General features: G+C 65.3%; 23 protein-coding genes and 1 pseudogene (1 of these 24 running past the window's edge). 22 read left to right on the top strand and 2 right to left on the bottom strand.

The window, feature by feature from the left end; all coding sequences use genetic code 11:
- Positions 1-209: 209 nt before the first annotated feature.
- The 6 genes from gyrA to rpsA all read left to right on the top strand — a co-directional run bounded on the left by gyrA (position 210) and on the right by rpsA (position 10365).
- On the top strand, positions 210-2873 hold the full coding sequence (gene gyrA / locus BLT16_RS00005; protein WP_089656389.1) for a DNA gyrase subunit A: 2664 nt from the start codon (positions 210-212) through the stop codon (positions 2871-2873).
- 468 nt (positions 2874-3341) lie between these two features.
- On the top strand, positions 3342-4424 hold the full coding sequence (gene serC, locus BLT16_RS00010) for a 3-phosphoserine/phosphohydroxythreonine transaminase (RefSeq protein WP_089656390.1): 1083 nt from the start codon (positions 3342-3344) through the stop codon (positions 4422-4424).
- Positions 4425-4426: 2 nt separating this feature from the next.
- A complete protein-coding gene (gene pheA, locus BLT16_RS00015) occupies positions 4427-5518 on the top strand; it encodes a prephenate dehydratase (protein ID WP_089656391.1) in 1092 nt (363 codons plus the stop codon).
- Between the two features lie 2 nt (positions 5519-5520).
- Positions 5521-7815 (top strand): bifunctional prephenate dehydrogenase/3-phosphoshikimate 1-carboxyvinyltransferase, encoded by a 2295-nt coding sequence (locus BLT16_RS00020; RefSeq protein ID WP_089656392.1) that lies wholly within the window; start codon positions 5521-5523, stop codon positions 7813-7815.
- Entirely contained in the window at positions 7812-8519 is a 708-nt protein-coding gene (gene cmk, locus BLT16_RS00025) for a (d)CMP kinase (protein ID WP_089656393.1), read from the top strand. Before BLT16_RS00020 ends, cmk begins: the two co-directional genes overlap by 4 nt.
- A 169-nt stretch (positions 8520-8688) precedes the next feature.
- Positions 8689-10365 (top strand): 30S ribosomal protein S1, encoded by a 1677-nt coding sequence (rpsA, locus tag BLT16_RS00030; protein WP_089656394.1) that lies wholly within the window; start codon positions 8689-8691, stop codon positions 10363-10365.
- 94 nt (positions 10366-10459) lie between these two features.
- Here the strand turns inward: rpsA and BLT16_RS00035 are convergent, their stop codons facing one another.
- Positions 10460-11497 (bottom strand): helix-turn-helix domain-containing protein, encoded by a 1038-nt coding sequence (locus BLT16_RS00035; RefSeq protein WP_089656395.1) that lies wholly within the window; start codon positions 11495-11497, stop codon positions 10460-10462.
- A 204-nt stretch (positions 11498-11701) separates the two neighbouring features.
- Between BLT16_RS00035 and BLT16_RS00040 the strand changes: the two genes are divergently transcribed.
- The 8 genes from BLT16_RS00040 to BLT16_RS00075 all read left to right on the top strand — a co-directional run bounded on the left by BLT16_RS00040 (position 11702) and on the right by BLT16_RS00075 (position 48758).
- A complete protein-coding gene (locus BLT16_RS00040) occupies positions 11702-13075 on the top strand; it encodes a TolC family outer membrane protein (RefSeq protein WP_089656396.1) in 1374 nt (457 codons plus the stop codon).
- A gap of 88 nt (positions 13076-13163) precedes the next feature.
- Positions 13164-13931, top strand: coding sequence for a hypothetical protein (locus BLT16_RS00045; RefSeq protein WP_089656397.1), 768 nt, complete (start codon positions 13164-13166; stop codon positions 13929-13931).
- 71 nt (positions 13932-14002) lie between these two features.
- On the top strand, positions 14003-14806 hold the full coding sequence (locus tag BLT16_RS00050) for a SapC family protein (RefSeq protein WP_089656398.1): 804 nt from the start codon (positions 14003-14005) through the stop codon (positions 14804-14806).
- Positions 14807-14903: 97 nt separating this feature from the next.
- The gene (locus BLT16_RS00055) at positions 14904-41990 is read left to right on the top strand and encodes a calcium-binding protein (protein WP_176817114.1); all 27087 of its coding nucleotides are present in this window, start codon (positions 14904-14906) and stop codon (positions 41988-41990) included.
- Between the two features lie 28 nt (positions 41991-42018).
- The gene (locus tag BLT16_RS00060; protein ID WP_176817115.1) at positions 42019-43878 is read left to right on the top strand and encodes a GAF domain-containing protein; all 1860 of its coding nucleotides are present in this window, start codon (positions 42019-42021) and stop codon (positions 43876-43878) included.
- A 3-nt stretch (positions 43879-43881) separates the two neighbouring features.
- The gene (locus tag BLT16_RS00065; RefSeq protein WP_089656401.1) at positions 43882-46032 is read left to right on the top strand and encodes an HlyD family efflux transporter periplasmic adaptor subunit; all 2151 of its coding nucleotides are present in this window, start codon (positions 43882-43884) and stop codon (positions 46030-46032) included.
- Positions 46033-46044: 12 nt separating this feature from the next.
- Positions 46045-48003, top strand: coding sequence for a preprotein translocase subunit SecA (locus BLT16_RS00070; RefSeq protein WP_089656402.1), 1959 nt, complete (start codon positions 46045-46047; stop codon positions 48001-48003).
- Positions 48004-48020: 17 nt separating this feature from the next.
- Complete coding sequence (locus BLT16_RS00075) at positions 48021-48758, top strand: efflux RND transporter periplasmic adaptor subunit (RefSeq protein ID WP_089656403.1); 738 nt, start codon at positions 48021-48023, stop codon at positions 48756-48758.
- An 18-nt stretch (positions 48759-48776) separates the two neighbouring features.
- Here the strand turns inward: BLT16_RS00075 and BLT16_RS00080 are convergent, their stop codons facing one another.
- Positions 48777-49802, bottom strand: coding sequence for a LacI family DNA-binding transcriptional regulator (locus tag BLT16_RS00080; RefSeq protein ID WP_089656404.1), 1026 nt, complete (start codon positions 49800-49802; stop codon positions 48777-48779).
- A gap of 366 nt (positions 49803-50168) precedes the next feature.
- On the opposite strand from BLT16_RS00080, the gene ltnD reads away from it, so the two are divergent.
- The 8 genes and pseudogenes from ltnD to BLT16_RS00115 form a co-directional block, all read left to right on the top strand.
- The gene (gene ltnD / locus BLT16_RS00085; protein ID WP_089656405.1) at positions 50169-51113 is read left to right on the top strand and encodes an L-threonate dehydrogenase; all 945 of its coding nucleotides are present in this window, start codon (positions 50169-50171) and stop codon (positions 51111-51113) included.
- Positions 51110-52384, top strand: a pseudogene (otnK, locus tag BLT16_RS20885) (3-oxo-tetronate kinase); the annotation flags it as partial. The gene ltnD and the pseudogene otnK, both read left to right, overlap by 4 nt.
- A 24-nt stretch (positions 52385-52408) precedes the next feature.
- Positions 52409-53080: a 3-oxo-tetronate 4-phosphate decarboxylase gene (otnC, locus tag BLT16_RS20890; protein ID WP_218124387.1), complete on the top strand. Its 672-nt coding sequence runs from the start codon at positions 52409-52411 to the stop codon at positions 53078-53080.
- Positions 53081-53104: 24 nt separating this feature from the next.
- The gene (gene otnI / locus BLT16_RS00095; protein WP_089656407.1) at positions 53105-53905 is read left to right on the top strand and encodes a 2-oxo-tetronate isomerase; all 801 of its coding nucleotides are present in this window, start codon (positions 53105-53107) and stop codon (positions 53903-53905) included.
- Positions 53906-53940: 35 nt separating this feature from the next.
- Entirely contained in the window at positions 53941-54903 is a 963-nt protein-coding gene (gene denD, locus BLT16_RS00100) for a D-erythronate dehydrogenase (protein WP_089656408.1), read from the top strand.
- Positions 54904-55277: 374 nt separating this feature from the next.
- Complete coding sequence (locus BLT16_RS00105) at positions 55278-56285, top strand: TRAP transporter substrate-binding protein (protein ID WP_089656409.1); 1008 nt, start codon at positions 55278-55280, stop codon at positions 56283-56285.
- A 55-nt stretch (positions 56286-56340) separates the two neighbouring features.
- The gene (locus BLT16_RS00110; protein WP_089656410.1) at positions 56341-56937 is read left to right on the top strand and encodes a TRAP transporter small permease; all 597 of its coding nucleotides are present in this window, start codon (positions 56341-56343) and stop codon (positions 56935-56937) included.
- On the top strand, positions 56934-57671 hold the 5' portion of the coding sequence (locus tag BLT16_RS00115) for a TRAP transporter large permease (RefSeq protein ID WP_089656411.1). It continues 540 nt past the right edge of the window; only the first 738 of its 1278 coding nucleotides appear in the window; the start codon lies at positions 56934-56936; its stop codon lies off the right edge, out of view. Before BLT16_RS00110 ends, BLT16_RS00115 begins: the two co-directional genes overlap by 4 nt.

Below are 57671 nucleotides of genomic sequence, written 5' to 3' on the forward strand. Positions count from 1 at the left end.
GCGGCTTCAGCCGCGATGGGGCTGGCTGGGTCCGGCAGCGCTGCGCGCTGCATCGCGAATGAATTCGCTCCTACAGGGGCAGTCGCGCCAGTGGCCGGCGGCTGCCTTTGGCCGGCGCTCGGTGATATACTCCGGCTCTGCTGTTACGCGGCTATACCAAAAGCATCCCGTAGCGCCAACCTGTCGCAGTGCAAAGGATTTGACGACCCATGGGTGACATTGCCAGAGAGATTCTGCCAGTCAACATCGAGGACGAGCTGAAGCAGTCGTACCTCGATTACGCAATGAGCGTGATCATCGGCCGAGCACTGCCTGACGTGCGTGATGGCCTCAAGCCGGTTCACCGTCGCGTGCTGTTCGCCATGAACGAGCTCAGCAACGACTGGAACAAACCCTACAAGAAATCGGCGCGTGTCGTTGGCGACGTGATCGGTAAGTATCACCCCCATGGTGACAGTGCCGTCTACGACACCATCGTGCGTATGGCGCAGCATTTTTCGATGCGTCATGTGCTGGTCGACGGCCAGGGCAACTTCGGCTCCATCGACGGCGACAACGCCGCCGCCATGCGTTACACCGAGGTGCGCATGGCGCGCCTGGCCCACGAGCTGCTGGCCGACCTCGACAAGGAGACCGTCGACTGGGTCGACAACTACGACGGCACCGAGCGTATCCCCGACGTGCTGCCGACCAAGGTGCCCAACCTGCTGATCAACGGCTCCTCGGGCATCGCCGTGGGCATGGCGACCAACATCCCGCCCCACAACATGAACGAGATCATCAGCGCCTGCCTGGCGCTGATCGACGACTACACCCTGACGGTCGACGACCTGATGGAGCACGTCCCAGGCCCTGACTTCCCCACCGGGGGGATCATCAATGGCCGTGCCGGCATTCTCGAGGCCTATCGCACCGGCCGCGGGCGCATCTATGTGCGCGCCCTGCACACCATCGAGCACGATGAGAAGACCGGCCGCGACCACATCATCGTCACCGAGCTGCCGTACCAGGTGAACAAGGCGCGGCTGATCGAGAAGATCGCCGAGCTGGTCAAGGACAAGAAGATCGACGGCATCGCCGAGCTGCGCGACGAGTCCGACAAGGACGGCCTGCGGGTGGTGATAGAGGTCAAGCGCGGCGAGTCCGGCGAGGTGGTGGTCAATAACCTGTTCGCTCAGACCCAGCTGCAGAACGTCTTCGGCATCAACATGGTCGCCATCGAGGACGGCCAGCCGAAGATCCTCAACCTCAAGGAAGTGCTCGAGGCGTTCATTCGTCACCGCCGCGAAGTGGTCACCCGGCGCACCATCTTCGAGCTGCGCAAGGCCCGCGAGCGTGGCCATATTCTCGAGGGCTTGGCGGTTGCCATCTCCAACATCGACGAGGTGATCGAACTGATCAAGGCCTCGCCGAGCGCCGCTGAGGCCAAGGAGAAGCTGCTGGCTGCAGTGTGGCAGCCGGGGCAGGTCACCGGCATGCTCGAGCGCGCCGGCGCCACCTCGTGCAAGCCGGAAGACCTCGAGGAGGGCTTCGGGCTCGACCAGGCCGGCAAAGAGTATCGGCTGTCGCCGGCCCAGGCCCAGGCGATTCTCGAGTTGCGGCTGCACCGCCTGACCGGCCTCGAGACCGAGAAGCTGCTCGACGAGTACCTGAAGATCCTCGAGCAGATCGCCGAGCTCAGCGAGATCCTGGCCTCCGCCGACCGCCTGCTCGAGGTGATCCGTGAAGAGCTCACCGCGGTGCGCGACCAGTTCGGCGACGCACGCCGCACCGAGATTCAGGCCAGCCACCTCGACCTGCGCATCGAAGATCTGATCGCCGAGGAGGACATGGTGGTCACCCTGTCGCGCTCGGGCTATGCCAAGACCCAGCCGCTGTCGGACTACCAGGCCCAGCGCCGCGGCGGGCGCGGCAAGTCGGCCACCGCCATGAAGGACGAGGACGTCATCGAGCACCTGCTGGTGGCCTCGACCCACGACACCGTGCTGCTGTTCTCCAACAAGGGCAAGGTCTACTGGCTCAAGGTCTACGAGATGCCCAACGCCAGCCGTGGCTCGCGGGGCAAACCGCTGGTCAACCTGCTGCCGCTGGACGAAGACGAGGCGATCAACGCCATCCTGCCGGTGCGCGACTACCGCGCCGACAGCTACATCTTCTTTGCCACCGCCAAGGGCACCGTCAAGCGTACCAGCCTCGACCAGTTCTCACGGCCGCGCAGCGTGGGCCTGATCGCCATCGACCTCGAAGAGGACGACCGCCTGGTCGGCGCCGCCATCACCTCCGGCAGCGACCACGCCATGCTGCTGTCGTCCAACGGCAAGGCGATCCGCTTCGAGGAAAGTAACGTACGTGCCATGGGCCGCACCGCCCGCGGCGTCCGCGGCATGCGTCTGCAGGGCGGTGCTCAGGTGATCAGCCTGATCATTCCCCAGAGCCAGCAGATCGACGCCGAGGCCGACCTCGAGGCCGAGGACGAGAATGGCGTGGTCAGCGAGAACGGCAACGGCGGCCAGATCTATATCCTCACCGCTTCCGAGAACGGCTATGGCAAGCGTACCCGTCTCGAGGAGTTCCCGCTGCGCGGGCGCGGCGGGCAGGGCGTGATCGCGATGCAGACCAGCGAGCGTAACGGCGCCCTGGTAGCGGCGATGCAGGTCTACTCCGCCGACGAGATGATGCTGATCACCGACCGAGGCACCCTGGTGCGCACCCGCGTCGACGAGGTCTCGATCACCTCGCGCAACACCCAGGGCGTGATGCTGATCCGCCTCGGCAACGACGAGAAACTGGTCAAGACCGTGCGAATCGACGAGCCGTCGGATGACATGGCTGACGAGGAGGCCGTCGACGCTGAAGGTGCTGGTGAAGAGTAGCGCCAAGGCCAATGTAGGAGCGACGTCAGTCGCGATGGGAGTGGTCTGCCTGGTAGCGCTGCGCGCTACATCGCGGTTAAAAACCGCTCCCATAGATCGCGAATGAATTCGCTCCCACAGGGGAGAGTCGCCCTGGCCAATGTAGGAGCGACGTCAGTCGCGATGGGAGTGGTCTGCTTGGTAGCGCTGCGCGCTACATCGCGGTTAAAAACCGCTCCCACAGATCGCGAATGAATTCGCTCCCACAGGGAGCGGCGCCATTGGCCAATGTAGGAGCGACGTCAGTCGCGATGGGAGTGGTCTGCCTGGTAGCGCTGCGCGCTACATCGCGGTTAAAACCGCTCCCATAGATCGCGAATGGATTCGCTTCCACAGAGGAGAGTCGCCCCTGGCAAATGTAGGAGCGACTTCAGTCGCGAAGGGGTTGCCCCCACAAGGACCCATTACAGAGGATCTGGACTCACGCTGATGACACGTCACTTCAACTTCTGCGCCGGTCCCGCGGCGCTACCCCAGGCGGTACTCGAACGCGCCCGCGATGAGCTGCTCGATTACCAGGGCCGCGGCCTGTCGGTGATGGAGATGAGCCACCGCAGCCCAGAGTTCACGGCGATCGCCGAGCAGGCCGAGGCCGACCTTCGTGAACTGCTGGCGATCCCCGACGACTACCGGGTGCTGTTCCTGCAGGGCGGCGCCTCGATGCAGTTCGCCATGCTGCCCTACAACCTGCTGGGCCGCGGCGGCACGCCCAACTATCTGTACACCGGTATCTGGGGCAAGAAGGCGATCAGCGAGGCCCAGCACCTGGCCGGGGCGCATGTCGCGGCGTCAAGCGAAGGCAACGGCCTCACCGCCGTGCCGCGCCCCGAGGAGATCCAGCTCTCCTCCGATGCCGCCTACCTGCACTACACCGCCAACGAGACCATCGGCGGGCTCGAGTTCGACTATATCCCCGAGGTCAACGCGCCACTGGTGTGCGACATGTCGTCGTCGATCCTCTCCGGTCCGCTGGACGTGTCGAAATTCGGCGTGCTGTATGCCGGCGCGCAGAAGAACATCGGCCCGGCCGGGCTAACGCTGGTCATCGTGCGCGACGACCTGCTCGAGCGGGCGCGCCCCGAGACGCCGACCATGTTCAACTACAAGGTGATGGCCGAGAACGGCTCGATGTTCAACACCCCGGCGACCTACGCCTGGTACCTGGCCGGCCTGGTGTTCCAGTGGCTCAAGCAGGACATCGGCGGCCTGGCGGCGATGAACGCCATCAACGACCGCAAGGCAGCCAAGCTCTACGCCGCCATCGATGCCAGCGATTTCTATTCCAACCCGATAGCGCCGCACAACCGCTCGCGCATGAACGTGCCCTTCGTGCTCGCTGATGACGCGCTCAACGCGCCGTTCCTGGCCGAAGCCGATGCAGCCGGGCTGCTCAACCTCAAGGGCCATCGCAGCGTTGGCGGCATGCGCGCCAGCCTGTACAACGCGGTGCCGGAAGCGGGCGTCGATGCGCTGATCGACTTCATGACCGATTTCGAACACAGAAGGGGATGACAATGAGCGACACCCCAAGCCAGCTCGAGGCGCTGCGTGAGCGCATCGACGCGCTGGACAGCGATATTCTGCGTCTGATCAGCGAGCGCGCCAGCTGTGCCAAGCAGGTGGCGGATATCAAGACCCAGCAGGACCCCGCCACGGTCTTCTACCGGCCCGAGCGCGAAGCCCAGGTGCTGCGACGCATCATGGCGCTCAACGACGGCCCGCTGGACAGCGAGGAAATGGCGCGGCTGTTCCGCGAGATCATGTCGGCCTGCCTGGCGCTGGAGCAGCCGGTCAAGGTCGCCTACCTCGGTCCCGAGGGCACCTTTACCCAGCAGGCCGCGCTCAAGCACTTCGGCCACAGCGCGGTGAGCCTGCCGATGGCGGCCATCGACGAGGTGTTCCGCGAGGTCGAGGCGGGTGCCGTACACTACGGCGTGGTGCCGGTGGAGAACTCCACCGAGGGGGTGGTCAATCATACCCTCGACTCCTTCATGGATTCCTCGATGCGCATCTGCGGTGAAGCAGTGCTGCGCATTCACCACCACCTGCTGGTGTCGAGCAACACCCGCAAGGACAAGGTGTCGCGGATCTACTCCCACCCGCAGTCCTTCGCCCAGTGCCGTAAGTGGCTGGATGCCCACTACCCTCATGCCGAGCGGGTGGCGGTGGCCTCCAACGCCGAGGCCGCCAAGCTGGTCAAAACCGAGTGGCACAGCGCGGCGATCGCCGGCGACATGGCAGCCAAGCTGTATGACCTGGAGCGCATCGCCGAGAAGATCGAGGACAGCCCCGACAACTCCACGCGCTTCCTGATCATCGGCAACCACGACGTACCCATGTCCGGCGAGGACAAGACCTCGGTGGTGGTGGCCATGCGCAACCAGCCGGGTGCGCTGCACGAGCTGCTCGAGCCGTTCCATCGCCACGCCATCGACCTGACCCGCCTCGAGACCCGGCCGTCGCGCAGTGGCGTGTGGAACTACGTGTTCTTCATCGACTTCAAGGGCCACCGCGACGAGCCGCGGGTCGCCGCGGTGCTCGAAGAAGTACGGCTGCGCGCCGCCGACCTCAAGGTGCTAGGCTCTTACCCGATGGGCGTGCTCTAGGCATGCAGGAAACAGGCGTGCAGGAAACGCGGATCGTGATCGTCGGTCTCGGTCTGATCGGCGGCTCGCTGGCCGCGGCGCTCAAGGCCGCAGGTGCAGGCGGCGAGATCGTCGCCTGCGACCGCGACCCGGACGAGATCGCCCGCGGCATCGAGATGGGGTTGATCGACAGCGGCGGCGTGCGACTCGATGAGCAGCTCGAGGGGGCAAGCCTGGTGGTGCTGGCGGTGCCGGTGCTGGCCATGGATGCGGTGATGGCCACGCTTGCTGAGGCACTGGCCAAGCGCCCTGAGCACCGCTGGCCGGTGCTCACCGACGTCGGCAGCACCAAGGCGGCGATTCGCGACTGCGCCATCCGCGCCTTCGGGCGGGTGCCGCCGCAGCTGGTGCTGGGGCATCCCATCGCCGGCTCCGAGAAGAGCGGCGTGGCGGCCGCCAATCCGACCCTCTACCGTCATCACAAGGTCATCCTCACCCCGCAGCATGACACCGCGCCGCAGGCCCTGGCCCGGGTGCGTGCGCTGTGGCAGGCGTGCGGGGCAGAGGTGCTGGAGATGGAGGTCGCGCGTCACGACGAGGTGCTGGCACGCACCAGCCATCTGCCGCATCTGCTGGCCTTCTCGCTGGTCGATACCCTGGCGCGCCAGGACGATCGGCTGGAGATCTTTCGCTACGCCGCCGGCGGCTTTCGCGATTTCACCCGCATCGCCGGCAGCGACCCGGTAATGTGGCGCGACATCTTTACCGCCAACCGAGGTGCGGTGCTGGAGGCGCTGGACGACTTCGAAGCCGGCCTGGCGAGGCTGCGCCGCGAGGTAGAGGCCAGTGACGGTGACGCCATGCTGGCCACCATCGACCGTGCCAGCCATGCCCGGCACTATTTCGATACGCTACTCAACAAGACCCGTTACCAGGTGAGTGATCACACCATGCAACAGCAAGCGCTTCGCTATCGGGCGGCTCCCGGTGGCTCCGTGTCCGGCCGCATTCGCGTGCCCGGCGACAAGTCGGTCTCGCACCGTTCGATCATGCTCGGCGCCCTGGCCGAGGGTGTCACCGAGATCAAGGGCTTCCTCGAGGGTGAGGACAGCCTGGCCACCCTGCAGGCCTTCCGCGAGATGGGGGTGGCCATCGAAGGGCCGCATCAGGGCCGGGTGACCATTCACGGGGTCGGCATGCACGGCCTCAAGGCGCCCGCCGGGCCGCTCTACGTTGGCAACGCCGGCACCGCCATGCGGCTTTTTGCGGGGCTGCTGGCCGGGCAGGCCTTCGACAGCGAACTGATTGGCGATGCCTCGCTGACCAAGCGGCCGATGGGTCGCGTGGCCGACCCGCTGCGCCTGATGGGCGCCGAGATCGACACCCAGGAGGGCGGGCGGCCGCCGCTCAAGATCAAGGGCGGGCGCACCCTGCGCGGCATCAGCTACGACATGCCGATGGCCAGCGCCCAGGTCAAGTCGTGCCTGCTGCTGGCGGGGATGTACGCCGAGGGCGTGACCCGGGTGCGCGAGCCGGCGCCGACCCGCGACCACACCGAGCGCATGCTCAACGGCTTCGGCTACCCGGTCCACCGCGACGGCGATACCTGCTGGCTGGAGGGCGGCGCTCGCCTGACCGCCGGCCCCATCGACGTGCCTTCGGACATCTCCTCGGCGACCTTCTTCCTGGTGGCGGCGGCGATCACCCCAGGCGCCGACCTGACCCTCGAGCACGTCGGCATCAACCCGACCCGCATCGGCGTGATCAATATCCTCCAGGCCATGGGCGCCGACCTCGAGCTTACCAATCAGGCCGAGGTGGGCGGCGAGCCGGTGGCCGACATTCGCGTGCGCTATACGCCGCTCAAGGGCATCGAGATTCCCCAGGACCAGGTGCCGCTGGCCATCGATGAGTTTCCGGCGCTGTTTATCGCCGCGGCCAATGCCGAAGGCACCACGCGCCTGCGCGGCGCCGAGGAGCTGCGGGTCAAGGAGTCGGACCGCCTGCAGGCGATGGCCGACGGCCTGACGGCGCTGGGCGTCGACAACACCCTGTATGACGACGGCATCGATATCGTTGGGCGTGCCGCCGGCGAGGGCAGCAACGGCCCCAGCTACGGCGGTGGGCGCATCGACAGCCTCGGCGACCACCGCATCGCCATGGCCTTCAGCATCGCCGCGCTGCGCGCCGCAGACGATATCGTCATCGACGACTGTGCCAACGTGGCGACTTCTTTCCCCGGCTTTATCGATCTGGCCGCCAAGGTCGGCCTGAGCCTGACCGAGGAGCCAGCGGGAGAGCACGGGGAGGGCGCATGAGCGATACCGCCACCCAGGCACCGGTGCTGACCATCGACGGCCCCGGTGGCGCCGGCAAGGGCACCATCAGTCGCCTGGTCGCCGAGCGTCTCGGCTGGCACCTGCTCGACTCGGGCGCGCTGTATCGCCTTACCGCCCAGGCCGCCGCCAAGCATGCGGTGGCGCTGGACGATGAAGCCGGCCTGGCGCGCCTGGCCGCTAGCCTCGACGTCGAATTCCTGGTTGCCGACGGCGAGCCCCAGGTGATGCTTGAGGGCGAGGACGTGACCCGCGCGATTCGCACCGAGCAGGCCGGCGATCGCGCCTCCCAGGTGGCGGCGCTCAACCCGGTGCGCGAGGCGCTGCTCACGCGCCAGAGCGACTTCGCCGTGGCGCCGGGACTGGTCGCCGACGGACGCGACATGGGCACCGTGGTATTCCCTGGCGCGCCGCTGAAGATTTTCCTCACGGCGTCCGCTGAGGAGCGCGCGCGACGCCGCCACTTGCAGTTGCAGGAAAGCGGTGTGAATGCTAGTCTATCGAGTCTTTTAAAAGAGATTCAGGCACGCGACGCACGCGACATGCAGCGCAGCGTGGCGCCGCTCAAGCCGGCAGATGATGCCATCACGCTTGACACCACGCGCCTGACCATACCGGAAGTGGTGGATCGGTTGACGCAGCTGCTCGCCCAGCGTGGCATCGGCGCGTCGCCTGACGATCCATGACGGAGCCCCCGGCAAGACGTCATGACGTGGCACGGCAGTCTCATTTCAGAAAGCCAGGCCAGGTCGAACCAGCGCCAACGTCCCCGGGGATCATTGCAGTAGGCCCGTACTCGCTGGTGGTACGGAGAAGGCGGTACGCCGCCATTAAAACGTTGATCACAGGAACATCATGAGCGAAAGCTTTGCTGAGTTATTTGAACAGTCTCTCCAGGACATCAACATGGAGGCGGGTGCCATCGTCATGGCCACCGTCGTCGACATCGAAGGTGACTGGGTCACCGTCAATGCCGGCCTGAAGTCCGAAGGTCAGATCCCCGTTTCCCAATTCCGTGACGACAATGGCGAACTGACCATTGCCGTCGGCGACGAAGTCAAGGTCGCCCTGGAAGCCGTCGAAGATGGCTTCGGCGAGACCCGCCTGTCCCGCGAGAAGGCCAAGCGTGCCGAAGCGTGGAAAGAGCTGGAAGCCGCCTTCGAGAAAGAAGAGATTGTCAAAGGCGTGATCAACGGCAAGGTCAAGGGTGGCTTCACCGTCGACGTCGCCTCCATCCGCGCCTTCCTGCCGGGTTCGCTGGTCGACGTGCGTCCGGTGCGCGACACCACGCACCTCGAGCACAAAGAGCTGGACTTCAAGGTCATCAAGCTCGACGCCAAGCGCAACAACGTGGTCGTGTCTCGCCGTGCCGTTCTCGAAGCCGAGAACAGCGCCGAGCGTGAAGCGCTGCTCGCCACCCTCCAGGAAGGCCAGCAGATCAAGGGTATCGTCAAGAACCTCACCGACTACGGCGCCTTCGTCGACCTCGGCGGCGTTGACGGCCTGCTGCACATCACCGACATGGCTTGGAAGCGCATCAAGCATCCGTCCGAGATCGTCGCCGTGGGTGACGAGATCAACGTCAAGGTGCTGAAGTTCGACCGTGAGCGCAACCGCGTCTCGCTGGGCCTCAAGCAGCTCGGCGAAGATCCCTGGGTCAACATCACCGGTCGCTACCCGGAAGGCACCAAGGTCAACGCCCGCGTTACCAACCTCACCGACTACGGCTGCTTCGCCGAGCTGGAAGAGGGCGTCGAGGGTCTGGTTCACGTCTCCGAAATGGACTGGACCAACAAGAACATCCACCCCTCCAAGGTCGTGCAGGTGGGTGACGATGTCGACGTCATGGTGCTGGATATCGACGAGGAGCGTCGTCGTATCTCCCTGGGTATCAAGCAGTGCACCACCAACCCGTGGGAAGACTTCAGCGCGCGCTACAACAAGGGTGACCGCGTTGCCGGCAGCATCAAGTCGATCACCGACTTCGGCATCTTCATCGGCCTGGAAGGCGGCATCGATGGTCTGGTGCACCTGTCCGACATCTCCTGGACCGAGACCGGCGAAGAAGCCGTACGTCAGTTCAAGAAGGGCGACGAAGCCGAAGCGGTCATCCTCTCCATCGATCCGGAGCGTGAGCGCATCTCGCTGGGCATCAAGCAGCTCGAAACCGATCCGGTCTCCGAGTTCCTGGCTGTCAATGACAAGGGCGCCGTGGTCACCGGCCGCGTGGTCGAAGTCGATGCCAAGGAAGCCCACGTCGAGCTGGCGACCGATGTCGTTGCCGTCCTCAAGGCCTCCGAGATCAGCGCCGACCGCGTCGAAGACGCGCGCAACGTGCTGAGCGAAGGCGACAGCGTCGAAGCCCGCATCGTCGGTGTCGATCGTAAGAACCGTGCGATCAACCTGTCGATCAAGGCCAAGGATCAGGACGACACCCGTCAGAACCTCAAGAAGCTGCGCGAAGAGAGTCCCGAGAGCGGTGGCGCGACCACCATCGGCGACCTGATCAAGCAGCAGATGGGTCAGGACTGATCGCCTAGCGCGATAGTCCTTCGATCAGCCAGATCGAAAGACGCCGCCTCCTTCGGGAGGCGGCGTTTTTTTATGCCTGGACGATGCCCACGTATCACGTCTGGCGGTACCTGGACCAGTAGAGCAGGGTCTCCTGAATCGCGATGGCCGGTGAGGTGCGTTGCAGCAGCAGGTCACCCTGTTCGCGGGCCTCTATCGGCGACATGCCGAAGTGCGCCTGAAAGGCGCGCTGGAACTGCCGCTCGTTGGCGAACCCCCAGCGGAAGGCGACCTGGCTGACCGGCTCCTGGGGCTGGTTGCGCATGTCGCGCAGCGCCGATTCGAGCCGCCGATAGCGGATATAGTCGCTGACGCCCGGCTTGCCGAAGGCGCGATACAGGGTAGTGCGCGAGATGCTGAAGGCATCGAGCAGCATGGCCGGTCCCAGCCCTGGGTCGGTCAGGTGGCGGTCGATGAAGGCGTGCAGGCGCTGCTTGAGGCTCTGGGCCGAGGGCGACAGGTGCCCTGAGGTGCATTCTGCCGGATCGATGCCCGAGGCGAGCAGATTGCGAGTGCAGGGCTGCAGGCGCGGGACGTCGCGCTGTGTCAGTTGCGGCAGCTGCGCGCAGAGCGCTTCGAGGTGGGCCGTGATCAACTTGGTCAGCGGCTGCTCCCGGGGCAGTAGCGTACCGTGCAGATCCGTCTCATTGACGTCGAGCCCCAGATCGTAGCGCGGCAGGATCAAGGTCAGGCTCTCCATTGACGTGGCTTCGAGATCGATCAGCTGTCGGGTATCGAGAAAGCTGACGTCGCCCGGGCGTGCGTTCAGGTTGGTGTCGCCGCATTGCCCCTCGAGCCGGCCGTAGCGGTAGACCTGAATGAAGTAGTAATTGAGTCCCTCGCTGGGCGCCAGCGACGCCTGACGAAAGAAGCGATGACTGTTGCAGCGAATCGTGCCCAGCATCCAGTCGCCGAACAGGTAGGAGTCGATCTCCCCCTCGATGATATCGCTGCTGTCTGGATCGACGTGAAAGAAGGGGTCGGCGATATCACGCCAGGCTTGTGATCTGTGCTCGCGGTCCAGATCGCGGGTGCTGAAGTGAACATGCGGTAACGATTGGTCGAGATAGTTCGTGTTATTGGATCCTGGCACGCCGCTTCTCCTGCGTATCGGTCACATGCTCGCTGCCATGCTTGGCTCCCGCGCTGCGGACAATCTGGCGTGATGTTTGGAACAGAGTGTCGCGCCGACGGGTATCTCAGTCGTTAGAATGACGGAAATAGCTAATTTGTAAAACCGTGTTACTTACACGCGCGCTCCAACGCAGGGAGCCTCGTCTCGAGGAGTGGTACAACAATGAGCAGGGCACACCCCCGCCGTTATCTGCTGACGCTAGCGGTGGCCTCACTACTGGCTGCGCCGACGGCATCGGCAACCAGTCTGATGCAGGCCCATGAGCTGGCAAGGCAGAACGACCCGCAGTTCCAGGCGGACTTCTTCGGCAAGCTCGCCACCGACGAACGCTACGACCAGGCCCGCGCTGCACTGTTGCCGCAGGTCTCGGCCAATGCCAGCTATACCGACACCTCCCAGAATATCGTCAGCACCGATAATGAGGTGTTTGACAGCGGGAGCACTAGCTTTCCTACCACCGTCTACGGTATCTCCCTCGAACAATCTGTTTACGACTACTCGCGCTGGGCAGCGTTCCGCCAGGCCGACACCGAAACCCAGCAGGCGGCATCCGAGCTGGAAGTGGCGCGCCAGGATCTGGTGCTGCGCGTTGCCGAGCGCTACTTCGATGCCCTGGCACTCTACGAGAACCTGACCTTCCTGCAGGCCGAAAAGGAGCAGGTCGAAACCAACCTGTCCGAGGCCCGCGCGCGCTACGAGGATGGCCTGTCCCGCGAGGTCGATCTGCTCGACGCCGAGTCGCGGCTGCTGCAGGTGGAGTCGCGCGAGCTCGAGGTCGAAAACTCGCTGCGCGATGCCTTGAACGGCCTGGAAGAGGTGACCGGCTCCTTGCCGGACCGTCTCAAGCCAGTGCGTGACGATCTCGAGCTGGAGCGCCCCGACCCTGACGACCAGGATGAGTGGACGCGCCTGGGGCTGGAGCGCAACCCCCGCCTGCAGGCCGCGGAACTAGCGATGGAGGTCGCCAACCAGGAGGTGCGGGTACGGCGCGGCGGTCACCTGCCGACGCTGGGGCTGACCGTCAGCTACGAAAACGACGATACCGAGGGCTCGCTGTTCGGCGGCGGCAGCCAGGTGGAAACCCAAATTGCGCGTCTCGACCTGAATATTCCCATCTACAGCGGTGGCATGGTGTCTTCTCAGGTGCGCGAGGGTGAACAGCTGATCGAGGTGAGCCGCTCCCGGTACGATCAGGTACGTCGTGAACTCAGCCGCGAAGTGCGCGCCGGCTATCAGGGGATCCTCACCGCCATGTCCCGTGAGCGCGCGCTGAGCGAATCGCTGCGCACCAACCAGCGCATCGTCGAGTCACGTCAGGTGGGGTATGAATCCGGCGTGACGCCGCTGCTCGACCTGCTCGATGCCGAGCGCGAGCTGTTCTTTGCCCGCAGCGAACTGGCGGGTGCCCGCTACGACTACCTGCTGGGTGTGCTGCGCTTGCGGCATGCCGCGGGGGTCATCAATGCAGACGATCTGCAGCAGGTTGATGCCTTGCTGGATGACCCGGTAGATATGCATGTCCACAACCGTTTCTAAGCCAAGCGGCCCTTCTTCGCCAGAGCTCCAGGCTTGCATCCTGGACTTTCTCGTCGGGCTGCGGGTGCCATATTTTCATGAGCATTCGGTGAAGTGCGCTCCGGTGAGGTGGCAGAGCGAGCGAGCGCTCTTTGGCGTACCGGGCAGCGTGCTCGGTACCCCAGGTACGTTGGAGGCATTGGGGCGTCTGCTTTGCCGCCTGGACATGCCGGCGGCGGATCTTGAGACCTTCATGGCCGACTATGACCCCGTACATGTGCAATACCTGCATCTTGGCTTGGAGGGGCAGCGCTGCAAGGTGTACTGGGAGTTTCCTATGCCGGAACGGCTCGATGGCAGCACCTCGCACCACGTGCAGTATCGTGCCTGGAAGTGGCATGCCGGTGAGCCTGCTGCGGCCTGCTCTGACTACGTCATCCTACCCTCGGCCGGGGCAGCACGCGCCGCCATACGTCAGACGACCCAGGCCATGCCAGCGCTGGTGGGTGAGTTAATAGAGCAGCTCGAGATCAGCGCAGCCCTCAAGCATTACCCGTGGCCGCCCATGACGGTAGCGATCGACGAGTGGCTAGCCAGGCAGTCGACGCCGCGGAGATCCCTCAACGTGCACCTGCACGAGGCAGATCTTCCTCTGGGCACCATCGCCGGGCTGATGATGGCCTTGGCGCGTGAGTGGCAAGCGGCACCGCAGCAGACACTGGTGGACTGGGTCGCTCGTCATGGCGCTGAGCGTCTGAGCAACGTCTCCCTCGGCCTGGGGCACGATAGCCAACCCTTCTTCACCTGTTACTACGGCGGGCGTGTACTGTCGCCCGACTCAAAGGCTGACGAGAGTGGTCAGGCGCAGCAGCCCTGAACGCGATCGAGAGCTAGTATCAGCCGGAAGCATGATTCCGGCCACTGACCATTAAAAAGGAAGCGGACCACATGGCAACGCAACTTCTTATCTACCGCAACGTGCAACCCATCACCCGCGACAAGCACGGTGACCTGTCACTCAAGGTCAGCCAGGACTTCGGCTTCGCCGCCGAGGTCAATTCGGTGCCGTTGATGGCTGGCGAATTTCCCGCCGCCGGCACCGATCTGCCGATCGTCTTCACCGACACCGACGACGGCGTGCTTCCGGTGGCGGTGCTGGGCCTGGCCCAGGACAGCAATCTGATGGTGGACGCCGATGGCCAATGGCGTGGTGAGTACGTGCCGGCCTTCCTGCGCCGCTATCCGTTCGTGTTTGCCTCGAGCGAAGAGGGCAAGACCTTCACCCTGTGCATCGATGCCTCCTACGAAGGCATCAACGCCGAGGGCAAGGGGGAGCGTTTCTTCGACAGTGACGGTCAGCGCACCCAGTACCTGGAGCGGGTGCTCAGCTTCCTTCAGGACTACCAGGCGCACTTTCAACGCACCCGTGCCTTTGGCAAGCGTCTGCTGGAGCTCGACCTGCTCGAGGATGTCCAGGCCCAGGTGCGCCAGGGCGAGGGTGGTTCGCGCACCCTGACCGGCTTCAAGGCGGTCAATCGCGCCAAGCTCAAGGGCATAGACGACAATGCCTTGAAGGCGATGCTGGCCAACGACGAGCTGGAGCTGCTGTATATCCACCTGCAGTCGATGCGCAATTTCAATCGCCTCAGCCGACTGGCCCGCGGTGGCGAGCGCGTCGGCGCCCAGCCCAAGGGCGACCCGGCCGAGCAGCGCGTCGAGAGCACTAGCGAGGATGATGCGCCGGTGCACTGAGGCACCGGACAACCCCTCGCGTCACCGAGTCACGCTTCCGTCGGCCGATGTGCTCTCCCCCGGAGACATCGGGCCGCGGTCAGCCAGGAGAACCGCCATGAACCGTCCCTTCCAGCCCACCCGCACGCCGTTGGCCACCCTGGTCGCCAAGCTGACGCGCAAGCGCAGCCGCGCCCAGGCGCAGAAGTCGCGCTTCGTCTTCGAAGGCCTCGAGCCGCGCATGCTGCTCTCCGCCGATCCCTTGTCGGTAGCGCTGGAGGCAGCCACCGATCTCGAAGTAAGGGTGGTGGAAGAGGGTAACCAGAAGCAGCTGCAGTTCCTCGACCTCAACGGTGAAAACGGCCCGGAGCTGATCGATGGTATGGCGCTGGATGACGTGATCAGCGTCGAGGTTGAGGCCAGCAATGAGGATGACCGGTTCAGCTTCAATGACGACAACGGACTGCTCGGCAACGCCGAGCATCTGACGTTCACCTTCCTGGGGGAGGAAGGGGGTAACAACATTCTCGATCTGACCGGTGCGGAAGCTCTCGACATCGTGTTCGAAGGTGGCGAAGGCGATGATCGGATCGTGTATGGCGGTGAGCAGGGCGGTGACTGGGTGCTCGACGGAGACGAGAGCGGCACCGGTAGCTTTCATCAGCTGTCATTCAGCGGCGTGGTCGAGGTCGAGCTCGACGACAGCGACGCCGAGCATCGCGTGGCCTCGGTCAACGCCGGCAGTTTCTTCGCGGTATTGAATGAAGGCAGCGTGCTGGTGGGCGAGGAGCCCGAGGACGACGAGTACCAGGGCATCACCCTGAGCGGTATTCACGGCCTCGACGGCCGTGCCGACGACACCCTGAGCTACATCGAGTACGACGAGGGCGTCGAGGTGGACCTCGGCAGCGGCACGGCCACCGGATTTTCCGGCGACGTCAGCGGCTTCGGTATCCTCGAGGGGTCGAATGCCGATGACATCCTGGTGGCAGGCGATGAGGGCGTCACCCTGCGCGGCCTGGGAGGCAACGACATCCTCGAGAGCGGCAGCGGCGACGACACCCTCGAGGGCGGTAGCGGCGAGAACCTGCTGATCTCCCGCGGCGGCCAGGACACCTTCGTCAGCGACGACGACGCCCTGGACAGCTATCTGGTCGAGCGTGATAGCGGCGATATCGTCCTCAGCAGCAGCGGTGACGAGGCCACTGTCAACGTCGGTGACACCACGGTACTGAGCTTCTCCCACCACCCCGAGGAGATGATCCTCGGCGCCTCCGCCGAGAGCGAGGACATGACCCTGGACGCCAGCGACTACGGCCTGGGTGGAGTGACCTTCCAGCTCCAGGGTGCCAACGTCACCGCCATCGGCAGCAACCAGGACGACTTCTTCCTGCTCTCCGCCAGCGGCAGCGGTGAGATCCACGGCGGCGAAAACAGCGCCGAGGATCAACTGCGCGTCGAGGCCGACGTCGACATGACGTTGACCGACACCACGCTCAGTGTTGATGGCGATGTGCTGTATGTGCTCGAGAACGTCGAGCTGGCGATCCTGATCGGCGGCGAGGGCGACAATGAACTCGACGCCAGCGCCTTCTCCGGCGACGTGCGCCTGGAGGGCGTGGCAGGGGCCAATGTGCTGCGTGGCGGCGACGGCGACGACCTGTTGATCGGCGGTACCGGCGACGATTACCTCCACGGCGGCGGTGGCAACGACGTGCTGTTCGGCAACACCGGCAGCAACACCCTCGACGGTGGCGGCGGTGAGAACCGCGTGATGGGCGCCTCGAGCAGTTTTCTCGAACTCGACGACGACCAACTGCTGCACGCTGATGCGGTGGCCGAGTACGAGCTGGTGTGGGGCGGCGATCCCGGTGAGGGAATCCAGTTCTTCTACGATGACGGGGTCAGCGAAACGATTGCTGCCGACGCTGAGGCGCTGCAGATCCAGCGTGTCCTCGAGGCAACCCCGGGAATTGGCGAGGGCAATGTCCAGGTCGCTAGCGGGTTGAATGAAGACGGCAATCGGTTCTGGACGGTGCGCTTCCTCAACGACTTTATGGCCGTTGACGATCAGGGCGATTTCGCCCTGGCGCTGGCAACCCTGGGCGTGGCCCAGGCCGGCGCCGGCAGCGCCAGTCACGACGCGGTCAAGAAGCAGTCGCGGCAGGTCGGACGCGACTCGCTGGAGAACATTTACGGCGGCATCCTGCAGGCCATCGAGGGCGGCAACACCCGCCTCGATGCCAGTGCCTTCACGGGCGAGGTGTATCTGGAGGGTGGCAGCGGCAACGACACCCTGATCGGCGGGCAGGGCGTCAGCGAGTTCAACGCCCAGGCCGGCGACAATCACCTGATCGCCGGGGCCGGCGAGAACATCGTGATCGGCGGCAGCGGCGAGGACCACCTCGAGCTGCGCCTCGAAGACGCCATCGACTCGGTCACCCTCGACGGCGACACCTTCACCCTCGAAGAGGATGATGCGTCTACCGAGTCCCGCTATGAAGCAGTGGAGCGGGTCTCGATCATTCGCCAGGGCGATGCCGACCTGGAGGTCGACGCCGGCGGCTACCACGGCGTCTCGGCGGCCACTGCGCTAGCCGACCTGCTCAGCGAGGAGGACTTTGCGGCGATCTTCTCCGCCGAGGACGAGCCCGGCGAGATCGAGGAGGAGAGCGGCGATATCCAGGGGGCACTGCGGCTCGGTGTGAATGTCGGGGAGGATGGCCCGCAGCAGATACTCTCACTGGATGGCGTGCGCACCCTGGGCAACCTGGCCGAGGTGCTGGGCAGTGCCGACGGCGTCGAGGCGAAGATCGACCTGGCCAACGGCACGCTGGTACTCGATGCCGCTGACGACATGACCCTCGAGGCCCTCGGCGAGGGTGACCAGCACGACGCCGTCGAGACGCTGATGAACGCGCTCGACCTGTCGCTTGGCGACGTGGGTCGCGAGGTGGTCAGTGCTCAGCTGCAGGCCGGCGGGGTGCTGGTCGCCATGCAGGGGGCGGGCAACCTCACGGCTACCGGCAGTGGCGGCAACGACCGTTTCGAGCTGGCCGCGGCGGGCGAGCACGACCTCAACGGTGGCGGGGGCGACAACACCCTGGTGGCCCATCATGTCGGCGATATGACCCTGGATGCCGATAGCCTGAGCTATGTCGTCGAGGGCAGCGATGACGACGAGCTGGTTACTTCGCTCGACAGCATCGCCAGCGTGGTGCTGGAAGTGGCCGACGGCGCGGAGGCGGCGAATATCGACGCCAGCGCCTTTGATGGCGACTCCCTGACCCTGCGCAGCAGCGTGGCCGGCGAGCTGATCGGATCGAGCCATGTCGCCACCGACTTCATGATCGAGTTCACCGATGGTGATCTCGACGACGGCGATATCGAAGTCGACAGCCGCCAGTCGGACAGTCGCGTCGAGGCGATGGTGGATGCTGGCGATAGCGTCGACGATCTGTCGGCCTTCAATCCCCTGACCCTGCGCGGCAACGCCGAGCTCAACTATATCTGGTTCGGCGACGTGACCCTGAGCGATGACGCCGATATCACCCTCAGCGAGAGCGTCACCCTGGCCGCCAGCGGCATCCTGACCCTGGACGGCGCCAGCATCGCAACCAGTGGTGGTCACGACCTGCGAATGGTCGCCGATGGCGTAGTGCTCGACGGCGCCGATCTCGATATCGACGGCGACCTGAGCATCGAGGCCGCGGGGATCGAGATCCATGGCGGCAGCCACCTCCAGGTCGACGGCGCCCTGGGCCTTTACGCCCAGCCGATGGGTTTCTTCAACGGCTCGCCGGCCAACGGCTTCGTCGACGTGGGCCTGTTCGACCTGTCGGTGGTGATCGGCGATGCCCGCCTCGAAGCCGCGCAGATCGAGATCGAGTCACGCATCGACAATCCCGACCGCTCGCTGATCTCGTTCGAGAGTGGCAACAGCTGGGTCGACATGGGCTTGGAGGCGGCCACCGACTTCGTCGAGGGCCTGTCGCTGTTCGGCAGTATCTCGACGCTGATCGCCGAGAGCCTGATCGATATTGGCGTTGACGCGGAGCTGATCGCCGAAGGCGATATCAGCATCGATAGCGTGATCGTGCTCGAGGCCTCGGTGGAACCCACCAAGTCCTGGGGCGTAGGCGTCTCGGTCAGTACCCTGATCGCTCACTCCAACGTGCATGTTCATGGGGCGCTTCACGCCAAGCAGGGCGATATCAACATCAACAGCCGTGTCGATACCACCCAGTCGGTGACCTCGGCGCCCTCGGCGGTCAAGGGGTTTGCCGGCTCGGCGGCAGTGGCGGTGCTCGACACCCAGTCCCGTGCCATGGTGTGGGACGATGCGCGGTTCACCGCCGAGACCGATGACGACGGCAACGGCGGCACTATCAGCGTCGATGCGCGCACCCTCGAGCGCAGTGCGGTGTCGTCGACCTCGGCGGCCAAGAAGGGCAAGGTCGGCGTGGCCATTGCGGTGGGCGTGGAAAATGGCATTACCGAGGCGCAGCTGGCCGGCGACGTGAATGCCGACAACGCCGTGCGCGTCAACGCCGACACCCGTCGCGAGGCGATCTCCGGCACCTTCTTTGCCTACATTCCCAAGAGCGCCAACGGCGTCAGCGCATCTGCCGGTACCGCCGCTGCCAGCCCCTCCGGGGTGGTGGACGGGCTGGAGAAGAGCGCCAAGGATCTCGGCAAGTCGCCACTGGTGCTGCTCGAACCGATCTCCTCCAAGCTCAAGGGCGTGGTCTCCGGGCTGTTTGGCGATGACGACGACAAGGATAGCGCCGCCAAGACCGCCGATAGCGGTGAGAAGCTCGACCTGGCCGCGGCGGTTGCGGTGATGGTCGACAACAACGTCGCCGAAGCGCGTCTGGGGCTGGATGAAGGCCGCAACCGTGATGGCGAGATCGTCGGCTCGCGCACCACCATCGAGGCTGGCGGGGACGTCGAGGTGGAGGCGGTCAGCGCCCACCGTCCCAGCGTCAACGCCAGTGGCTCGGCGGCCAAGGACAGCAGTGCCGGCACCGACAGTGACAATCCGCTCAAGCGCTGGTTGAAGTCGAAGGTCACCGATTCCAAGGAGTCCAGCGGCAGCAGTGAGGGCAGCGCCAAGGACAAGAAGAGCGACAACAACAGCAAGGATAAGGAGGACAAGACCGCGACCGTGGCGATCTCTGGTGCGGTCAGCGTAGGCATCCAGGACAACGTGGCCAACGCCAGCATCGAGGGTAACGTCGATCTGGACGCCAGCGGACGCATCGACGTTTCTGCCGACAGCCTCAACGAAATCGATCCCACCAGCCTGTTCCATGCCGGCCTCTACGGCGAGATTCGTGCCCTGGCCGATGGCGATAGCGACGCCGACCACGACAGCAGCGATGTCGTCAACTCGCTCGACAATGGCAACACGGTCATGGTCGAGGAGGGGCATGCCGCCGGGGGCGAGGTGGGCATCCTCTATGAGTTCCTGGGTGAAAGCCGCAGTGACGTCGACCTCAGCGAGGAGGATTTCGGCGACGAGGAGCGCTGGGAGCGGCTGGGCGCGCCGCTTGAGCAGCAGATCCCCGAGCTGATCGCCTCGATCGGCAACTTCTTTACCAGCAATTTCGGCCTCAAGGGCAGCTTCGATAGCTGGACCCAGGCCACCGCCGAAGGCGAGAAGCTGGCGCTGGCCGGTGCCGGCAACGTCTTCCTGCTGGGGCAGGACAGCGATGCGCGGATCCGCGACGGCGCGCGCCTCAACGTCGACGGTCAGGACGACCTGACTGCGCTGGAGGATCTCGCCCCCAACGGCGAGCAGCACGTCTCGGTCAATGCCCGCAGCGCCAACGACCTGTTCAATCTGGTCGGCAACATCAAGCTTGGTGGCATCGGTGGGTCGGGCTCGTTCAACGCCGAGAAGTGGCAGAAGGCGATCTTCAGCTCGCCGAGCCTTGGCAGCAAAGCCGAGGGTGTGGCGATCGGTGCGGCGGTTACCACCAATCTGCTCTCCAGCAGCACGTCAGCAGAGATCGAGTCCGGGGTGGTGCTGCTCGCCGATAGTCTGGATGTCAGCGCCGACACCTCCAGCCTGGTGCTCGGCATCGGTGCCTCCGGCGGGAAGGCGGAGAAGCTTGCCTTCAATGCCTCGGCGGTAGCCAACGTCATCGACAATCTGACCCATGCCAGTATTGGCGACGGCGCCCTGATCAAGGTCGGCGACGGTCAGGTCGATGAAGACGGGCCGGCGCTGCGGGTCAGCGCCAACGACGAGACCTACGCCATCAATATCACCGGTAGCTTCTCGACCTCCGGCCAGGCCGCGGTGGGTGCCTCGGCGGCGGTCAGCGTGGTGGATCGCGATACACGTGCGTGGATCGGTGCCGACAGCGGCGATCCGATCGTCTCGGGCCCGACTGGCACGCTGCTGGTCGGTGGCGACCTGGAGGTCAGCGCCGCCAACAGCGGCGTGGTGGTGGACCTTGCCGTGGCCGGTACCAAGGCCGGTGGCAAGGACAGCAACTCAGGCGGTGGCAGCAGTGGCAGTAGCGGCGATGATCCCGGCAAGTGGCCCAATAACCAGGCCAACTATGACAACGTCATCGCCGAGTTCAGCGGCAAGGCCGGTCAGGGCGGCGGCAGCGGCGGCGGTGGCGGCGAGAAGGGGGTGGCGATCTCCGGCTCGGCCATCGTTCACGTGGGCGAGGACAACGCCGTCGCGGCGATCCGCGGCTTGGATAAAGTCGCCGTGGACGGCGACGTGGCGGTGACCGCCTATGATTCGACGCATATCGGTATGCTCGCCGGGGGCGCTGCGATATCCACTTCGAGCAAGTCGGTCGCGGTGGCCGGCGCCGCGGCAGTGGCCATCCAGGGCGGCGAGACCACCGCCGAGGTCGCCGATATCGGCGACTGGCGTAGCGGCAACCTTTCCATAGACGCCGAGCTGGATGGTTGGAGCGTGGTGGCCGCTGCCGGCCTGGCGGTGGCCACCGGCAAGAAGGGCGCCGGTGTGGCAGGTTCAGCCGCGGCGCTGGTCTCCCAGCGCAGCGTCGATGCGCGCCTGCTGCGCCTCGAGTCTGGTCAGCTCGGCGAACTGGGTATCAGCGCCATGGACGCGTCGAATACCATCCTGATCGCTGGCGCCGTGGCCGCCGGCGGCAATGCCGGCATCGGTGCTGGCGCGGCGGTGAGCTTCATCAATCATCAGGTCGAGGCCCTCAGCGAGGGCGTCGGCAGTGAGAGCGACGATGGGCGCGTCGAGGTCGATTCCCTCTCGGTAGTCGCCGAGAGCGAAGCGCTGGTGATCTCGATGGCCGCCTCCGTTGGGGTAGCCACCGGTGGCAAGGGCTTTGGCCTGTCGGGCTCGGTGGGGGTCAATCTGATCAGCAGTCTGACCCAGGCTGCGGTGGTCGAGAGTCACTACCAGCTGCAGGGCGACGACCCCGACGTCGAGGTGCTGGCCACCGATCGTGCCAGCCTGTTTACCCTCTCCGGTGCCGTCGGGGTAGGCACCACCGCCGGCGTCGGTGCCGGCATCAGCATCAACTACGTGGGTGGCAATAGCGCGGTGCTCGGCGGCGACGAGGACGCCGAGGCCGGGGTGATCGCGCGGATCGAGGACAGCTCGCTGCGCGGCGCCCAGGAGGTCAGTGTAGCGGGCCGTACCACCGGGCTAAATCGCAGCCTGTCGATCGGTGCCGGGGCCAGCAAGCAGGTCGCCGGTGCCGGCAGCGTGGCGGTCAACTGGCTCGAGAACAGCGTTGCCGCTTATGTGGCCAACAGCGATATCGTCGCCGATGGCGACGTCAGCGTGGCGTCGCATCAGCAGGGCCAGCTGATTTCGATCACCGGCGCGGCGTCCGGCGCCGGCAAGGTGGCGATCGCCGGCAGCGTCAGTGTCAACCTGATCGACACGTCCGGCCTGTCGATGATCAGCGGCGGTTCGATCGTCAGCGGTGGTGACATCGACGTGGTGGCGGTCTCCGACACCCTGGTGGTCTCGGTGGCCTTTGGCGGCTCTGCCGCCGGCAAGGTGGGCCTGGCCGGGGCGGTCACCGTCAATTTGATCTCCGGTCAGGCGGCGGCCATGGTCAATGACGGCGCCAAGCTCGAGGCCGACGGTGATATCCGCGTTGCCGCCGAGGACCGCGCCCGGGTGGTGGTGATCTCCATTGGTGCCGCCGGCGCCGGCAAGGTGGCCGGTGGCATCAGCGCCAGCACGGTGCAGACCGATAGTCTGATCATGGCCAGCGTCAGCGGCGCCACCCTCGATGCCGGTGGCGACGTGAAGGTGCTGGCGGAGCTGGCCGACGACGATGAGGAGTTCGACCTCGCCAGTGTCGGGCTCGGCGATGTCGACCTCGAGAGTGAAGGCGTCGACGGCGAGGACGATCTCGAGGAGGACGAAGAGTCGGATATCGCCCCGCGGGACACGTCGAATCTCGACTTCTCCTCGGGGGTGATCAATATCAGCATCGCCGGTGCCGCTGGAGGTAGCGCGGCCGGCTCGGCCGCCGTGGGTCTCAACTGGATGCGCTCCTCGGTGCGCGCGGAAATCGTCAACGGCGCCGACGTCACCGCGGGGGGTGACGTGAAGGTCGTGGCCGACGATAGCAAGGGCCTGGTCAATTTCGCCTTCGGCGTTGCCGGTGCCGGCAAAGTGGCCGGCGGTGGGGCGATCGCCTTCAACTACCTCGGCGGCGACCCCACGGATCCGTCGCGCACCATTGAAAATACCAGCGACGACGACGTCGATGCATCGGAAGACATGTTGATGCTCGACATGGGCGGTGATCCAGTCGCCTATGAGTTGGGCCAGATTGCCGCGGTCATTGACGATGCTACGGTCACTGCCAACGCGGGTAACGTGGTCGTCGAGGCACATTCCGAAGCGCAGCTGCTGAATATTACCGCCGGGGGCGCCGCAGCGGGCAAGGTCGCGCTGGCCGGTTCGATCGGCATCAACTTCATGCAGAACGATGTGCTGGCGTCGATCCGTAACGATGCCGTCGTGACCGCCAAGGCGGGAGCAGCGGCCGACACGGGACACGTGATCGTCAGTGCGTCGGTTGCCCCGATCATGATCAACGTGTCGGGTGCCGCCGCCGGGGCCGGTGCCGCCGGTCTGGCTGGCGCCTCGGCGACCAACGATATGGCCTCGATTCTCAGCGCCAGGATTGACGGTGCCGATACCCGGGTAAGCGCGGATGGCGATATTCACGTCGAGGCGGCGCTGCTGCGAGTCACCGACGTACCCACCATCGACGTCGACGAGGATCTGATTCCAGACGAGAAAGACGATGAAGATCGCCCCGCCACGCCAGAGCCGGGCGACCAGATCTGGAGCTTTGCCATGTCAGGGGCGGGCGGTGGCAAGCTGGCTGTCGCCGGCGGCCTGTCGCTGAACTGGATGCGCACCAACCTCGAGGCGGTAGTAGCAGACGGTGCCGAGCTTGATGCAGGTGGCGATATTCGTCTGCAGGCCACCGATGATCTGGCCATGAACGCCTTCACGGTGGGCGGCGCCGGTGCCGGGGCCGTGGCGCTGGCGGGCTACTTCGCCTACAACTATATCGGCGGCGATCCGGATGACCCGACCAGCGCAGCGCCCAACCGGCTGCGCGCGGTTATCGAAGGCTCGGCCACCCAGGTGACGGCGGGGGGCAACGTGGGGCTGCTGGCCGAATCGACCTCGCAGATCAATGCCTACACCTTGGGCGCCTCAGTGGCCGGCGTGGCCGCCCTGAGTGGTACGGTGTCGCTGAACTTTACCCGCAAGGAGATTCTGGCCGACGTCCAGGGGGCAACGGTTACGGCGGATGGCAGCATCGCCATCGTGGCGCAAGACGAAAGCCGCATCGACTCGGCCAGTGCACAGCTCACGGTCGCCGTCAAAGGCGGTGCGGCTGGCCTGTCGGTAGCCTATCACGATATCCAGAACAGCATCGTCGCCGGCAGCCACAATGCCACCCTGGAAACCACCCAGGCGGGCGCCGGTGGCGGCGATATCGTTATCCTGGCGGACTCCCGCTCCTCCAACTGGGCGGTGCTGGCGGGGGTCACCTACGGCACGTTTGGCGCGGGTGCCGGCATTACCGGCAGTTCCTTGATCAATAACACCACCCAGGCACGCATCGATGGCGGCACGGTGACCGCCGATGGCAACCTGGTGGTGCATGCGGATACCCACGACACCAGCAGCGTCAAGCTGGGAGCCGTTGCAGCCGGCGCCGTGGCCATCGGTGGCAGCGTCGGCGTCGATCTGATGGGCAGCAATTCGGAGGCCTGGATTGGCGGTGGCGCCGTGGTGCTGGCGAGGGCCAACGGCAGTGCACGCGATGTGGCCTTTGCCTGGGATGGTGCTCCGTCGGAAGTGGGTAGCAGTGACGACGATGGCCGTGAGCGTAACCTCAACTGGGGAGAGGGCGACTGGGACACCGAAGCGCGCAGCGGTGTGGTGGTGCTGGCCACCAGCCATATGGAGTTTCTGACCCTGGCCGTGGCGGTCGCCGGCGGTGTTGTCGGCGCCGTGGCGGCCAACGTCACAGTGGATGGCATCAACGGGCATACCCAGGCCTGGGTCGACGATGCCGAGGTGACCAGCGAGGCGGATGTAGTGGTGCGTGCCCTGCACCATGCCGATGCCGATAGCGGCGGCGGCTCAGCAGCGCTGGACCTTACCGCTGCGGCGACTGCCGGGGTGGACGTCAATCTGTTTGGTCATCGTACTCACGCCTGGATCGATGGATCCGATTTTGCGGCCGATACGGTCATGATCAAGGCTGATGGGGATATCGATGTCGATGCGCGGGCGAGCGTCGATTTCCTGTCGGTGGTGATTGGCGCCAGTGTCGGCGGGGCAGGTGTTGCGGCATCTGGCTCGGCCAGTGCGGTGAGCATGGCGCTGGATACGCGCGCTTACGTGAAGAACGTGACGCTGGAAGCACGCGACATCAACGTCAACGCCGACAATGACATCAGTGGGCGCTTTATCGCCGGGGCGGCCGCTGGCAGCGGCGGCGTGGGGATTGGTGCCAGCCTGGCCGTGGGCCTGTTCAACTCCAACGCCAGCGCCGAGGTGCTGGGGGCGACGCTGGACGCCGCACGAGATATCCAGGTCACTGCCAACCAGCAGATGGACATGGGCATTACCGTGGCGACTGGCGCGGCGGGGCTTGGTGCAGTGGCCGGCGCGGTATCGGTGATGATGGCCGATGCCGAAACCGTCGCCAGGGTCGTCAGCATGGACGGGCGCCATAGTGTGCTCGAGGCCGGTCGCGATGTCGCGGTGACGGCCACCACGACCACGCAGATCAACGAACGCGGATCGCCGGGGGACTATCTGCAGGCCGTGGGGGCTGCGGCGGTGGGGGGCGCCGGTGCGGGTGCCGCCGTGGACGTCATGGTGCTGCGTGAGCGGACCAGTGCCACCGTTGGCAGCCACTCTCAGATCACCGCCGGGCGTCATCTGGATGTGCAGGCCGAGCTTAACCGGGTGCTGAATTCCACGGCGGTGGCCTTCTCGGCCACGGCAGCGCTGAGTATCAGCGGTGCCATCTCGGTGGTCAGCCTGGGCAGCGGGCTCAGTCAGGAAAACCAGGAGGAAGTCGAAGAACTCGGTACGCTGGTCCACGACACCTTCGCCGACCTGCAGAACGGTGACTACGCGATGCAGGAGGAGAGCTCGGAGGGCGACTCCGGCGTTGATGATGAAGACGCCTTCGACGAGGAGGAACAGGCCCAGTTCGACGACGAGTTCGACACCCCGAGCAATGCCGGCAATCAAAATCAGGCCAATCGGGAGAGCACCAATGCGGCGCTCGATGACCTGACCTTCGATATCGACTTCGACGCGGCATCGGGGCAGACCGTGGGTGATACCGCGGCGACGGTAGGGCGCAACGTCACCCTGACGGCAGGTGGTGACATCCGCGTGGAGGCCGAAGAGCAACTAACCATCCAGGCGATTACCGGCAGTGGTGCGGTCAGCGGTGTTGCCAGTGTGGGGGCCGCTATCACCGTTCTGGAGCTCAATGGTGCGGTGACAGCAACGGTTGGTTTCGGCAGCGAGCTCAGTGCTGGAGGGACGGTCCGGGTCAGCAGCGGTTTCGATGCCAATGCCGATCTGAAAGGCTATGGCGGTTCTGCGGCGCTGTCCGTCGCGGTTGGCGGCCAGGCGGTGACACTGATTGATCGCACCGAGCAGTTGAGCTATCTCGAGAGCGGTAATGCGCCGCACCAGGGGGTATCGATCCTCGCGGCGTCTCACCTCGAGGTGTTGGCGCACGCCGAACGGGATTACACCTTGACGGCAGCGGGCGGCGCCATTGGCCAGGTGGCGGCGGGTGTCTCTATCGGGATCGCCAAGCTCGAGGGCAATACCCAGGCCTATCTTGGCAGTCATACTCAGGTGGGCGACCGCTCTTATGAGCACGGCACGGTGCTGGCGTCTGTCAGTGTCTCTGCCACCAGTGAAGATTCTGTCAGCCTAAGTGTGACGGCAGTGGCGGCAGGCATTGGTGCCGGTGCCGGCAATCGCTCCCAGATCGACCTGATGACGGGCGTGAATGCCTGGGTCGATCAACATAGCTCACTCTATGCCGGTGCCGTGACGGTATCTGCCACCTCAAGACCCGAACTTGACTCCAGGACCCTGGGTATTTCGGCCGGCGGGCTAGCCGTAGGCGTTTCGGAAACCCTCATCACCATGGGGATGGAGATCCAGGCGCGCATCGGCGACATGCAGGGTGATGCGTCGGGGATCGATATCCTGGCGGAAACACTCGATGTTCGCGCCGCGCTGGAGCGGCCGGGGAGTGGCCACAACATCAATGCCAAATCGACCGGTGCCAGTGGTGCCCTGGTGGGGGTCGATGCCACCGTGGTCAGGCTGCGTGATACTACCGAGGTCCTGGCCGAATTGGGCAGTGCCGCGGTAGTGACGCTGGCGGCCAACAGCACCCTCCAGGCGCGTCGTGAACAGGCGCTTCGCGACAGCCTCGACGGCACCATCGATCCCGACCAGTGGGAGGGCTGGATCGGCTCACCGTTGGAGGGGCTTTTCGAGCTGCCCGATCCTGACGTCTGGCTGAAGGTGACCGCTGTTCAGGAAAGTAGCATGAATGCGGCATCCGACAGCTATGCCGGCGGTCTACTGGCCGCCGGGGCGTCGATCAACCGCTTGAACCAGGCGACTGAGACGACGGCGCGCATCGGTGAAGGAGCCGATGTGGTCAGCTTCGGCAGAGTGGACGTCATCGCTCGTACCGACCAGGTCAGTCGCATGGACACCTTGGCGGGTTCGGGCGGTCTGGTCAGTGGTGTCGGAGTCGGCGTTCGCGCCATCGCTGATTCCAGCGTCTTGGCGGAAGTGGCCGATGAGGCGTCGCTGACGCTGGTGGATACGCCGGATAGCATTTCCATCTCGGCGCTGCAGCGGGTCGATGTCGATGGTCAGATGCGTGCCGTGACCGGTGGCTTGATTGCCGGCGCCGGGGCTGAAGGCATCTATCATCTGACGCTCCAGACTCATGCTCGGGTTGCCCAGGGAGCGGGCCTGCTGGCGTCGGAAATCAATGCCACCGCCACTACGCAAGCCATCAAGAGTGATAGGGTGAGTAACGATCAGGACAACAGCCGTGGCGAGGTTTACGGCGTTGTCGCAGGCGGTGGTGCCTCAGTCGAGATTAGCGTCGATCTGGACACTCAGGTGCAGATCGATGATGACGCCAGCTTACGCACCAGTGTTTCGGTGAGCCCGGATGGCAGCGGCGGCAGCCTGGGCAGTGGCGATATCGTGCTGCGGGCGCTTAATGTGCTCGATCTGCAGGATCGCGCTAGCCTTACCTCCGGTGGCTTGGGGGCTGGTGGCGGCATCACGACGCATATCGACGCCGACCAGGTGCTGGCACAGGTCCAACTGGGCAATGCCGAGATCGATGCCTTCGGTCAGTTCATCGCCTCAGCCAATAGCCAGGCGGACCTGAATGCCGTTATCAACATGGATGTGTATGGAGGCGCCAGTGTCAGCGTGGGGCTGGCGGAGATAGAGTTCCGTCCCGATAACCGGGTGATGATCAATAGCGCCAATATTCGCGCCGATGGCAACATCTGGCTGCTCGCCGGACGTGACTCTCAGTTCGGCTATGATGAACACCGCATCGCCGCTGCCGTGGATACCTTTGCCGGCAGTGCATTGCCCTTCGATGACGTCGACGCGACGATTTCCGTACTGCAAAACAATCAGATTTTGGTCGGTGGAGCGGCTGCAGTGCGTGGCGGGGGCGACATCAACCTGTTTGCCAATGACTATGATGCGGTACCCATGCTGGCCAGGGCCAAGGCGGTGAACTGGGTCAACTCATCCCTGGGGGCCATCGACAGCCTGCTGGGTGGTGGGGGCTTCGAGAATACCGGCGGCTCGACCAGCGCGGAATCGATTGGCGGGGTAACCGTCAATGGCCTGGTAGAGACAGGCATAAGCCGCGACCAGCGGCTGGTGATCACCCTGGCGGATGGCGTTGACCTGGATGCCTTGGCGGCACTGGATCCAACGGACCCGGATGACTTCCAGGCGTTTCGAGATGCCATCGTAGCCGAGGGAGACTTCGACGATATCGGTTTCTCGGTTGGCTTCGGCCGCACCGATTCCGAACTGTTCCAGGCGCTGTATGAAGCGGAAGAGCGGTTGCAAGCCTACGTCGGGATCGGCTCGTCTCGTGCTGTAGAGCAGTTCCAGAGCGAAGTGGAGCGACTCAAGCAGAAGCTTGTCGATCTAGGCCTGGGCAGTACAACCGATCAGGGCCAGATCGTTCCGGAAAATCGCGAGGTGGTGGAGATCCAACTCGATGATATCGACGCGACGGCAGGCCGTATCCGGGTCTTGGCAGACTACCTGGTGGGCGACGGTGAGCTTATCTCTCCCACGGATTCCAATATCACCGTTCTCAACAAGTTGCCGGCTCGCCTGGTGGTCAACGACATCACCATCAACGAGCAGCTGGGTGGGGTCTATCTCAACGGCAGCATCATGGCCGACGATGACGATATCAACGAACGCAACCAGCTGCCCGTTGGCATGATCGGCACCCACTTGGCTGATTTTGAGTATAACGGTGACCCCAATGCCCAGCCGTCTCCACAGATTACCATCGTCAACAGCTATGCCAATGCGGGCCAGATCGGTGATCTGGATGCCGCAGATATGGTCTATGCTGGCCTCGACGTGGATTCAGGCTATGACCTCTACCTGACGGAATTCGATCGTGACTTCGTCGACCCCAGTGTGCTGGTGCAGGGCAGCGTCTACGCCCCCCTGGCAGACGCGCTTATCGCGGCGGGGCAGGACTTCGAGCTGGATGCTGAGGAAGGTAATCCCGACGCCTCCATCGTAGTGCGCGGGCTGGCGTTGCAAGCCACCGACAACATCACCATCAACAGCAGCCGTTACACCGTAGGACCACTGCCGGAAGCGGTGATCCGAGACTTCACCTATGGCTGGGTGGAATCGGCGGATGGCAGTTTCTACAATTCGCCCAACTTCTCACTCCCCAGCTGGTTGAGCAACATTTTTGATGGGTTCGGATTTCTCGAAGAGTTGGAAGATGACGAGGATGATCTCCAAGAACTGTTCGATGCCCTGGAGAATTGGACCTATACCTCGGCGGCTCGCTCGCCGAGTCTGCAGGCGGCAAATATCTCTATCAATGCGGACTGGGTCAACGTCAACGGCCATATCAAGAGCGGGATCGACGAGTTTGATATCGTCATCACCCAGGCCGATGCCGACCAGATCCGCAATGCCAATCGCGGCAGTACCTTCCTTCTAACGGAGGCGTCCCAGAACAGCGGCGTCAACGTGGCCTACAATCCCGAGACGGGTCGCATCGAAGTTGACGACGTCATCGTGCGGGGGGGCAATGTCCATATCGAGGGACAGGTCCTCAACACAGGCGATGGCCTGATTGACGTGATGGCCGGTCATGGTCATATCAACATCGATAACCAGACCGACTATGCGCTGGACCTCGCCGAACTCAATGTGGTGAATACCGGTGCCGGCAACCTGACGATTATCGACCGTAGCCTGGAGACCGGTGAAGAGAGCCGGTTCGAGACCGGGTTCGATGAAGAGAGCGGTCTTTTCGTGGTCAAACGCACCGGTGAAGACGACGTTACCTTCACTCGTGATGAGTTGATCGCGCATGATGACTTCGCTTTCTCTCCCGAGGAAGGGCTACGCTACGCCTTCGAAGTCATGCAGGTAAAAGAAACTCGTTCCGAGTACACCATCAAGAGTTCCAGTTGGGCAGGGCTCGATGCTCTGGCGTCCGATCCGCCGGATGATTCCAGTAGCGATACGACGGAATTGGATCGCTATATCAAACCGGCGGGCTCCAACGAGAAAGGCTATGTCTACCGTGACAGCGATGAGGAGAGCCGTTACACGTATAGCCGAGATAGCCAAAACGAAGTGTCTACGCCTACCGCTGAAGAAGAAGGAAATGGCGTGGTGTATGTGGTGGGGCATAGCGGAGATCCTGATGATGCGCCGGATGGCGCTATCATGCTCGATGACGATAGCTATATTCCCGAAGGCTACTATGCCACTTCTGGCATGAACCATGTGAGTACCAACTGGATCGGGACCAAAACCTACGAGCAGACCTTCTCGCGTAGCACGGTGAGTCACGTTACCCATCAGCATGATATCGCCGCCGACCGCGTAGTAGATATCAACTTCTTCGGTAAGTCAGAGGGGCTTATTCAGGTCGAGTCGAAGGGTGACGTGGTGCTCTCTGACTCGCTGCAGAATACTACCGGTGAAACGCGCATCGATACTCAGGGCAGCATACGCTTCGCCAGCGACAACCCTGGCAACTGGCAGGTCAGCGGTGTCGACGTCATCCTCGAGGCCGACCAGGGGATCGGCAGGATGCAGCCTGGGCTGGATGACGAACCCGACATCGAGACTCTCGACGTGCTGACCCACGGTGGTCTGGTCAATGCCAGCAGTGAGCGTGGTGATATCCTGCTGGCCAACGCGATATCCGAACCGGCTGATCTGCGAATCGGCAATATTAGCGCCGAGCGTGGCGATGTCTATCTCGAGAGCTCACGCAGCATTCTCGGTGATGCCGGCGCCAGCACTCATATCAATGCCCAGTCCATCACCCTGCAGACGGATGGCGATATCGGCTCCGAAGGTGGTGATCTGAGTCCCTTGCGTATCAACAGCAGCGACCGTGGCAGCAACGTAGCTGCCACGGAGCGCATGGCGGACGTGCTGACGGTTCAAGCAGGCGGTGACGTGCATCTGGAAGAGGTGGAGGGTGACCTTCGCGTCTTCAGTCTGGTCGCTTCTGGCGACGTCCATCTAACGATCGATAGCAGCTTGATCGATGTCAACGAGATCGTCGAAATCGACGAGCGTACCTACGATGAGCTAAAGGATGGCGTATGGCAGGCGCTGTCGCTGACCAGCGATGACCGGGCCAATGATGCCATCGAGAATTTGGTGGCGCGGCGCACGTCCGAATACCAGGCCTATTGGGAGTATCGGCTTGCTACGTCCGATGATCGAATTGGTGACCTGGTGTATGGCGCCGAGTATGAACTGATTCAGTTGAACGATGACGTTTCGGTATTGGTTCAGCGTAATGATGATGGCGATATCGTCAGTGCGGCCGACCTGGCGCCCAGTGGTAGCGAGGATAGCGCCACCATGCATCAGTTCCTGGGAGCAGGCAGCACTGCTATCACTACGCTTGAGCGCGGCGATGTATTACAAAATCCGAGCATCGACCTCGATAGCCTGGACGGGGACCTGCGTTTCGCGGTGGAAGCCCTGCTGGCCCAGGGCGGCGGGTTGATGGCGGCCAATGCCTTGGCTGGCGTGGCCTCGGGAGAGACACTTACCTACCGTAAGGTCGTGGGCTATGATCCCGACAGCTCGATTACCCTGAATGCTCAGGAGCGTGAGGCAACGGCGGCGTCGCTGCGCCAGAATCTGCGCGATGATGGCGTGCCGGAAGAGCAGATTGAGGCCGGTGTGGCGGCGGGTATCGAGACCATCGAGCAGTCCCGAACGGTCCGCTATCACGAGCTTCACGCCACTTTCTACGGTGCTGAGGTGCCAGATGACGAGCGTCCTCCTGAATATTACGACCAGAGCTGGCAGGCCAGCATCGATGAGGATGCCGTCCGCAGCAGCGTCAAGGTCTGGACCGAGCAGGAACTGCTCAGTCTGGTAGGCGAGGGGCTGCTTAAAGAAACCACTAGCACCCAGTTCGAGGTCCAGGAGCCTAATATCGAGGCGGGCGGTGACGTCCATATTCAGGCGGGTGTCAATATCGGGTCCATTGATGATTATGTGGTCATCGATCTTTCGCGTGGAGACGATCAAGACGCCTCATTCGGCGCGCTCACCGAGCAAGAGCGGGTGCTGCTCTCCGCCGCCGAACGCAATGACATTAGCTACCTGGAAGGGCCGCTGATCGATGCCCAAGCCAGCTTCCGCAACCTCCAGGAAACCAGCAGTGGCGATACCGAGCTCGAGCTGGTGCGCAGCGATGGTGGCGATTGGGGAGAGCTGACCCTCGACGCTGGAGACTGGCTCTATCTCAATGGGGATACCCTCAATTATACCGCCAACGGCATCTACTTCGAAGTGGTGGCGGTGGACGGTAGTACCCTGTCATTGAGGACGGCCGCGGCAGAGGTTATCGCCGAAGAGCAGCGTGATATTCAGGTCGGTCAGGTCATGCTTGACCCCACCGACCAGGTGAATGATGGCAAAACGCTTAGCCATGTGGTGATTGACCAGCGCTCGGACATTCAGATGGCGCTGTCCGCTACCTCGGCGGTCTATCTTGCCGCCGGTGGTTCGATCTATGTCGGCTCCGAGGGCGATATGACGATTGCTGAGCTGGAAGCGGGTCAGTCCGACGCGCTGGACGGCAATATTCGTATCAAGGTTCGCGGTGAGATTCTCTCACGAGATGCCTCGCTAATCGGTAACGGCGCCATCCTCGAGGCGGCTACCGGCGCGATAGGCACCGAGCAGCAGCGAGTCGAACTCGACCTGGGCAGCGGCTTGATAACGGCGCGAGCTCAGGAAGCGATCTGGTTGCATGCCGTAGAATCCGCCAATATTGCGTCGATCTTCTCCGAGCGCGGTGACATTTCCGTGAGTGCGGTAAACCATATTGTCGATGGCCTGAGTCACGATCTGCTCAAAGTGCTCGCCCAGCAGGGCGATATCCATTTGGATGCCCAAGAAGGCAGTGTGGGGTCCATCGATGCGAATAACCCACTGGAATTGGAGGCGCGCCTAGGGGCTATTTACGTTAACTCTGCACAGGATGTCGCGCTGTGGACGCCTGACGCCGATATGCGTGTTGGGAAGATCGACGCGGCGAGCGGACGCGTAGAGCTGGGTGCCGATCTTTCTATCGTCAGCGCCAATCCGCATCATGATGCGTCCGAGCATGGCTACGACCCGCTGGCCGAGAACATCCATGCCGACGAGATTTTGATGCAAACCGTGCTGGGCGGCATTGGCACGGTGTCGCAGGATCTGATCACTCGCAGCCAGGGCCGGCTAGACGTGGAAGCCGATAGCGGCGGCAGCGGGGCAGGATCGGTTTACATCACCGAGCTAAGTGACCAGCTGCTCCTGGGTACCGTTAGCGCCAGTGGTGGCGTGGCCGGCGGCGCTCTGGCCTTTATCACCTCACTGGGCAGCATCCAGAATGGCCTGAGGGAGGACGAGAGCTATAATCTACTGTCTGCCAATGTCCATCTGATTGCCGCGGACGATATTGGCCGTCCGGACAAGGTGATCACCAGTCGAATAGGCAATCTTCAGGGGAGCTCCACTACGGGGGTTGTCTACTTGGATAATGCCGGTCATCTGACGGTAAATGAAGGTGGTGTCCAGGCCGGTGGCGACATCGTCTTGACCAGTAACAGCCCAATGACCATTTCCTCTGAGGGTGATGTGGTCTCGGAAAATGGCACCATTCGCCTGTATGCCATGGAAAGCGCTGACCCCGACGATGGTACCGACACCATTACCTTCACCAATGATGTTCAACTCGTTGCCGAGAAGGCCATCCTAGTATATGCAGCCGACGGTATTATCGTCGAGCACGGCGTCACGCTGGAAGCGAAGGAGCGCATCGAGTTCGGCGTGGAGACCCATGAGTCCACACATGGTGCCCCCGACGATACGTTGGCGGTGAGCCATATCAACGGCACACTACTCGCCCCCGAGCTCAAGCTGGTTGGTGGAAATGAAAAGGGCCAAGTGTGGGAGCTTGGAGAGGACCTCCTGATACAAGTGCCGGTGGTTAGTATCGATACCGGCGACGGTGACAACGTCCTGACGCTGGGTGGTCGCATCGAGGCCGATGAGCTGACGCTGAGCGGCGGCCAGGACGATGATCATGTCACCTTCGACGGCGATCATCGCATTCGCGAACAGCTGGATGTCCAGCTCGGCGAGGGCGATGACGTGCTGCGCGTGCACGGCAGCATCGATGCCACGGGCGGCAAGATGATCTTCGACGGCAATGCCGGCGACGACGACCTGATGCTGCACGCCGATGCGCTGCTCGGCGAGATCGCGCTGCTCGGCGGTGGCGGCGACAACCTGCTCACGGTGGTCGAGCTCAACGACCGCGATGAGCTGGTGACCCTGGACGGCGGCGACGGCAGCGATGTCTACCGTATCGTCACCCGCCAGGATGCCAACGCCAACTACGAGATCACCGTCAAAGATAGCGGTGCGATCAATGACGGCGTCGACTACCTCTACATCGAGGGCCGTGGCTATGACGGCTACGACGGCAACCTCGACCGGGATCTGAACCACGTTGGCAACGATGCCGAGGACCTGTTCCTGATCCGGCGCAACTTCATCGCCCGGATGGAGGGCGATGGCGACAGCGGCGTCGAGGAAGGTGCCGCGGTGGAGCGCATCAACTACGACGACACCATGAACGGTCGGGTCACCGTCAACGGCCACGAGGGCAACGATGTGTTCGTGGTCGACGACACCTCGGCGCTGATGACCCTCGACGGCGGCAACGGCAACGACCGTTTCCAGATCGGCCAGATCTTCACCGATGACCCCAATGCCACCGACGAAGAGGGCAACTACCTCTCCGGCATCCGCGGGCCCGAAGACGAGATCAACGTCACGCAAACCACCCAGGGTTACCTCAGCTACGGCAACAGCGAGTCGCTGGTGATCTACGGTGGCGACGGCGACGACGAGTTCATCGTCTACAGCAACAAGGCGCTGCTGCGCATGGAGGGCGAAGACGGCAACGACGACTTCATCATCCGCGCCTTCGTCGCCGAGGATGATATCGAGGTCTACGGCGGCGGCGGTGATGACAACATCGAGTACAACATCAATGCCCCGGTGAACATCGACGGCGGGGCCGGCTACAACACCATCACCGTGCTGGGTACCGAGCTCGACGACAACTTCGTGATCACCGAGGACGGGGTGTTCGGCGCCGGTCTCAATATCGGCTTCGACAACATCCAGCGGGTGCGCGTCGACTCCCTGGAGGGTGACGACACCTTCTTCGTGCTCAGCACCAGCCCGGATGTGGTCACCGAGCTGATCGGCGGCGTCGGCAGCAGCAGCTTCGTGGTCGGCGGCGACGTCACCGGGCGCGTGGTCTCTGCCGATCCGGAAGGCCGCAGCAGCCTGGTCACCCACACCATCAACTCCGAGGATGACGAGTACAACAGCCTGCTGGCGGACGGCTTGCCGGTAACCGTGGCCGACCCCTCCCGCGGCGCGGTGGTGGTCGACGAGCCCGGCGGCGGTACCCGCGTGGTGCAGGGCGGCCCGGCGGATTTCTTCGACCTGTCGCTGGCGCTGCCCAAGGGTGACGAGTTCAAGGGGGCGGTCGTAACACTGACCGTGTCGGCGGCGATGGCCTCGACCAACCTGCGCAACAAGAGCGCCGATGCCGAGACCGTCAAGCTGGCTCTGGAAGAGGACGGCGACTACCAGCAGGCGCTCACCGTCGACTTCGAATATCGCGGTGACGATGAGGGCTGGGTGGCCGTCGACGGCGATGGCAACCAGCAAAGCCTCTACGTCAAGGCCCCCGAGGACAGCCTGGCCAGCGGTACCCGCGAAGTGACGGTGAGCTACCTGGCGCGGGCGCAGATGGAGAACGACGGCGAGCTGCCCGAAGAACTCCAGGCGCTGGAGCAGCAGGCCATCAACAACACCATGGTGACCGTCTACGACAGCAGCCAGGGCGACCTGGTGTTCGGCGTGCCCAACGACGACCGGGTACAGGTGATCGAGGGTGACGACTTCGGTGAGCCGGGCAGCAGCTTCGAACTGCGCCTCTCGTCGGCACCTGAAGCGGGCGAGACCGTGACCGTCCACCTGGAGATGGATGAGCGCCTGGAAGCGCAACTGCCGGATGGCACGTCGGTCTCTGACGGCATCGAGTTCACCGCTGATAACTGGGACCAGGCGCGCACCATCGAGCTCAGGGCGGTTGACGACGATGAGCGCCAGAACCGCCTGGATACCCGGGTCGGCTTCTCGGTCGAGTCCAGCGAGGGCAAGGATTCCGCCTTCCACGACGTCGAGTTCGGCAGCGTGCGGGTCAGCGTCTACGACAACGACAGCCCCTCGCTGGTGGTGCAGCAGACCGACGGCAGCACCCGGGTGACCACCGAAGGCGGCAGCGACAGCTACTTCCTGCGGCTCTCCCAGCAGCCCGACGACGAGGTCATGGTGCGTCTCAACAGCGACGGCCTGACCCGCTTCGACTGGCAGGACAATGCGCGCATTATCATGGACAGCGTGCTCGACGAGGATGTCGAGGTGACCGCGCTGCCAGGGGCCCACGCCGGCCCGCGGCTGGTGCTCGAGGAAGGCACCTGGCAGGACCTGGGGCTCAACGTGGGCATGTACCTGTCGCTCAGCGACGCCGAGGGAGCCCCCCTCGACGGTACCTTCCGGGTCAACAACGTCGAGGACGGCACCCTGCACCTCACCAATGAGGCGCAGATCGACTTCGATGGACTGGATGAGCAAGCGCTGACCCTGACCCAGGCCGAGGCGCCGGCGGTGGTGTTCGATGCCGACAACTGGCATGAGCGCATCGAGATCGGCATCAGCGCCGATACCTACTACGTGCCGGCGGAGAATACCCTCAACGACATGAGCTTCCCGCCCCAGCTCAATGTCCTGGATCGCATCCAGGGGCCGCTGATCCTCGAGGGCGGCACCAGCAATACCGACCGCTCGCTCAACGAGGCGATCATGCTGCCCTATGAGCGAGCCGAGTACGTTGAGCGCGATGATGACGACACTGGCGTCGAGGAGGTGGAACCCGAGAACGAGGACACCAATACCCTGACGCTGCACGCCGACGCCAGCGTGGCAGACCTCGACGGCGTGCTGACCAGCACCTTCCTCAGCGGCCTCGGCATGGGCGAGGGCGATCCCCTCGAGCAGCGCTATCTCAATGCCCAGGGCGAGGAAGTCACCATTACCACCGAGCGCGGTATCGCCTACCACGGCTTCTCGGTGGTGGAACTGCTGCTGGGCACCGGCGACAACACCCTGGAGATCGATCTCGACGTCGATGCCGTGGTCTACGACGGCGCCTATACGCTCGGTGAGAACAGCGCCGGTGAGGCCCTGCTGGTCCGCGACGACGGCGGCGACTGGTTCGACGACGGCTTCCGCCGCGGCGACACCCTGCTGCTGGACGATCAGCGCGTCGATATCATGGATATCGATATCAATGGCAACCTGGTGCTGGATCGCCCCATGGCGGATGTGCCCCAGGCCTCGCGGGTCATCCGCGAGATGCCGCTCACCGCGGTACACGGCGGTGGCAACTCCTCGGGTAGCATGGGCGGCGACCATATCACCGTCAGCGGCGGTTACGATGCCCAGCTGCCGCTGATCGTGTTCGGCAATACCGAGCGCAGCGGTGAGCGCTACAGCGCCGATGGCAAAGGACCCAGCGAGCTGGCCCAGCCCTTTACCGAGGTTGGCAACAACGTGCTGGATGCCAGTGCCGCCACCGGCGGCGTGGTACTGGTAGGCGGTAGCGGCGATGACACGCTGATCGGCGGCAGCGGCAACGACCAGCTGTTCGGTGGCGGTGGCAACAACCTGCTGGACGCCAGCGCCGGTGGCAACAACCACCTCTACGGCAGCGGCAGCATCGACGTCGATCTGTCATCGCGCCTCAGCCTGGCCGAGCGGGTCATCACGCTCTACAGCGCCGAAGCCGACGTCGAGCATGACGCCGGCGACCGCCTGGAGGCCGGTGATAGCACCCTGATCGGCGGCCACGGCGACGATATCCTGATTGGCGATCACGGCGAGATCCTGCTCGAGCCCGGCGCGGGGCCAAACGACCTGCGGCTGCTCGATAGCCAGCGAGTGATCGAAGTGCGCAGCACCGACCCTGCCAGCTATGGCAATAACCTCCTCGAGGTGCAGGGTGGTGACAACCTGCTGATCGGCGGTAGCGGCGCCAACCAGCTGTTCGGCGCCGAAGGCAATGACACCCTGGTCGGCAACCATGCCCGTGTGACCCTGGCCGAGACCAACCGGCTCACGGCGCTGGCCGAGTTGGTGACCCTGCCTAGCGAGCACGGTCGTGGTAGCGAACTGCACGGCGGCGGTGGCAGCAATGTGCTGGTTGGGGGCGAAGGCGGCGATATCATCACCGCGGGGCCGGCGGGCGGCGTCGATCCCGCGCTCGATCCGGCATTGCTGAGCTCGGTGGTGTTAGCCAATCACGGCACCCTGACCTGGGAGCAGGATGTGTTGGTCGAGGCCACCTCGCGCCTCGAGGCAGAGCAAGACGCGCCGCCCACGGACGCTGAGCTCAGGGCGCGTACCGGGGATAGCGACATCACCCTGCACGGTGGCCACAACTTGGTGTTGGGTGGTGCCGGTAATGATCGTATCGAGATCCGTGACGCCGGCGACGACGCAGACAACATCGTGTTGGGCGGCCGAGGTGAAGCGCAGTGGGATGCCCACGGCACCCTGCGTTCGCTGGTGACGCTGACCCCCACCCTCGCCACACATAACAGCGTCAGCCTCGAGAGCGGCAACCTGCTGTTCGCCGGTGGTAGCGGTAATGACAGCGTTAGCGTTACCCACGCCTCGACCACCAGTCGCCAACAGCTATTCGGCAACAACGTGGCGTTGGACTGGAACGCTGACGGCATCTTGACCCGGGCGGAGAGCATCGCGACGGATCGCGGCGGCGATATGACGGCCGCGGTGAATGCCGGTGACGTGCTGCTGGTGGGCGGCAGCGGCGATCTCGACCTCGAGATCGACGCGGCGTCGCAGCACAGCCAGCATCGCATTCTGGCCGACAACGGTGTCATGCACTGGGATGACCACGGCACCCTGCGCGAGATGATCACCAGTCGTCCAGATCTGGTCGCTACGTCGACGATTGACATCAACGCCGGTGACACGACCCTGCTCTCCGGGGCGGGCGATAGCGATATCACCATTGGCGATCAGGCCAGCGTGGTCGTCAGCCAGCCGGGGGAACTGGCGTGGAATGCGGCGGGCCACTTGGTCCGCGCAACCAGCACTGATCCTGGGGCTGCCGGCGATGCCGATGTCACCCTGGGGCACGGTGACAACCTGGTGATCGGCGGCGACGGGGATAACGTCATCACGGTGGGTGATGGCGACAACCTGGTCGCCGGCGACCACGCCGAGGCGCTGTTCGACGCTCAAGGCACCATCGTCAGCTTCACCTCTATCCACCACGCCCACGGCGGTGATGACACCATCACCACCGGTAGCGGCAATGACTGGGTGCTTGGTGGCTATGGTGGCGATACCATTACCGCCGCGGGTGGCGACAACGTCATCGTTGGCGACAACGGCCGCATCACGGCCCACGCCGACGGCACCCGCGCGCTGGTCGAGAGCCTCGATACGCGCCGTGCCACCGGTGGCTCTGATGTCATCACCACCGGCCACGGCGACGACCAGATCATCGCCGGGGTGGGCAACGACGAGACAGAGAATGCCGGCGGCGAGACCGTGGTGATCGGCGATCTGGGCCATATCCGCAGCAATGCCGATGGCCGCTATATCGAGGCCGAAACCGAGGCCAGCAACCTGGGTGGCAACAACACCCTGGTGGGCGGGGTGGATCGCGATATCCTGCTCGGCGGGCCGGGGAATGACTATCTCGACGGTGGCCAGGGCAACAATATCCTGCTCGGCGACTTCGGCCTCGTGACTCGCTTGGCCAGTGAGATCGTGGTCGAGACCAACAACCACTTCGAGGGTGGTAACGACACCCTGATCCTGGGGCCGGGGCGCAGCGTCGCCATCGGCGGCGGCGGCAACGACGCCTTCGACGGTAACTTCGACCGCGACACCATGATCGGCGACTTCGGTCGGGTGCGCATCGAGGTCAGCGGTGCCAGCGAGGCCGAGCAGGTCCAGGCCGTGGTGTCCCTGGCCCAGGGCCGCCTCGACCTGATCCGTCAGGTGCAGCAGGAGGTCTACACCGAGAATCAGTTCGAGGACGACACCGAGGAGCAGACGTCATCCTGGCAGGACCTGACGCCAGACGGCTTGTTCGGCGGTCGCTCGGTGGACAGCGTCGCTGCCGCGCGCACGGCTCAGCCGATCCAGGGACTGCAAGGGCTGCGCGAGCTGATCGACGACTGGGTCGAGCGTCAGCAGGGCGTTGGCCAGAGCAGCATGCGCGCGGCGATCGCCTCGGACGTGGCCGCCGAGATGGCCGAACCGGCAGCGCCAGACGCCTCACCCGGCGATGGCGATGCGGCGGTGACTGACGAGGCTGAGCAGCAAGAGACGCCGCCGGATGAGTCGGCTAGCGAGACGCCGGAGGACGTGCCCGCGGACGAGCAGCCCCAGGAGGAGCCGGTGCCGGACGCGGAAGATGACGTGATCGCCGAGTCGGACGACGCCAGCGCCGATGACCAGGACGAAGCAGCCCTCGAGGTGTCGTCTGCTGCACTGGGCAGCGGTCTGGCGGCGGCGCTGGCCTCAGCCAGTGGCTGGGGGATAGCCCGTCACGCGGGAGCCGGTGCACGTCATGGCGAGGCGCTCGCCGAGCTGCGGCGCCAGTGCGCTGCCAGCGACTGGCAGCGCGTATGCGAGTCCGACATTGATACCCACGATGAGGAGGAACAATGAGCCAGCAAGGCAGGTATCGGGAGCGCCGATGCAGCTAGACGATCAGGCAACGCGGGCGATTCAGGCCTGGCACGCCCAGGCCGAGAATGCCCAGGCATGGCTCGCCCGCCACTGCGCCTCGGCGCCGCAGCCGGAAGGCGCCCGCATCAGCGAAGGTGTCGTGCTGTGGCGCCAGGAGAGCGACTGGCTCCCGGTGGCGCTATGGCCAAGCGGCGCCGAGGGGCAGACGCTGCTGGGACTGGCCGATGATGTGCGCCAGGCGGCACGCGGGCTGGTCAGCCAGCTCGATGATGGGCATCTGGGTATCGGCTATCCGGTGCGTGATCCGGCGGATGACCAGCAGGGCACAGGCGCCTTGGTCGGCGCCGTGGCGCTTCGCGTGGCGTTACCGGCCTCACTGCACGACGACCAGCGCGCCCAGGCCGCCTTGATGCCGTTGATGCAGCGCCTAGAGGAGGGCGTGGCAGTACTCGAGCGCGATCTGGTTCAGCGCACCCATCGCGATACCCGACGGCGCCAGCAGACGCTGGCCAGGCAGCTCGAGTTGCTCGCGGCGGTGCTTGCCGAAAATCGCTTCAAGGCCGCCAGCATGCAGCTGGTGACACGCCTTGCGACCCTGTTCAACGCCGAGCGAGTGACTCTGGGCTGGCAGCGTGGCGCACGCTGCCGCGTGGTGCAGATCTCCCACAGCGCACAGTTCAACCGCAAGATGAACCGCATCCGTGCCACCGAGCTCGCCATGAGCGAGTGCCTCGATCAGCGCGCCAGCGTTGCCGTACCGCCCCCCGAGGAGGCCGCCGACCATGCCCGTCGAGTCAGCCACGCGCACCGTCGACTGCAGGAGATGACCGGCCTGCCCAGTGTGCTGACGCTGCCCTGTCTCGACGACGGCAAGCCGCTTGGCGCGGTCACCCTGGAGCGTGAAGCGGCATTCAGCGCGGAGGAGGCGGATGCCCTCGAGAGCCTGATGGCGCTGTGCACTCGCGCGCTGGAGGAGAAGCGTCTCAACGACCGGCCGCTGCCGGTCAAGGCGGCGGTGGCGGTGGGCCAGCAGTGCGCGCGGCTGGTCGGTCCGGGTTATCTCGGCTACAAGCTCACGGCGATCGTGCTGGGCGCGGCGGTGGCCTTCGCGACCCTGGCCACCGGGACGGAGCGGGTGGCGGCCGACGCCACCCTGGAGAGCCTCGAGCAGCAGGTGCTGGCAGCACCGTTTCGCGGCTATATCGATGCGGCGCTGGTGCGTCCCGGCGATACCGTGGCGATGGGCGAGGTGCTGGCCGAGATGGACACCCGCGAGCTGGTGCTCGAGCAGTTGCAGTGGCAGAGCGAGCTGGCCAAGCTGGCGCGTCAGGAACAGCAGCAGCGCGCCGCCGGCGAGCGTGCCGCGGTCAATGTGATCGGTGCTCAGCAGGATCAGGCCCAAGCGCGCCTGGAGCTGGTCGAATCGCGCCTGCAGCGCGCCTCACTGCAGGCACCGTTCGCCGGGCGTGTGCTCAGTGGCGACCTTACCCAGCGACTCGGCGGCGTGGTCGAGCAGGGCGAAGAACTGTTTCGTCTCTCGCCGCTGGACGCCTACCGCATCGAGCTCGAGGTGCCCGAAGGGCGCATCGATGCGCTGCGCGAAGGGCAGAAGGGCGAGCTGGTGCTGGCGGCAATGACCGGCGAGCGTTTCGCCTTCGAGGTCGAGCGCCTGACCCCGCAGACCCGCAGCGTCGATGGCAGCAATCGTTTCGTGGTCGAAGCCAGCCTGGAGAGCGACGACCGCGAGCTGCGGCCCGGCATGCAGGGGGTGGGCAGGATCGAGGTGGGCGAGGCGCGCCTGATCAGCATCTGGACCCGCGAACTGGTCGACTGGCTGCGGCTGACGCTATGGCGATGGTGGGGATAACGCATGGCCGGTCCGCTATTCAGCCAGCAGTGGCACCGCGTCGCCGAACTGCGGTTGCGGCTGCGTCAGCACACCAGCCTGCACCGCCACGAGTACCGCGGCGAACCCTGGTACGTGCTCTACGACAACATCACCGGCCAGGTGCATCGCTTCACCCCGGAGGCCTATCAGATCATCGGACGGCTGGACGGGCGCCGAACCCTGGGCGAGATCTGGGAGCAGGTCAGCCACTCGCTGGGCGATGCCATGCCTACCCAGCACGAGCTGGTACAGCTGATTGGCCGTCTCCACGGGGCCAACGTGCTGGCCGGCGACGGCGAGGTGGATGTCGACGAGCTGGCGCGGCGGCAGACTCGGCAGCGTCGCAGCAAGTGGCTGCAGATGCTGCGCTCTCCGCTGGGCATCCGCATTCCGCTGCTCGACCCGGAGCGCTTCGTGGCAGCGACCTACCCGCTGGTCAGGCCGTTGATCAGTCCGATCGGGGCGCTGCTGTGGCTGATCACGGTCGCCGCCGCCCTGGTGCTGGCTGCGATGCACTGGTCGTCACTCACCGACAACCTGGCCGACCGCGTGCTGAGCGTCGGCAACATTCTGCTGCTGGCGCTGATCTACCCGCTGATCAAGGCCATCCACGAGCTCGGCCACGCCTGGACCACCAAGGACGCCGGCGGCGAGGTGCACGAGATCGGCATCATGCTACTGGTGTTCTTCCCGGTGCCCTACGTCGACGCCAGTGCGGCGGCGGCCTGCCCCGACAAGTCGCGGCGCATGCTGGTGGGCGCGGCGGGCATCCTGGTGGAAGTCTTTCTGGCGGCGCTGGCGATGTTCGTATGGGCCATGGCCGAGCCCGGCATGCTGCGGGCGCTGGCCTTCAACGTGATGCTGATTGCCGGGGTCTCGACGCTGTTGTTCAACGGCAATCCGCTGCTGCGCTTCGATGCCTACTACGTGCTGGCCGACTACCTCGAGATCCCCAACCTGTTCAACCGCGCCAACCAGCAGGTCACCTATCTGGTCAAGCGCTACCTGCTCGGCCGCCGCGAGGTCACCAGTCAGGCCGAGTCGCGTCGCGAGAGTGCCTGGCTGGTAGTCTATGCGCTGGCGTCGTTCGCCTATCGGCTGGTGATCATGGTGTTCATCGCGGTGTTCGTCGCCACCCGCTATCTGTTCGTGGGGATCCTGCTGGCCCTCTGGTCGATCTCCATGACCCTGCTGTTACCTCTGCTCAAGATGCTCAAGACCATGATGGCCGATGATGCTTTGGAAGGCTCGCGTGGCAAGGCCTGGGGATGGCTGCTGGCCGCGCTGACGGCGGTGGGGGTAGCGCTGTTCGCCGTGCCGGCGCCCTATGCCACCAACGTGCATGGCGTGGTGGATACCGCCACGCCCAATCAACTGAGGCTGGGCGCCAGCGGTGAGCTCATCGCGCGCCATGTCGACAACGGCGCCGAGGTGCAGCGCGGTGAGAGGCTGATGGAGCTGGCCGCGCCGGAGCTGAGTACCGAGGTGGCACTGCTCGAGGCACAGCGCCGTGAGACACGGGAGCAGCTTACCGCCAGCGTCGGCGATGCCGGGGAGTTGGCGATCCTGCGCGAGACCCTGGCGCTGGTGGAGCGTCAGCTCGAGGATGCCGAGCAGCGCGTCGAGGCCACCCGCGTGGTCAGCCCGCGGGACGGCCTGCTGCTGATGCCCGAGGGTGAACCGCCGCTGGGCATGCACCTGGAGCGCGGCGCCGAGGTCGGGGTGGTGGCACGCCCCGAGGATCTGCGCATCCGCGCGCTGTTGCCGACCCATCGTGCCGAAACGGTGCGCGACGATGCCGAGACGGTCTCTCTGCGCCTGCCCGGCAGCGCCGAGACGCTGGCCTCGCGCCTGCAGTGGGTGTCACCCAGCTCGACGTTCGAGGTGCCAAGCGAAGTACTGACCCGCGACGGCGGTGGTCAGGTCGCCCTCGATCCCCAGGCCGAGCAGCCGCTGACGGCTTTTCGGCGCCACTACCTGGCTGATTTCAGCGCCGACGCGCTGGTCGAGCATGTGGCAATGCCCTCGCTGGGCAGCCGCGTACACGTGCGCATCGAGCATCCTGCCGAGCCGTTGGGCTACCGGCTGTGGCGCGGACTACGCCGGGCCTTCCTGAGGCTGTTCGATGTGTGAGGAGGCTGGCACATGGCGCTAGTCAAGCTGCCCGGGGATGTGATCGCGCGTCCCGAACGACGTATCCAGCCGCCGGGTGCGCTGGAGCCGGCCTGGCAGCGGCTCAGCGCGCGGCTGGCCCTGCCCGGCTGGCTGCGACTGTTGGTGCGGCGGGCCGCACTGCCGATGATCCACCGCCACGCACGGCGTTTACGCGAGCTGGACCCGGCGGCGTTAAACGCCTACCGCGATGACCTGCGGCGGCGGCTGCTGGCCGGTGGACTCTCGTGGCGCCGCACCCTCGAGGCGTTCGCACTGGTGCGTGAGGTGGCTAGACGCGAGCTGGGTATGGCCCATCACGACGTCCAGCTGCTGGGCGGTCTCACCCTGCTGGCCGGTCAGGTGGCAGAGATGCACACCGGCGAGGGCAAGACCCTCACCGCGACCCTGCCGGCGGCCACCGCGGCACTGGCCGGCATTCCGGTACACGTGGTCACCGTCAATGACTACCTGGCCGCGCGTGACGCCGAATCGATGCGCCCGGTGTATGCCGCATTGGGGCTCAGCGTCGGCGATATCGTCCACGAGCTGAGCCCGGCGCAGCGGCGCGACGCCTATGCCGCCGACGTGGTCTACTGCACCAACAAGGAGCTGCTGTTCGACTACCTGCGCGACACCCAGCAGCTAGGCCGCGATCGCCACCCGCTGATGGCCCATGCCGCCAGGCTCGAAGGGCGCCTGGAGCGCCGTCGGCTGCTGCTGCGCGGCCTGCACTTTGCCATCGTCGATGAGGCCGACAGCGTGATGCTCGACGAGGCGGGAACGCCGCTGATCCTGTCCGGCCCGGCGCCCCAGGATGCCCTCGACGTGGCGTTGCTCGACGAGCTCCTGGCCCTGGCTGGCGATTTCGAGGACGGCCGCGATTTCGTCCGCGAGCAGGGGGGGATTCACCTCACCGAGGCTGGTCGTCAGCGCCTCGAGCAGCAGGCCGAGACCCTGCTTGCCGGCCGCGGCAACCGCAGCGGCTGGCTGGGCCGCTCTCGGCGCGAATGGCTGCTGCAACAGGCACTGGTGGCCCGCTACCACTTCCAGCGTGACCATCACTACCTGGTGCGCGACGGCAAGGTGCTGATCATTGACGAGCATACCGGCCGGGTGATGGCCGATCGCAGCTGGGAGAAGGGGCTGCAGCAGATGATCGAGCGCCTCGAGGGCTGTGCGCCCAGCGATCCCAACGTCACCTTGGCTCGCCTTACCTACCAGCGCTTCTTTTGTCGCTACCAGCACCTTGCCGGGATGACCGGCACCGCTCATGAGGTGCGCCATGAGCTGTGGCGCAGCTATCGCCTTAGGGTGGTACCGATCCCCCCGCATCGGCCTAGTCGCCGGCGCTGGCTGGGGCACACCTGCGTCGACAGCGTGAGCCGCAAATGGCAGCGCGTGGCGGCGCATGCGCGTCGCCGCGCCGAGGCCGGACAGCCGGTGCTGATTGCCACCGTGACCCTCGGCGAGTCGGAAGCGCTGAGTGCCGAACTGTCCGACCAGAGCATTGCACACACCGTGCTCAACGCGCGCCAGGATGCCGAGGAAGCGGCAGTGGTGGCCAGCGCCGGCGAGTCAGGCGTGATTACCGTGGCCACCAGCATGGCCGGGCGCGGCACCGACATCGCCCTCGACGCGGCGGCCAGGGATGCCGGCGGCCTGCATGTGATCATCGCCGGACACCACGACGCCGCGCGGGTCGACCGCCAGATCGCCGGGCGCTGCGCCCGCCAGGGGGATCCTGGCAGCGTCGAATTCATCGTCTGCGGCGAGGAGGCACTGCTCGACGAGCTGGAGGATGACTGGCAGCCGGTAGCGGGGCGCCTGGTGAAGCGGCTGAGGCGTGCCCAGGCGCGACGCGAGGCGCGCCAGGCCCGTGCGCGGGCGCGCTTGACGCGTAGCGACTGGCGTGAAGACGATCTGCTGGGATTCAGCGGAAAAGGCGAATAACCCGAGGAGCCAATCAGGTGAAGGCAACGCACAGCACTCTCAAATATTGGGTCTTGTCATTGGCGGCGCTGGCCGCTGCCCCCGTGGTACACGCCGAATCGCTGGGCGTGGAGGACGTCAGCTGCCTGGTCGAGCCGGGTCGTCTGGCGACCCTCTCCAGTCAGCTGCCCGGCGTGATCGACGAGATTCAGGTCGCCCCCGGCGAAAGCGTCAGCCGTGGCGATACGCTGTTCACCCTCAAGCGCGAAGTGGAGCAGGCCAGCCGCAACCTGGAGCTGGCGCGCGCCGAGTATGCCGCGCGGCGCCTGCAGCGCAACCAGCGCATGATCGAGCAGGGCATGCTCAGCGACAGCGAGGCTGATGAACTCAACACCGACCTGCGCGTGGCTCGGCTGCAGGGAGAGCTGGCGGCCGCCCAGTTCGACCAGCGCACCAGCCAGGCCCCCTTCGACGGCGTGATTACCCAGCAGCACGCTGAAGAGGGGGAGTATATCGATGCCACGCCGGTACTCGAGCTGGCCCAGCTCGACCCGCTGCAGATCGAGGCGGTGCTGCCGCTGGCGGCCTACGGCACGGTGGCGGTGGGAGACGTCTACGAGGTGGCGCTGGCGAGCCCCGTGGAGCGGCGGATCAGCGCCGAGGTATCGCAGGTCGACAGCATCATCGATGCGTCCAGTGGCACCTTCGTGATTCAGCTGCGTCTCGACAACCCGGATGGCGAGATTCCCGCCGGCATCAACTGTCGGCTGTCATGACGCGGGTCTCGTCGCGGTCTAGCTGCTGTCACCGGGCAGCAGCGTGAACCCTACGTCCTGTCTCAGCGTCACCGGCTCGCCGGCCAGGCGGGCCAGCAGCTGCTCGGCGGCCAGCTGGCCCATGCGCTGTCGCGGTGAACGGATGGTGGTGAGCCGCGGCGTGACCTGCTGACCCAGCGGCAGGCCGTTGAAGCCGGCGATGGCGATGTCCTTGGGCACGCCGATGCCGAGCCGCTGGGCGTGGAGCAGGGCGCCGGTAGCCAGGTCGTCGTTGGCGAAGTGGATCGCATCGGCGCGGGGGTGGGTCGCCAGCACCTGGTCGAGGGCCAGCGCTCCCAGCTCGAGGCTGCCCAGGCGCGCCAGGTCGAGCAGCGGCGCCGCCAGCTCCGCGTCCTCCAGGACCTCGCGGTGCCCCGCGTAGCGCATGCCGGCACGGTAGTCCTCGGCCATGCGTGCCCCCACATAGACGATCTGGCGATAGCCGCGGCTGAGCAGGTGGTGAGTCATGCAGCGCCCGGCCGCGGTGTGATCCAGCCCGACGTTGAGATCCAGTGCCTCGCCCAGTTCCATCATCTCCATGATCGGATGATCCCACTGCTGCAGCAGCGAGCGGCAAGCGCTGCTGTGGCGCAGTCCGGCGGTGACCAGCGCCGAGCACGACCAGCCCAGGAAGGTGCGCACCAGCTGGGCCTCGCGATCGAGGTCGTAGTCGGTGTTGCCGAGCAGGATCTGGTAGCCGGCGTCCTCGAAGGTCTCCTGCAGGCCCTGGATCACCTCGATGAACACCGCGTTGGCCAGCGACGGCACGATGACCGCGATAAAGCGTGTGCTGGCCGAGGCCAGGCTGCCGGCCACCAGATTGGGCACATAGCCGAGCCGCTCGACGGTGGCGAGGATATGCCGGCGGGTCTCGGGATTGACGCGCTCCGGCGTATTCAGCGCCCGCGACACCGTGATCGACGAGACCCCCGCGGCCTCGGCGACCTGGGTCAGGGTAGGGCGTGCCGAGCCGCGGCGCCGCCGTGGGGTGGATGACTTAGACATTGGTCGCGTCCTTACACACCTGTCTTGCTGATGGCCGGTGACTCTACTAAAAAGGATGTTAGCGCTAACATGACAGCGCTGCTAGACGTCTTCGCTGGATAGCAGTCATTGCAAAAGAGCAGTCATCGCGAAAGAGCGGTGCAATCGTTGAGCCGAGCAAACGCATGGCAGCGGCACCGCTCGGGACTGATCCGGCGGCAGGCCTGCGAGGAGGCGCTGTAAACCCATCCATGGGCGCTACCTTGCGCCATCCATGGCGCAAACCTCCTCTTCGGCCTGCCCCCGGCGTCCCTCGCTGAAGCGATGGCCCATTCGGCACGAGCAGATCAAGCGTGGACCCATACCACGGCAAGGGGAGAGTAACCGGTGAGCCAGACCAGTAAGAGAACAGCTCCACGCGTCGGCGTCGTCGGCCTCGGCGCCATGGGCATGGGCAGCGCCCTGGCGCTCCACGAGCGTGGCCTGACGGTCACCGGCTGCGACGTGTCGCCCAGCGCCCGTGAGGCCTTCGTGGCCAAGGGCGGCAACAGTGTCGCGAGCCCGGCCGAGCTGGCCGACTGCGAGGTCGTGGTGCTGCTGGTGGTCAACGGCGAGCAGGTCGAGCAGGTGCTGTTCGGCGAGCACGGCCTGGTGGGCAAGCTCGCCGCAGGCAGCCTGGTCATCCAGTGTGCCACCGTGGCACCGAGCCAGGCCCGCGGCCTCGGCGAGCGCCTGGCCGCCGAGGGTCTGGCGATGCTCGATGCCCCGGTCAGCGGCGGGGCGGCCAAGGCGCACAGCGGTGACCTCTCGGTGATGGCCTCCGGCGATGCGGCGGCCTTCGACAAGGCCCAGCCGGTGCTCGACGCCATGGCCGCCACCGTCTACCGCCTGGGAGATAGCGCGGGTGTCGGCTCGAGCATGAAGCTGGTCAACCAGCTGTTGGCCGGGGTGCATATCGCCACCGCCGCCGAGGCCATGGCGCTGGGCATCCGCATGGGCCTCGACCCGGACACCGTGTATGAGGTGATCACCCACTCGGCGGGTAACTCCTGGATGTTCGAGAACCGCGTGCCGCATATCCTCGAAGGCGATTACACCCCGCTCTCGGCGGTGGACATCTTCGTCAAGGATCTCAATATCGTGCATCAGACCGGCCGCGAGCTGGCCATGCCCACGCCGGTGGCGGCGAGCGCCCTGCAGCAGTTCACCGCCGCCAAGGGCGCCGGCTTCGGCCGCGAGGACGACGCGGCGGTGATCAAGGTCTACCAGCGGCTGTCGGGCATCGCGCTGCCCGAGGCCGCCAATGACGCCGACGCAGGAGGTGACGCATGAGCCTGGTACTGGGTGCCATCGCCGACGACTTCACCGGCGCGACCGATCTCGCCAATAACCTGGTGCGCGCCGGCATGCGCTGTGTGCAGCTGATCGGCGTGCCCGACGACGCGCTCGACCTGGGCGACGTGGACGCGGTAGTGGTGGCGCTGAAATCGCGCTCCTGCCCGGTGGACGAGGCGGTGGCCGACTCCGTGGCCGCGCTCGAGTGGCTCCAGGCGCGCGGCGCACGTCAGTGCTTCTTCAAGTACTGCTCGACCTTCGACTCCACCGACGCGGGCAATATCGGCCCGGTGGCCGATGCCCTGATAGAACAGCTGGGCGGCGGTCAGACCGTGATGGTGCCGGCGTTTCCGACCAACGGCCGCAGCGTCTATCAAGGCCATCTGTTCGTCGGCGACCGGCTGCTCAACGACAGCGGCATGCAGCATCACCCGCTCAATCCGATGACCGATGCCGACCTGGTCAGGGTGCTGGGGCGCCAGACGCCGCATGCTGTTGGCCTGGCAGCGCGACCGACACTCGCGCGAGGCAGCGACGCGACGCGTGCCCACCTGGCCGACCTGGCAGCAGACGGCGTGCGCCATGTGATCTGCGACAGCCTGGACGAGCAGGATCTCGAGGTGCTGGCCGAGGCAGTGGTCGACTATCCGTTGGTTACCGGTGGCTCTGGCCTGGGGCAGGCGCTGCCAGAGCAGTATCGCCGCCGCGGCTGGCTGGCCGAGGTGAGCGAGCCGGGCCGGCTGGCGCCGGCCGCGGGGGGCGCGCTGGTGCTGTCGGGGAGCTGCTCGCGGGCAACCCTGGGCCAGGTGGCCGAGTTCCTCGCGCATCATCCCGGCATGGCCCTCGACCCCCTGCAGCTCGCCGAAGGCGAAGCCCATTTCGACGCCGCCCTGGCCTTTGCCCGTGAGCAGCTCGCCAGCGGCGGCCCGGTGCTGGTCTACGCCTCCGCCGACCCCGAGCAGGTCAAGGCCGCCCAGCAGTCGCTGGGCGTGGCGCGTGCCGGCGAGCTGGTGGAGCAGGCCCTGGGCAAGCTGGCGCGGACGCTGGTCGATGAAGGCGTCGGGCGCCTGGTGGTGGCCGGCGGCGAGAGCTCGGGGGCGGTGGTCTCGGCGCTGGGCATTCGCCAACTGCGCATCGGCGGCCAGATCGACCCCGGCGTGCCCTGGACTCAGACGCCGCTGCCGGGGCGCGAAGCGCCACTATCGCTGGCGCTCAAGTCGGGCAACTTCGGCGCTCAGGACTTCTTCACCCGCGCCTTCACGGTGCTCGACGAACTGACCGGAGGCCGACGCATGAGCGATCACAAGGCCCCCAGCGCGCATCTGGGACAGGAGAGCCAGCTGCGCGAACAGATCGCCACCCTGGGCAAGTCGCTGTTCGACCGCGGCCTGACCATGGGCTCCAGCGGCAATATCAGCGTGCGCCTCGACGACGGCGGCTGGCTGATGACGCCCACCAACGCCTGCCTGGGGCGGCTGGACCCGGGGAGCATCTCGCGCCTCGACGTCAACGGCGATTGGCAGGGCGGCGACAAGCCCACCAAGGAACACTTCCTGCACATGGCGATGTACGCCGAGCGGCCACGCTCCGGGGCCATTGTGCACCTGCACTCGACCCACTCGGTGGCGGTCTCCTGCCTGCCGGGCATCGACCCCTGCGACTGCATCCCGCCGCTGACTGCCTATTATGTCATGCGGGTGGGCAAGCTGCCGCTGGTGCCCTACCACATCCCCGGCGACCCCAGCCTGGGCGACGCGGTACGCGGCCTGGCGGGCCAGCACAGCGCGGTGCTGTTGGCCAACCACGGCCCGGTGGTGGCCGGCAAGAACCTCGAGGCCGCGGTGTATGCCACCGAGGAGCTGGAAGAGACCGCCAAGCTGTTCCTGATGCTGCGCGGCGAGAACCCGCGGGCGCTGACGCCGGAGCAGGTCGCCGAACTCGAAGCACGGTTTCCCCGAGACTGACCCGAAACGCACTGGATACCCATCATGATTCGACTGGCCGCCAACCTCAGCATGCTGTTCAACGAGCACGACTTCCTCGACCGCTTCGCGGCGGCGGCGCAGGCGGGCTTCCGCGGCGTTGAGTACCTGTTTCCCTATGAGCATGCCGCCGACACCCTGCGCGCACAGCTCGACCAGTACGGCCTCGAACAGGTGCTGTTCAACCTGCCGCCGGGGGACTGGGCGGCCGGCGAGCGCGGCCTGGCCAGCCTGCCGGGACGCGAAGCCGAGTTTCGCGACTCGGTGGCCGAGGCGCTGCGCTACGCCGAGGCGCTCAACTGCCCGCGGGTGCACGCCATGGCCGGGCTGCTGCCGACGGATGCCGACGAGGCGACCCGCGCTGCCCACCACGCCACCTATATCGACAACCTGCGCTTCGCCGCCCGCGAGGCCGCCAGGGTAGGGCGCGAGGTGCTGATCGAGCCGATCAACACCCGCGACATGCCGGGCTTCTTCCTCTCGCGCCAGGCCCAGGCCATGGCGGTGCTCGACGAGGTCGGCGAACCCAACCTGCGGCTGCAGTTCGACCTCTACCACTGCCAGATCATGGACGGCGACCTGACGCGCCACCTGGAGCGCCAGTTCCCCGCCGTCGGCCACGTGCAGATCGCCGGGGTGCCGGAGCGCCACGAGCCGGATGTAGGCGAGGTGTACTACCCGGCACTGTTCGCGCGCCTCGAGGCGCTGGGCTATGCCGGCTGGATCGGCTGCGAGTATCGTCCGGCGGGCGATACCCGTCGGGGCCTGGGCTGGGGCCAGGAGTACGGGCTTCAGCCACAGGGCTAAGGTCACACACAACGACAACCAGGACGCTACGCTTCATGCATATACTGATTACCGGCGCCGCCGGCTTTCTCGGCCAGCGCCTGCTGCAGCAACTGGTCGCCCGCGGTGAGCTGTGCGGCCAGCCGATCTCCCGCTTCACGCTGGTCGACCAGAGCGAGGCCGCCGTACCCGAGACCTCGGGGATTGCCTTCGATTGCCAGGCGCTGGATATCACCGCCCCCGGCGCCTGGGACGCTGTACTCGAGGGTCGCCCCGACGTCATCTACCACCTGGCGGCGGTGGTGAGTTCCGCCGCCGAGGCGGATCTCGACCTCGGCATGGCGGTGAACTTCGACGCCACCCGGGCGCTGCTGGAGGCCTGCCGTGCCCGCGAGCTCGGCGCGACCCGGCTGGTGATGGCCAGCTCGGTGGCCGCCTACGGCGGCGACCTGCCCGAGACCCTCGACGACATGACCGCGCTGCAGCCGCAGAACTCCTACGGCGCGCAGAAGGCGATGTGCGAGCTGCTGATCAACGACTACAGCCGGCGCGGCCTGGTCGATGGCCGGGTGCTGCGCCTGCCGACCATCGTGATTCGTCCCGGGCGGCCCAACGCCGCGGCGTCGAGCTTCGCCTCCAGCATCCTGCGCGAGCCGCTGGGCGGCGAGGAAGCGATCTGCCCGGTGCCGGTCGAGCAGCCGCTGTTCGTGATGTCGCCGGGCAAGGTGGTCGAGGCGCTGGTGCACGGCGCCGAGGTCGACGGCGAGGCGCTGGGCAAGTTCCGCGCCTTCATGCTGCCGGGGATCACGGTCACGGTTGCCGAGATGCTCGAGGGGCTGCGCCAGGTGGCCGGCGACGAGGCGGTAGCGCGAGTGCGCCACGAGCCCGACCCGCGCATCCAGGCCATCATCGCCAGCTGGCCGGCCCGCTTCGATACCGCCAAGGCCGACCGCCTGGGCTTCCCCGGCGATGACGATTTCAAGCAGATCATCGATGCGTTTGTGGCAGAACAACAGTGACCAGGCAACCAGTGCACCGGCGGTGACGCATAACGAGGGGTGACGGGGACAGGTCGTAGAGGAGGTTTGCGCCATGGGTTCGGAGCACTGCTCCGAACGAGCTGGCCATGGATGGCCAGCTCCGGTCCTGCAAGCGAAGCAGGATGCGAGAGCGCAGCAGGGCGCAAGGTAGCGCCCAGGGATGGGTTTACAGCGCCTCCTCGCAGGCCTGTCGCCGGATCAGCCCCGAGTGTTGCAAGCGCTGAACGGTGTTCTTGAACCTGAGTGAAGTAGGGCCTCTTCGACCACTGCGGCCCATGAGCAACCGACGCACTCCATGCGTCATCAATGGCACGGCGCCAAACGTCGTATCGACAACAATAGAGGAATACCAAATGACTCCACGCCTAGCTCGTCGTCCCCTGGTCACCGCCATCGGCGGTGCCGTCACACTCGGTCTGGCCAGCGTAGCCCTGCAGGCCCAGGCCGCCACCGAAATCAGCCTCGGCCATACGCTCTCCTCCACCTCCCACTATGCGGTAGGGGCCCAAGCCTTCAAGGAGACCCTGGAAGAACTCTCCGACGGCGCCTTCACCGTCACCGAGCACACCTCCGGCTCGCTGGGCGGTGAGCGCGAGATGATCGAAGGCCTGCAGATCGGCACCGTGGACATCGTGATCACCTCCACCGGGCCGCTCGGCAACTTCGTCCCCGAGACCTACGTGCTCGACCTGCCGTTCCTGTTCGAAGACTACGACCAGGCGCGCTGCGTGCTCGACGGTGAGCTCGGCGACGAGCTGCTGGCCAAGATGAGCGACCACGACCTGGTCGGCCTGGCCTGGTCCGAGAACGGCTTCCGCCACATGACCAACAGCCGCCGCGAGATCGCCTCACCGGCCGACGCCGATGGCCTGCGGGTGCGCACCATGGAGAACGAGGTTCACCAGGAAGCCTTCCGCCAGATGGGCGCGCGGCCCACGCCGATGGCATTCCCCGAGCTGTTCACCGCCCTGCAGCAGGGCACCGTGGACGGTCAGGAGAACCCCATCACGGTGATCGTGGCCACCAACTTCTGGGAAGTGCAGGACTACCTGTCGCTGACCGGCCACGTCTACTCGCCCTCCGCGGTGCTGGGGTCGCCGATCCTGCTCGACGGCCTCAGCGACGAGGAGCGTGAGTGGTTCCACGAGGCCGCCCGCGCCTCCGCAGAAGCCACCCGCGGAGAAGTCTCGCGCCTCGAAGAAGAGGGCGTGGCACTGCTCGAAGAGAACGGCATGACGGTCAAGACCGATATCGATATCGGCCCCTTCCAGGAAGCCGTTGAGCCGGCCTACGAGATCTTCACCGCCGAGCATGGCAGCGAGATGCTGGAGCGCATCCAGGCACAAGCCGCCAGCTGCTGATTCGACCCGCTAGCCCCCGGCACATGCCGGGGGCATCTTCGCTCTTGGTGATCCTATGCTCGCTGCATTTCTGCGCTTCGAGCACCAGCTGACGCGTCTGGCCATGGCCGTTGCGATTGTCATGCTGGTGATCTCGGTGACGCTCAGTTTCTATCAGGTGTTGACCCGCTTCGTGTTCAACGCCCCCTCGACCTGGACCGAAGTCGCCTCGCGGGCGGCGATGATCTGGTGCGTCTTCATGGCCGCGGCGGCCACCTTCCGCGGCGGCTACATGATGGCCGTGGAGGCCATCTACAAGGTCATACCCACACGTTTTGCGCTATGGCTGGAAACCGCCATCGTGCTGTGCTGCCTGCTGGTGCTGGGGGTGTTGATCTACTTCGGCATCCTGATGACCGGACGGGTCAGCAATCAGACCATGTCGGGGATGAACATCTCGATGTCCTACGCCTATGCGGCGATCCCCACCGGGTCGGCGTTCGCCATCGTGGCGGCCCTGGCGCGACTGTTTGCCCAGCTCAGCGGGCGCGAGCCGGTGGGGCCCGACAACAGCGAGGTCAGCCCCGAGGTCGAGCTGCAGCAGGTACAAGAGGCTCAGCACGACATCGCCGCTGGTGATGAACCTGGTGGCAAGGGAGGGTCGCGCTCATGAACCTGGTTATCGGACTCTCGCTGCTGATCCTGTTCGCCTTCGGCGTGCCGATCGCCATCTCGATCATGCTGGCCTCGATCATCGGCATCGAATTCTTCACCCGGCTGCCGCTGCTGCTGGTGCCGCAGCAGATGTTCATCGGCATCGACAAGTTTCCGCTGATGGCCATCCCGTTCTTCATCCTGGCCGGCAACCTGATGGCCGCCGGCGGGATCTCCCAGCGCCTGGTCGACCTGGCCAAGTCGATCGTCGGCCAGGTGCAGGGGGGCCTGGCGATGTCCTGCGTGCTGACCTGCATGATGTTCGCCGCGGTCTCCGGCTCCAGCGTGGCGACCACCTTCGCCATCGGCGCGATCCTGATCCCGGCGATGGTCAAGCACGGCTACCCGCGGCCGCTGGCGGCCTCGATCCAGGCCTCTTCGGCGGAGCTCGGGGTGCTGATTCCGCCGTCGATCCCGCTGATCCTCTACGGGGTCAGCACCGATACCTCCATTGGCCAGCTGTTCCTGGCCGGCGTGGGGCCGGGGTTCCTGATCGGCGGGGCGCTGATCCTGTTCCTCTACCTGTTCTGCAAGGCGCGCGGCTTCGGCAAGGAGGACTACAAGGACAGCACCGGCTTCGTCACCTCCTTCCAGCGCGCCTGGGCGGCGATGCTGATGCCGGTGGTGGTGATCGGCGGCATCTACGGCGGCGTATTCACCCCCACCGAGGCCTCGGCGGTGGCGGTGTTCTAT

The organism is Franzmannia pantelleriensis, assembly GCF_900102875.1.
Taxonomy (GTDB): Bacteria; Pseudomonadota; Gammaproteobacteria; order Pseudomonadales; family Halomonadaceae; genus Franzmannia; species Franzmannia pantelleriensis.

What these genes read in the sequence shown, in the direction of transcription:
- BLT16_RS00060 (WP_176817115.1), top strand. Translation starts at nt 42,019, where the DNA reads ATGCAGCTAGACGATCAGGCAACGCGGGCGATTCAGGCCTGGCACGCC.
- BLT16_RS00070 (WP_089656402.1), top strand. Translation starts at nt 46,045, where the DNA reads ATGGCGCTAGTCAAGCTGCCCGGGGATGTGATCGCGCGTCCCGAACGA.
- BLT16_RS00110 (WP_089656410.1), top strand. Translation starts at nt 56,341, where the DNA reads ATGCTCGCTGCATTTCTGCGCTTCGAGCACCAGCTGACGCGTCTGGCC.
- BLT16_RS00055 (WP_176817114.1), top strand. Translation starts at nt 14,904, where the DNA reads ATGAACCGTCCCTTCCAGCCCACCCGCACGCCGTTGGCCACCCTGGTC.
- BLT16_RS00050 (WP_089656398.1), top strand. Translation starts at nt 14,003, where the DNA reads ATGGCAACGCAACTTCTTATCTACCGCAACGTGCAACCCATCACCCGC.
- gyrA (WP_089656389.1), top strand. Translation starts at nt 210, where the DNA reads ATGGGTGACATTGCCAGAGAGATTCTGCCAGTCAACATCGAGGACGAG.
- BLT16_RS00080 (WP_089656404.1), bottom strand. Translation starts at nt 49,802, where the DNA reads ATGTCTAAGTCATCCACCCCACGGCGGCGCCGCGGCTCGGCACGCCCT.
- otnI (WP_089656407.1), top strand. Translation starts at nt 53,105, where the DNA reads ATGATTCGACTGGCCGCCAACCTCAGCATGCTGTTCAACGAGCACGAC.
- BLT16_RS00020 (WP_089656392.1), top strand. Translation starts at nt 5,521, where the DNA reads ATGCAGGAAACAGGCGTGCAGGAAACGCGGATCGTGATCGTCGGTCTC.
- BLT16_RS00040 (WP_089656396.1), top strand. Translation starts at nt 11,702, where the DNA reads ATGAGCAGGGCACACCCCCGCCGTTATCTGCTGACGCTAGCGGTGGCC.
- denD (WP_089656408.1), top strand. Translation starts at nt 53,941, where the DNA reads ATGCATATACTGATTACCGGCGCCGCCGGCTTTCTCGGCCAGCGCCTG.
- rpsA (WP_089656394.1), top strand. Translation starts at nt 8,689, where the DNA reads ATGAGCGAAAGCTTTGCTGAGTTATTTGAACAGTCTCTCCAGGACATC.
- otnC (WP_218124387.1), top strand. Translation starts at nt 52,409, where the DNA reads ATGAGCGATCACAAGGCCCCCAGCGCGCATCTGGGACAGGAGAGCCAG.
- BLT16_RS00065 (WP_089656401.1), top strand. Translation starts at nt 43,882, where the DNA reads ATGGCCGGTCCGCTATTCAGCCAGCAGTGGCACCGCGTCGCCGAACTG.
- pheA (WP_089656391.1), top strand. Translation starts at nt 4,427, where the DNA reads ATGAGCGACACCCCAAGCCAGCTCGAGGCGCTGCGTGAGCGCATCGAC.
- serC (WP_089656390.1), top strand. Translation starts at nt 3,342, where the DNA reads ATGACACGTCACTTCAACTTCTGCGCCGGTCCCGCGGCGCTACCCCAG.
- BLT16_RS00105 (WP_089656409.1), top strand. Translation starts at nt 55,278, where the DNA reads ATGACTCCACGCCTAGCTCGTCGTCCCCTGGTCACCGCCATCGGCGGT.
- cmk (WP_089656393.1), top strand. Translation starts at nt 7,812, where the DNA reads ATGAGCGATACCGCCACCCAGGCACCGGTGCTGACCATCGACGGCCCC.